We start from the raw sequence: 55491 nt of genomic DNA, 5'->3' as shown, positions 1-55491 counted from the left end.
TTCTCACCTCACTCCAGAGGAAATGTTAGAAGTTGCCGTTCATTAAAAATTTCTTTTCAGAAATTTCCAAACTGCCACGATCGCATCCTCAACCCATGTCACGATCGCATCGACAAATTTGAGAACTTTTTCTAAGGGATGTTCGATATATCCCGTGGTTTTCGCGTCTACCTCCAGCCAATTATCATCGAGTTCGGGTTGATTTTCTGGCTTTTGAGCTAACTGAGTTTTAACTGTAGTCAGGGTGTTTTGTTCGGGGGATGGATCGGAAGGAGCAGTCATGGACTCTGATGTTGGTAAAGTGGAAGAAGATTGCGCGGGCTGGGATGGTAACGGTAGGGTTTGAGAACGATCGTACAATTCTTGGATTTCCCCCTCGACGATCGCCTTTCGTTGGGGAACTTGGGGGGTAAACTCTTCTCGGGAGCGATCGTAAAGTTCCTCCCACACTAACCAAGGATCGGGCTCAACACTAGAAGCATCAGCAGGCAAAGCCGGTTTGCGATCGTCGATGCCGAAAAAATAATCCATTGCTGCCCGCAGAAAATGTTGCATTTTAGTGAGGCGATCGCCATCGCTCAAGTCCTTGCTTTCCAACTCCTGCCACCAAAGTTCAAGGCGATCGCGTAAATGATTCTGTTTGCTTTCCAAAGTGGCGATCGCTTCATCTAATTCCACCACTAAATCGGCAACGGGAAGGGGAGGCAGCCAAATTTCCGTCCCTGGGGAGATGGCGATCGCGCTTTGAGTTTCTCCTGCAAGGAAGGACATTTCCTGCCATTGAGGAACAATTTTTGCCTCCTGAAACAGATCGATCGCTTGGGCAATGCTACCCTGTTGTTCCCAGCGCATCAATTGCCAAAACCAGCGAAGGGGAGGGGCAATATTAGGATTAACCGTTAAGGATGGGGGAATTAAATATTGTCGTGCTTTAATTCTTTGTAAATATTGCCGATAAGCATAATCTGCAAGTTCCCGACGAATGGTTTTTTCGAGGTGTACTTGTTGCTTTTTAGTGAGGAGATCGAGAGATTGATTCTCAACGGTTGCGAGAACTAAATGATGTTCGTTTAGGGTAGAGGCAATACCCCGAATGTGCTGCGTGTGGCTTGTTGTGACCGTTTGTCTGTTCGTATCGGTTGCCGGGGCGATCGCGGGCAGATTAGCCGTCCAGAGGACAGGAGGTGCAAAAGCGTGAATCTCATAATTGCCTGGAATCGTATCGAGAAGGGATTTAACGCTAGTTAAAGTTTTCCAAACCGGAGTATCGACGGGAAGATGGTCTCCTTGGGAAGTTTCCGGGAGAGGAATGGGGGCCACTTTTTGTTCGAGTTTCCAAACCAAAGCGCGTCCCCCTTGCGCGATGAGATAAGCAGGATAAACCAGGATTTGCGTTCCCCAAATTGCCGCAACTTTAGCACTGCGGAAGGTTTTCGCAAGGCGATCGCCCAGTACGATCCTCTGGCGATTGAGAAAGTTAAACAGGCGACTTTTATAGGGGCGCGGCGGGGAAATCATGGATCGTTGAAAATACTCTGGTTTTTATTCTCCCACACCGATCGGCGATCGCGAAATATTTCAAATCTCCAATCTGAGACAGAGGATTTTTTTGTTGCTTTGCGGTTTACTAGATAACTGTTTATTAAACGCTGCAAGTTCATGCAAATTTCAGAAACACCGTTTAAATTTCCTCAAAATACTTTAGATATTCCCGAATCTCCCTCTTTTGAGGAGGCGATCGCTGGCGATCGCCCCTTACAAGGATTTGACAAGAAAGACCCCCCCGCACAAAACCTCATCGATAGTTGCGTTCATTGCGGCTTTTGTTTGTCTACTTGTCCCAGTTATCGGGTTCTCGGGACGGAAATGGACTCACCGAGAGGTCGCATTTATCTCATGGATGCAATCAATAAAGGAGAAGGGTCTTTAGATGAGACAGCGATGCAGCATTTTGATAGTTGTTTGGGCTGTTTGGCTTGCGTTAGTACCTGTCCTTCCGGGGTACAATATGACCGCCTCATTTCCGCTACACGACCTCAAGTAGAGCGAAATCAACCGCGCAATTTAGGCGATCGTGTCTTTCGCGCTTTAATTTTTAATTTGTTTCCTTATCCTTTTCGCCTGCGTTTTTTATTAGTTTTATTGTGGATTTATCAAACCATTGGCTTGCAAAAATTAGTGCGATCGACGGGCTTCCTCCAGAAAATTTCTCCTCGTTTGGCGGCAATGGAATCCATTCTTCCTCATATCTCCCTCGGTAATATTTTCGATAATGATTTCCCCGAAACAATCCCATCAAAAGGGAAAAAACGCTATCGAGTTGGCGTAATTTTAGGATGCGTTCAACGTTTATTTTTTTCTCCAGTTAATGAAGCAACCGTGCGGGTTTTAACCGCGAATGGTTGCGAAGTTATTATTCCTAAAAATCAAGGCTGTTGTTCTGCACTCCCCACCCATCAAGGACAAGAAGAACAATCTCAACAACTGGCTCGCAATCTGATTGATAGTTTTGCCGATACAGATGTTGATGCTATTATTATTAACGCGGCGGGATGCGGTCATACATTAAAAGAATATGGTCATATTTTAAAAGATGATCGGAAATATCGCAAAAAAGCCAAAGCATTTTCAGCAAAAGTAAAGGATATCAACGAATTTTTAGCAGAAGTAGGCATCACGGCAAAATTATCCCCCTTAACTGACAAAGAATTACCGATTGTTTATCAAGATGCTTGTCATTTACTCCACGGTCAAAAAATCAGTTTACAACCTCGCCAACTCTTGCAACAAATTCCCGGTGTTAAATTAAAAGAACCGATTGATGCCGCATTATGTTGTGGTAGCGCAGGGGTTTACAATTTATTAAATCCAGAAGTAGCAGATGAGTTAGGACAGCAAAAAGTTGAGAATTTATTGAATACAAAAGCAGAATTAATTGCTTCTGCAAATCCAGGCTGTTCTTTGCAAATTGTCAAACATTTACGCTTGCAAGGCAAAAATATAAAACTCATGCACCCCATTGAATTATTGGATCGTTCAATTCGCAAAGTCGGTTTATAAAGAAATGAAAGATGAGAAAATAAAGCGTAACAACTAATTTTTTCAGAATTGTTTGTTACGCGATCGCTTTCACCCATCTAGATGAAAAAAGGGGCTTTCAGTGATTATTCTTGCACCCAAACGGAAACCGTACCGCCATTACAGCGAAACTCACCCCAGCCCTCATCATTTGTATAGATAGGTTCTTTGATATGTTCAGTCAAATCGATGAATTTGGTATTGATTTTACCAACTTCCATCGACTTAAATCCCTCCGGTCCGTTGCTGAGAATAACGGCCATTGCTTTCGGGTGTTCTTCATCTCCCAAGCGCGTCCAACCGATGGTGTTAAAATGGTCGAGATAATCGTATTGTGGCCCGTATCCGTAATGCTGGCGAGCATAAAGGAGCTTATCAATTATCCAACGGTGAGAAGGAAGATGAATGGGATAGCGATCGCCATCGGACCCATAATCCTCATAATCTGCCCCGTAATAATCGGCATAAAAAATGCAAGGATAGCCTTGTTCTCGCAGCAAAATTAGGGCATAAGCAATGGGTTTAAACCACGGTTTTACAGGAGATTCTAGCGCTTGTAAGGGTTGAGAATCGTGATTGTCAACGAGGGTTACAGCACAACTAGGACGCTGCTGTACTAAAGTATTGTCAAAAATTTGCTGCATATCATAATCCTCACCTTGCTCGCTGGCTCGATAAAAACTATAATGAAGGGAAACATCAAAAACAGATATTCGACCTTGAAATTCATCGAGATACCAATGCAATGTCTCGAGTTCGTCTTGCCAGTATTCAGCAACCACAAACAAATCTTTATTAAAAAATTTTTTGAGATCGTCTAACCAAGTCAGAAAGAATTTTGAAGGAATATGTTTGACTGCATCTAAACGCAATCCATCTGCTTTAATCAGATCGATATACCACTTTCCCCAATGAATCAGTTCTTCATAGGTTTCTGGATTGTCAAAATCCACATTGCATCCCATCAGATAGTCAAAGTTTCCTTTTTCTAAAGCAACGTAATCATTGAATTCTTTCCCTTCAAATAAATAAACATTGCCATCGTTTTGAGTATAATCGTCGTAGTCAACGGCATTAAAGTGATACCAGTGCCATTCAAAATCGGAATATTTTTTCTGGCGACCGGGAAAGGTAAAATGAGTAAAGGTTTTGATCTCCCGCATTTCTCCGCTTGCATTCAAGCGATTGTCTTGATGAAAGGGAGTAGCGTTAACAATTTCGGTTTCATCTCCTCCCAAACGGTGATTGAGAACAATATCGGCATAGACTTGAATATTAACCTCTTGTAGGGCAGCGATCGCCTCTAGATACTGGTCTTTGGTGCCGTATTTCGTGCGTTTCGTTCCTTTTTGGTCAAATTCTCCCAGATCGTACAGATCGTAGACAGAATAGCCGACATCATGAGTTTTTGCTGTACCTTTATAGGCGGGAGGCAACCACAAAGCCGTAATTCCTGCATCTGCTAATTCTTGTGCTTTAGTTTTAAGATCATTCCACAAGATTAGATCCGGATCGAGATACCAATGGAAATATTGCATCATTACGCCATTAGTAGACATAAGATAACTCCTGAAAAATTAGTTTTGATAATTGAGATAAAAATGGGTATTGCTAAAATAAAGACGAATATTAAGCTCTACACGATTCTATTCTTCTATTCTAGGAGAAATTTCTCGATTTAACGAAAAATCACCTATTTTCAATATTAATTTGCTGAATGACCATAACCCCCCCCTCCCGGTGTTACAATAATAAACACATCGGAAGGCTGCATTTCAACAACAGCAGTCCCTTCTAATTCTTCAACAGTTCCATCTTTTCTTTCAACCCAATTATGTCCCGTAGCACCTGCATTTCCTCCTTCTAAACCCAAGGGAGAAACGATCCTGCGACCGGATAAAATTCCTGCTGTCATTGACTCTAAAAAACGAACCCGACGAATAACACCATTTCCCCCCGTGTATCGTCCTTTTCCTCCACTATTGGGACGAATGCTGAAACTTTCTAAAAGTACCGGAAATCGCCATTCTAGAACCTCTGGATCGGTAAGGCGAGAATTAGTCATATTAGTTTGTACTGCATCCGTTCCATGAAAAGTTTTTCCCGCACCCGATCCCCCGCAAATTGTCTCATAATATTGGTATTTTTCATTACCAAAAGTGAAATTATTCATCGTTCCTTGAGAACCCGCGATCGCCCCTAATGCCCCATACAAACAATCGACAATCAATTGAGAAGTTTCCACATTTCCCGCTACCACAGCCGCCGGATATTGAGGGTTTAATAAACATCCTTCCGGAATAATAATTTCTAAGGGTTTTAAACAGCCTGCATTTAAAGGAATATCATCATCGACTAAGCTGCGAAAAACATACAAAACAGCCGCTTTACAAACAGCGAGAGGAGCATTAAAATTAGTATTTAATTGGGGAGATGTACCAGTAAAATCAATTTTAGCGCTACGATTCTGGTGGTTAATTGAGATATTAACTTGGATTTTTTCTCCTGTATCTAACTCGCAGGTAAAATGACCATCTTGAAGAACACTAACCACTTTTTGCACGGATTCGTTGGCATTATTTTTAACGTGAATCATATAATTGCAAACTGTTATCGATCCATAATATTGAATCATTTGCTCTAATTCTTGCATTCCTTTGGTATTAGCGGCAATTTGTGCCTGTAAATCTGCTATATTTTGTGCGAGATTGCGAACTGGATATTGACCAGAAGTTAAAATAGCCGATAATTCCCGTTCGCGAAATTCACTGATTTCGACCAACAAAAAATTGTCGATTAATATTCCTTCTTCTGCAATTGTTCTACTTTTTGGAGGCATTGAACCTGGAGTAATTCCGCCAATATCTGCATGATGTCCTCTCGATGCAACATAAAAGAGAGGATGTGCAGAAGAACTAGAAAAAACAGGTGTAATAACTGTAAGATCGGGGAGATGCGTTCCACCATTATAGGGATTATTAGAAAGATAAATATCTCCTCGTTTAATTATATACAATTTTGCATCAATTAAACTGCGAATACTTTCGCTCATTGAGCCTAAATGAACGGGGATATGCGGTGCATTAGCGATTAAATCTCCTTCGCTATCGAATATGGCACAAGAAAAGTCTAATCGTTCTTTGATATTAACAGAATAGCTAGTATTTTGTAGCGTTGTTCCCATTTGTTCTGCAATAGAACGAAACAAATTATTGAAGATTTCTAATAAAACTGAATCAGGTTTTGAACCTAATGCTTGTATGTTCACTGTTGCCTGTTGACTGTTATCCGTTGCCTTTTCCTTTGTTAAAATTAAACTCTTGCGATCGCTAATTTCTGCCTGCCAACCGAATTCCAAAACATTTGTACCAGTTGCTTCAATGATTAATGCTGGGCTAGGAATGATATCTCCCGGCTGTAAAGTTTCTCGCTTAAACACAGGAGTATAGTACCAATCATTAGACATATAAGTGGGCGCGATTCCTGCGAGTTTAGAGGGTAAATTTTTCCTTCTGACGGCGATCGATTCTTCCGGTGTATAAGTCGGACAAATTAACTCAATGGAAATTGTTTCTACTATTAAATTTTTCCCTTCCATAATAAATCCGTAACGCTGTTGATGTAATGTTACAAATTCTTGCCTCATGCTGGCAATATCGCCAAATTGTACAGTTAAACAAGAATCTGTTCCTTCATATTTAAGATAAATTTTCTTCTGAATTTCAACATCTTCAATCTGTTCGGGATTTTGGGCTTTTAATTCTTCTTGAGATTGAGCGATAAGTTTTGCTAAATGATGCTCCAGTTCTGAAATTAATGGTAGTTCTAATGTTGCCTCAATCGATTTTTCTCGCAAGATTCGTATCTCTGCTAAACCAATTCCATAAGCAGATAAAACCCCTGCATAAGGATGAATAAAAATTTGTTTTATACCCAACCTATCGGCAATTAAACAAGCGTGTTGACCTGCCGCACCTCCAAAGCAACAAAGTGTATATTCGGAGACATCATAGCCTCGTTGTAGAGAAATTTTTTTAATGGCATTGGCCATCTTTTCGATCGCGATCTCCAGAAATCCAGTAGCAACTTGTTCGGGAGTTCTTTCATCACCAATTTCTTGAGTGAGTTGTGTAAATTGTTCGCGAACAATTTCTGCATTTAAGGGTAAATCTGCATTTTCTCCAAAAACTTTTGGGAAGAATTCAGGCTGTAATTTACCCAACATAATATTACAGTCTGTTACCGTTAAAGGACCGCCTTTACCATAAGAAATAGGACCGGGATTTGCCCCCGCAGATTCAGGACCGACGCGATATCTTGCCCCATCAAACTGTAGAATTGAACCCCCTCCCGCAGCAATAGTATGAATAGACATCATAGGAGTTCTCAAACGCACTCCTGCAATTTCTGTTTCTAAAGTGCGTTCGTATTCTCCTGCATAATGGGTAACATCTGTAGAAGTTCCCCCCATATCAAAGCCAATAATTTTCTTAAAACCAGCAATTTGACAAGTTTTAACTGCACCGACAATTCCCCCCGCAGGTCCGGAAAGAATGCTATCTTTACCTTGGAATACAGAAGCATCGGTTAGTCCACCATTGGACTGCATAAACATTAATTGAGGAGATGACTTATTATTGGAGAAATGATTGCTAATTTGTTCGACATAGCGCCGTAAAATGGGAGATAAATAAGCATCTACAACGGTAGTATCGCCGCGACTGACTAACTTGATTAAATTACTAACTTGATGGGAAACAGAAATTTGCGAAAAGCCAATTTCTTTGGCAATTTCTGCAATTTTAATTTCATGTTGAGGATAGCGATAAGCGTGCATCAAAACAACGGCACAACTGCGAATTCCTTGATCATAAGCGACTTGTAAATCTTGGCGAACTTGTGGTATATTGAGAGGAGTTAGTTCTTCTCCTCGAGCCGTGTAACGTTCTTCAACTTCAATAACTTGTTCGTAGAGTATTTCTGGGAGAATAATCTCGCGGGCAAAGATATGGGGGCGATTTTGATAGCCAATTTTTAAAGCATCTCGAAATCCTTTGGTAATGGCCAGAACAACCCGATCGCCTTTTCTTTCTAAAAGAGCATTAGTGGCTACTGTTGTACCAATTTTAATAACTGCAATTTCTTCACTGGGAAGAGGAGAATGCTTGGCAAGTCCCAAAACATCACGAATGCCTTGAATAACTGCATCTTGGTAATGTTCTGGGTTTTCGGATAGTAGTTTATGAATTGTAATTTGGCGATCGGGGGAAATTGCGACAATATCGGTAAATGTGCCGCCGCGATCGGCAAAGAATTGCCATTTTTTCACAGTTTTGACTCCTTATTTTATTTTATCTCTGGGAATAGCGATCGCATTGGCAGTTTTTCCTATGATATCAAACAGTAGTGCAAATATTGCAGCAGTTAGGATAAAAAATAGAAGAGAATTTAGGCATTGCGATCGCTACCTTCCTAACTAGCGAGGAGAATGGGAGAAGGTTGAATGGATAGCGATCGCGCCAGAATTTCGATTCTATTCTCTCCCCCAAGATCGAAAAATAGGTGCAACCAATTATCAGGAGAAAAGGAAAGATTTTGTAGCCAAGAAGAGGAATTAATTCGTCCCCATCCAACAATTGTTCCTAAGTTAGGAGAGATCGAGTTAGAATTATTAATCTCTGGGTTAAACTGCACATCAAGATGAATGCAAGAGGAAAGAATAAGTTTTAGAGGTTGGTCTTCTGTAGCTATTTCGTCTGTTTCATTTTTGGGATTAAGTTCCCAATAATAGTTAAGATTAAGGACATAATCATTGGGAAGTTGCCAACCCATTGAGAGTAATTCTGATTCGGTAAAGTCGTATTTTTGCCAAATTTCTTCAAACTTCATCATTTCTAAAAGCAAGAATATTTAAAATTGCTATACCGTGAGGGAAAAGTGAGTTTCTGTTCGATTTCCGGGTTGACCCAAGGCATTTAATGCTTGTTCTCCCGGTGCGCCACCTCCAGCACCATTATAAACGCGAGCATAGGAAGAAGCATCAGGTTTTGTCATTATTCTAACGCTGCATTGACGGTTTTGATTTTAAGATTTTCCTATGATATCAAACAGGAAAGGAGAAGCGCGATCGCCTGACAATTTTTGCTATGATGCAAAGGTATCGCCCAATTGGGAGGACTGGCAAGCATGACGAATGCAACAATCGAACAAGACACAATTGCCTCTAAAATCATGTCTAAAGATTTATAATAAACACACAATCAGCTAAATTTTCCCGATCGCGCTATGACTCAACAAGTTACTCTGACACTCCCCGATGCGATCGCGCAACAGGCAAAAGATATTGCTACATTAACTCAGCAAAAACTTGAAGATGTTTTGTTGCAGTTTGTTGAGGATGCGATCGCCAGTTTTCCCATTGAATCTCTCTCTGACGAACAGATTTTAGCGCTATTCGACCTGCAAATGACTGTACGACAGCAAGAAGAGTTTAGCGATCTTTTAGCAAAAAATAAAGAAGGAGCGTTGAGTCACTTAGAGAAACAAAAATTGGCAGAGTTAATGCAATGCTATCGACAAGGTACGCTAAAAAAAGCAAAAGCGCTGAAAGTTGCTGTTGAAAGAGGACTTCGCTCTCCACTAAGTGGATCAAAGGGATTACAGGCAAAGCAATAATCTTGAATAAAAAACTTAAAAATATGAAAGTATCAGATCACACTATTTCTTATTTAACAGATATAATTACGGGAAAAACAAAAGACGATGAAATAGCTCCCTATCGAACCTTCCCGAAACTTGTTGAATTCTTTAATAAATTTGGTTTTAATGATGTTTACGACGATGTTTATCCTCAATATAAATCTCGAAAAAAGTATACAAAGTCTAGACTACTTGAAAAAAACAATAGTCCGATCCTAGAAGAAATAATTATTGCTGCTATCGATCCACAAAATTTTCTTAGCGATGGCAAAGACGAAAAAGAGGCTGTCAAAATTTTAAACAATTCATTACAATATAATGGCTATGAAATAGAGAAAGATAGTTTGTATTATAAAGTTATTAATATTAATGATTTTCATAATCAAAATTCAAAAATACAGAATATCATTTTTGCTGCCAATGGTGAAAAACCAGAAATTGTTTTACTTAATGCTCTCACTAATCAAATTAAAATTGTGAAGAATGAAGAAAATTGTTTGATTTATGATAGAACTATTAAAAATCATGGTTTGTTATGGAGTGAACTCATAAGCTGGTGGAAAGAACTCAATCCAAGGCAAGATATTCCTGATGATATTGTTATAAGCAGAGAATTGTACGTGCGTTTATATATTTCTCTTCAGAGTAGTCCACCAGAACAAAAGTTGTTCAAAACTTATTTTGAAATCTTCAAGAATATTTTAAATGATAGGCTACCTGCACTTTTGCCACAAGTTTACTTGCACTACGATCCCTATACAATTCGTCAGTTTGTAGGAGAAAAAAATTTAATTCGTCAACGAATGGACTTCTTATTATTGCTAAATGGTCATAAAATAGTAATTGAGATTGATGGCAAGCAACATTATTCTATCGATGGAGTTCCTAGCCCAAAACTTTATGCTGAGATGGTTGCAGAAGATAGAAAGCTGAAATTGTCAGGATATGAAATTTATAGATTTGGAGGATATGAGTTGTGTTCTCATCAGCAAGATTCAGCAATAAAAACATTACTTGAGAATTTCTTTATAAGTTTGTTTAAAAAATATGGAGTTGATATACAAGAATATAAAAAGAGTAAGTCTTGTAATTAATTTTCATATTTTGTAGGTTGGGTTAGCGATAGCGTAACCCAACACAACTCATACGTTACTAACAAAAAACTCAACAAAGAAAAGCGATCGCTTTAGAAATACATTCTTTTCGTAATATTTCTCTGCGATCGCAACATTTGTATTAAAATAGAGAGAAGAATTTCACAAGACAGCCATGACAACCCAAATCAGTAAAGCAACAAGAACCGTTATAGCCCATAGCAGTATGCTTCCGGGGTTGGATACCTTGAAGGCTAAAGGAGAAACAGGAGTGTTTGAGGTCATTGAATCCTTAAAAGATTTTTCAGAAACATTTGTCAAAGAGAAAAAAATAAAAAAAGCTACAGCTTCAGACAATAAAGACTATTATATGATTAGCGCTCCCAACGACTATCGAATTATCTTTACCTTTGAAGGTGAAGATATTGTTGTTTTTGATATCTTTTTAAAGCAAAGACTAGACTTATTTGTAAAACGAGATGAAAATATTGTAAAGTAAATGAAAGATTTTTTACAGTTGAAATTCAACTATTTGCTTTTTTTCAGCGATCGCGATTCTGAAGATTGAGTTATCCTTAATAATGGCGATCGCATCTCCGTTTTATATGAGTACCGATTCAATATTACAAATCCAGCAAACAGAACATTGCCACATTGTGAAGCATCCCAGAATCCTCAACAGCGAACCGATCGTTAAAGGAACGCGAACACCTGTTAGAGCAATTGTGGAAACTTGGCGCATGGGAGTTGCACCAGAAGCAATTCCGCAAGGTTTACCCCATCTGAACTTAGCACAAATTTTTGATGCCCTTTCCTATTATTTCGATCATCAAGAAGAAATTCAAACCTACATCGATCGCAATCGTATCCCTGAACATCTTGTCGATCCTTTGATTAAAAACTCGCGAGTAAAATTTTTATCAAACTGTATTTAGATGAAGATGATGGAAGAAATGCGCGATCGCATTCGTTATATTTGATTGTCAGCAAACATCCCATTGAAATATTAGGATAGCGATCGCAACAAAACTAGAATTAATATTCTTTATTTTGTAACCAGTTTTGTTTCATCTGTCTTTATATCTTGAAACAAAATACAAACTTCCTTATTCAGTGCAGAGGCAATTTTTTGCAGCATTTTCAAAGAATGCCCCTCATAATCGGCACTCTCCAAACGCGCAATCGTAGATTGTTTTGTCCCAATACGATCTGCAAGCTGTTGTTGAGTGATTCCTACTGTTGTACGTGCCTCATAAATTAATTCAGCAGCTTGAATATTGAGAGAAAATTGCTCAACTTTCTCTCGATTTTCAGAATCCTTACAGAATTTACGATTGAGAATTTGAACTGCATTACTGGTTTTTTTCATGATTTTAGTTCTCTCTTAATGTTAATTTTTTATTCCTGATAGGTATGTTGAATTGGATCTTGAATAATCGTCAATTTTCAGCTATTCTACTTTGCCGCGATCGCGAATCTGAAAATTGAGGCATCTTTGAAAATAACACCATAACAAAAAAAGGGCAGGTATTACACCCACCCCAGAAAATCTACTTATCATTCCGCACTGGTAAAGGAGTCTCCAGAATTTCCATCAACAACTCCAACCGAGAAGGACGAGATAACAAAGGAATTAAGTTCGGTAACGAATAGTAGTCCCCGCTAAAAGTGAACGTATCCACTTGTACTTGGTCTTGTTGTAACTTTCGTTCCAACATATCGTAAGCATAACCTACCTTCACGATGACCACACTAGGCTGTACTTTCAACTCCTTGCAGTACGCCGCAAATGCTACATTAAAGTAAGGAGCAGTGTTTTCACCTTCATCCGTTACTAAAATGATTTGTTCCGCGACCTGCTTCCGCAAGCGCATCGCCTCCACCGGACAGCCGATACTCGTCGCCCCACCCGCGTGTAGGTGTTGAAACGCCTTATCCCATGCAGAGACATTCAATTGAACCTCGCTACCCCCCTCAACAGTAATAGGATAGGGCATCGTGTCGAAAGCGTAGACAAACAGATCCGCCTCCGTCACCCCGGAAATCAAAGCCGCAATTTGCTTCCCGACTTCCAAAGCTGCATCCATCGAACTCGACTTATCCACCAGTAAAGCTGTCGATTTTTTAATCGAACCTTTTTGCTTCACTTGTGCGTCCATCACTTGTTCTAACTTAGCAGTGGTTTCAGCATCCAAACCCGCCGCTTCTGCAGCCACCTTCCCTTTTAAAGCAGAGACTCGCTTATCAGATTTTGCTGCCTCCAATTTCTTATCGATCAACGCTTTCACATCTGGGTTTTCCAGCGCCCCGCGTTCTTTGAGAGATTTGAGGTTGTTAATGACTTCTTGAGGACTCATGGCATTAATTAACGCCACCAATACCACAGGAGTCACTTGCGTTACTGCCCCGATCGCGATCGTATAAGGAATCTTATTCTCCACGATCGCCCGCGCTTGGTCTGCGGGAGTATCGGCTTTGGCCAGCATTTTCACCGCATAAGCCAAACTACCCACAGGAGGAGCATCTTTAAACAAGATAGCATCGGCGCGAGGATTAGGCTTAATGTGCAAAGTCGCATAGAGATGCTTCATTGCTTTACGACCTCGCAACGCAGCGCGATCGAAGAATTCCGGTTTAGCTTCTCGGTGACGCAAGTATCGACGAACCGCCGTCCGTGCCGATCGCGGCATTTTGTTCCGATGCTGCTTCATAAAGTCTACAATCCGTGCCACTTGGTAGGGAGGGAACTCTTGCAACATCATAAACCCCGCATCTCGGTGTTCCGTCAAGGCACTCGCGAGCAAATTTCCGGTAAAAACTTCCTTATGGTCGCGCACGTCCCCATTCTTGCCGTACCAAGCCGCCAAGCGACCGTAAAAGAGCGGATCGAGTTCGATAATAGTTTTGTGAATTTCTGCTACATCTTCTAGCTTGCGGTGAGGAGTCGTCAGCAAGCTATTCAGCATTTCCAAACGCAAATCGCGTTCGGTATCATTCATGGTTGCATTTGTTGCATTCATCGTTGCAGTCGTCATTTGGCCACCTCCTTATATTGTAGAGAAATTTAGGGAGGCAGGTGTCGCCGGAAGTTTAGAAGAGGCCGCGCAAGTTTAGAGGGCTTTTTTGATCGATTTTAGAGTCGAGTATGTATGCCTTCTGTATTGGGGCGCGGCGACATCTGCCAGTATAACGTTAGATTTGGGTTAATGTCAAGAGTTGGAATTGTGCAGGCAATTCTAGAACTACTTCAGAGATATAATTGCGCCGAAAGACTCGAGATTGGCTTTGATTTTTAAACCATCTTCTGGCGTAACGGCTTGCTTAACAATACTTGGCGTAGAATTAACCAAGGTTTTTGCATTTTTCAAGCCCAATCCCGTCACATTCCAAACTGCTCTGGTAATTGCTGCTTTTTTGTTCTTCGGTGCATTTTCTAGAACTACATCAACCATTGTAAAATATTCTGGCTGGGCTGTAATTTCCTGATGAATGAGGGAGACAAACTTCACTTTCATCGGGGAGGCATCTACACCAAAGTTCTTTTCAATTTGTTTGATGAGTTCGGCAGCTTCAACCAAGGTTAAGGTTTTCATTTGCTCGATAATGGTCATCACTTTTGCAGACATTTGACTCACCTCCCCGAGTTCAATGATTTTTGATGAACTGGTGTGAATGGGTTGATACTATTTTTATGTGCCTGAAGATTGAGGGAGAATTAAGATTTCGCGCAAGTTAAGAAAGCTGTTGGTGATACACAGGATTTGAACCTGTAATCGCTTGATTCTGAGTCAAGTGCCTTACCATTCGGCTAGTATGTAAGCTATCAAAGTTGGGGCGCGAAATCAAGTTTTTATTTCGGTTTCATCTGTTTCATTATAGCCTTAATTTCCTTTTTTGTACAGTGCCTTTTATGAAAAGCGTAAACTTTTTTTCCGTATTCATTCCAGGCTTGCCGATCGCTAATTTTGCGCTGCAAGAGAATATCAAAAGGCTGGTCTTTTAAAGGAAAGGCTTGTAAGGAAACAAGATACCAAATCTCGTCAATTTTGCGATATTGTCGATCGCGATCGCATTTAATCACATCATCCCGATTTTGTTCCTTTTTCTGAGGCTGTTTCTTGGCGATGCAAAGAATCCCAGTTTCTGGATGAACATAGAGCTTTCCTTTCCTTCCCCAATATCCTTCATCCAAACGCGATCGCTGGTAATATCGAGCCATTTTGCGATAGGGAATATCATCAATCATAATGACATCTCGTTCGACAAAATCCCAAACATGAGAGAGAATATGTTGTCCGGAAAGCGTACTCGGATCTAGTTGATAACAAAGTTCGCTATAAACTACATTCCAAGATTGTCCGGTGTAAGAACGAAGCCAACGATACAAAGGCGCAAGATTATCGGAAAAATAGCGAGATTTCCAGTATTTTTTCTTGATGACAAAGGATTTTAATAAACCTTCTTCACTGGCTTCTCTGGTAATGCGATCGAGGGATTTTTTATATCCCTTCACTTTCTTGCAACTAACTCTCAAACCTCCACGAGGACGTTCGATAACAATTCGATCCAAACGATGTTCGCTCACGATTCAATCCGAGGTGAAATACTTTTTTAGACAATGTTTCTTCTAGCGATCGCACTAATCTTTGCGAATCACTTCTTAAACTAAAATTGGCTAAATAATGAAGCATTGACATCACCTCCAGATATTCTTAAAATGGAAAACAAAATTGAAATTAAGAGCCGCAAAAGTCAGAAAAGCTGTTTTCACAATCTATCGCGTTCAACCACTCCGCCACAGATGGAATCCATCTGGTGGGATTCGAACCCACGAGATCATTACTGATCTAAAGTATGTAGGCTTTTAAAGTTAGGTTGCGGCTCAAAAATTGGAGAACCCGCGCAAGTTTGCAAAGCTGTTTTTATACGTCCATTGCTCTACCACTGAGCTACAACCGCATAAACGCGGCTGGCGAGGAATCGAACCTGCGACCAATGGATTAACCAAGGTATGTAGGCTTTACGAAGTTGGGGCGCGGGTTAGAAATTGTATTTAATACCGCATAGAACCCAAAATTAATATGAAAGAAAAGAGATTACTTCGCGCAAGTTCAAAAAGCTATCATTTGGCTACAAATGCAGGAATCGAACCTACATTCTCTTGATTTACTGTCAAGCGAGCTAACCAGTTGCTCTAATTTGTATGTAAGCTATTTAGTTGGGGCGCGAAGTATGGTCTCATGGAGCAAAATCTTGGCATTTAAACAAGTACAATTTGGACAAGCACAGCCAAGAGAGGTAAACAATTCTGAAACAATTCTGAGACAAATTTTAACCGTAAACGGCTTCGGGACGAACGATCAAATCTCCATTTTGCGGGCGATCGATGATATAATCGGAAAGGCGATCGCGGTGGACATCAAAATACTGTGCTAGTCGCTCTTTCACTTGCGTATCATTCATACCTGTTTTAATATTAATTTGGCGTTCGGCCACATCATAAGAACGACCTTCAAAACGAACGTGAACCATTGTCTTTGCCTCTCTATTCTGATTTCTAATCATGCAATAGTTTTTAAAAACTGAGAATCTTTTGGATTTCACTCCTTTTCTATTCCCATGACTACATACTACATACATATTACAAGTCTGTCAAGGGGAAATGGAAAATTTTTTACTATTTTTCGACTCAAATGCCCAAAAACGTTAATTGGCAAGGAATTCCAGAAACATAAAAGATAGAATACACAATACTCCTTACCCCAATCTCCGCTCTTATTCATCCAGATTGAGTAAATGTTGTACTGTAGTGATGAGTTCATGTGCCTTAAACGGTTTGACGAGATATGCGTCTGCACCTTGTTTCAAACCCCAGTAGCGATCGATTTCGGTAGACTTGGAAGAACAGAGAATCACTTGAATATGTTTCGTTGCGGGATGGGACTTTAGTTTGCGGCATAATTCATAGCCATTGAGCTTAGGCATGATAATGTCTAGAATAATTGCATCGGGACGCTCTTTTTTAATCTTTTGGATTGCCTCAATTCCATCTCTAGCCGAGGTCACAGTAAAATTATTGCTTGCAAGCCACTGAGAAATGATATAGCGCTGAGTTCGGCTATCTTCAACAACTAGAATGGTACTCATGGTTTTTGATGCCCCATTTGTTTGGGTTTGAGATATTTTGGGTCAGTTATCCGATGGATTTATTCTAGAATTCAGAGGATATCTCCTCCATGAGGCAGGAGTCGTCAGTTTTTTTAGGACTTGTGTTCTATATCCTTTAGAAATGTAGATGCTTGCAAGATGCTTGAACCACGATCGCGCTAAAGAAAAAACCAGCAGATTCTTATTGCAGGTTCTCCCAAGTTAGCAAAAGTTAGCAAAATGACTCGATCTCAGACAGATCGAGCTACACAACATTGTAGCAGAAATTCCTCAGAGGCTATAGGTTGAAATTCCTGTTATTAATACTTAGCAATACTTAGCAATACTTAGAATAATTCGTATTTTAATTATCGCCCCGCTAATTAACACGATTCAGAATAGTCTGGGGATTGAGAACGATACGTCCTGTTTGTTGTAAATACCCAGAAATAAAGTGTTCCAGTCCAGGGGTAAATAAACCAACGGGAGATTGCAATCCTTCCGTAACGAGAGATTCGATTTCGTCAACTCGTTTCACTACTAATCCTAGAACTCGATTCTCAATTTTAGCGACAATTACATTCAGCGAAGTTTCTAGGGAGTTTTGCAAGTCTCCCAATCCCAATTGGCGATCGAGATCGATCAACCACAACATTTCTCCTCGCCAATTATAAATGCCCAAAATAAATTCTGGCATATCGGGAATCGCCAAAATTTGCGCCGGACTAATTTGCAGGATCTCTTGAATATTTTCGACGGGGAATAAAGCTGCATTTTCGATCGCAATTTGAAAACCCAAAAATTTCTCTTCTGGTCGCGGTGGAGAAACAGGGCGATCGCGCGGTCCCATCTCTTGGGGTGTTTTTTCCTCCAAGGAAAACTCAACAATTGCGTCATCGAGAGAAGACCCTGACTCCAACCAAGAATCTAAATCGATCCCTAATTTGGTACTATCGAACTGTAGGCGATCGCGCCAAGAGGGTTGCGGGCGACCTTGAATATAGCCCATAACGTCTACTCCAGCCAGGGCAGGAATTCGCAATCGTTTTAATCCTTTTTCAATAACAGCCAAGCTAAATTGGCGATCGGGAATCTCTTCCGCTTCTAGGGTGACAACAAGAATATTGCTTTGCCAGATTACTCTGGCGCGAATGCCCTTGGTTTTGAGCTTATGATTGAAAAACGAGGCGATCGCTTTCGGATTCCCTTCACGCACCAGTTGTAAAATTCGCTTTTGTTCCAATTGTACTTGCTGACTCATCATTGGAGCAATCGTATCCCCTCAGTTGTAGCTCGATCTCGCAGACTTGAAAATAAAAAAATTTTTTCCCAAATTTGTCACGAGTGAGATTAGTTGTGTTAATCTTATATTAAGGGTTTCCAAGATTTCCTGCACTCTTTTGCAGTGTTGGGCAATATGAGAAATAAATAACCCATAACTACTCTAGGAAAAGACAATTTTTTATCCCGATTTTTTGTCTCACCTAAAATACATTCAAAAAGCAGTAGTTCTTTAAGAGGGATTGGTGAGAAAACTTAAAGTAGGCTAGAGTTGCACTTGAGAAAAATTGAATCATATATTGATTTAATAGTTAACTCAGCATTAGTCTAGTCTAAAAAGAACACTTAAATCCTTGAGGTAAAGTTTCGTTAGAGTTTTCACTCCTGTTCGTATGAACTCTTGAGAATCATGTTTTTTGAAAAACGTATGAGTAATGGGTTAACACAATTCAGGCAAAAGCCGAGATTGAAAGCGAGTCTCGATTGTTGAGAGACACTTTTAGGATCGGATATTTTTGCAAATCTTGCATTGAAAACTAATTTTGAGATGTTGGTTTAGATAAGTTGACTTATATAAGTTCGTTTATCTAAACAAACAACATTGATTCGGAGGTTTTAAAAGAGAGTGGACTGAAAAATTATTCAGTTACTTGCTGTTAATTTCTGGCTAGAGTTTTTTAGGCAGAAATTCAAAGGGGTGATGGGATTGCGATCTATGAATCAGGCAATATTTATATTTGCTTGTTATTGGCAATATTACTTGCAATAGTTTCAAGATTTCAATCCACGAACTTAAAGGAAACGAACTTAAACGACTTTTTTGCATTGCGTTGGAGGTTAGCTTATGATTATCCTATTTGTGGCGGCGGGTTACTTGTTACTGGTTTATTTTTTGTTGGCACTGGCCGGACGGAAGAAGAAAACAGAACGACCAGCACCACATAGAGTTCAATCCGAGAGTTAAGAACTTGGATTGTTCAGGTTTCAAATAGAGGTCTATAAGTCTACCGTATTCAGAGGCATTGATGCAAGTCGTGTGGCTGAAAGGTAGACTTTTTCCGTATTAGGGGGTTCTGGCAACCACTGTCGCGATAATTGGGAAAAGCGTTGAGGATCGCCACTAACACAGAAACGGGTATGGGGTAAACACCTTGCCCCATGATGATCCAGCCCTAATAATTTAAGTTCCCGTGCTGCCGCTTTGGCAACATAGTAAGCTGGATTAACCAAATGAACTTGGGGTGGCAAAATCGTTTTCAAGACGGGAGCAAGATGGGGATAGTGAGTGCATCCGTAAATTAAAGTATCGATTTGATTCTCTAATAAAGGACGAAGATAATCCATCGCCACTTGACGGGTATAGGGGTCGCGAAGGCGATTTTGTTCGATGAGAGGAACGAATTCCGGACAACCCACCTGCCAAACGCTGACATTGGCATCGATTTCTAGGATTGCCTGACGATAGGCATTGCTGGCTGCTGTAGCGGGGGTGGCGATCGCGCCAATTCGTCGGCCTTGTTGAACAGCAGCCCGCGCTCCAGGTAAAATTAAGCCCAGAATGGGAAAATCAAACTCCGATCGCACTTCATCCAAAGCGAGGGCAGAACTGGTATTACAGGCCATGATAACCATTTTCACCCCGACTTCATTCATCCAAGTTAGAATTTCTCGGACAAACTGGAGGATTTCCGCCTTCGATCGCGTCCCATAGGGCAATCGTGCCGTATCCCCAAAATAAAGAATCGATTCTTTGGGTAACTGTCGGTAAAGTTCATTAAGAACAGTTAATCCCCCAACACCACTATCAAAAACACCAATACGTTTAGTTTGGAATTCGTTCATATCCCATTCTGATTCATTAAAACAATCAAATCTTAGCGCCGAGTTGCGCGAATGTATTCAAGAATTCCCTCGGCGATCGCCTGCGCCATTTGCGATCGGAAAGCAGAAGTCGCCAAACGCGGTGCATCATCTCGCCCAGTCACAAAACCCACTTCCACTAAGGCCGAGGGCATAGAGGTATTGCGAAGCACGTAAAACCTGGCTTGTTTTACCCCTCGATTGCCAATGCGGATATTTCTCAGAATTCGGGACTGAATGGCGTTTGCCAAACGCTGCCCCGAATAGGAATAATAGAAGGTTTCCACCCCATTGACATCGGGACGGCTCATACTAATCGCATTAGCATGAATACTCACAAAAACATCAGCACGAGCGCGATTGGCTATTTGCGCCCGCCCTGCTAAACTCACAAAATAGTCGCGATCGCGGGTCATCACCACCTGAACCCCATTTTGTTGCAGAATGCGAGAAACTTCTAAGGAAATGGGTAAAACCACATCTTTTTCCTGCAAACCACCAATCCCGATCGCCCCAGGATCTTTGCCCCCATGTCCAGGATCGATGGTAATCAAAACGCGACCATTAATGGGACGAGGAGGGGTAGTTCTGGGAGGAGTAGTTATGGGAGGGGTAGTTGTGCGGGGAGGGGGGACATTTCTCGGAGGTGTTGAAACGCGAGGGGGCAGGGGACGAGAAGGAATGGGAGTAGAAGATGTCCGTTCTTGACTTAGGGCCAGGGCGAGAACCGTAGAACTGAGTTGGTTTAGTTCTCCTGCCACAATACCGCGAGCGGGTCTTAAAAGAATGTCTACGGTTTTAGTGCGATCGATTTGGCGCAAGCGCATTTCAGCAATAGGACCGTTGGCGAGTAATTGAGGACCGCGAACCCCCTCTGCCAATTGAGCATTGGGAATAGTAACGATGTACGCTTCTGCATCGCTATCCCACCGAACCGACCCTCTGATGCTGCCATTACTCCGAATATAGAGCTGGTTGCCCAGACCCCAATCTACCGAACGAATGGTAGCGAGGCGATCGCGCTGGGCAATAGGGGTTGTTGCCTCAACAGGAGTATTATTATTGCTGGGTTCTGAGGGAACAATAATACTTTCTAGCGGTTCGAGGGGAAGCGGATTATCGCGACGAACCTGCGCCCCGGCGATCGGGACGATAGACAGGCCATTGCGACCCAACGCCGCATTCCAGTCTGTTTGTTCTCCCGTCGTCTCAAGGGTGATTTTCGCTTGGGGGGGAGAAGCGCTGACTTGAGAAAACGCGACCCGTTGCACCCCCAAACGATTCACAGGAAAAGAGCGAGAGACCAAATCATCGGGTAAAACAATTCCTTCGAGGTCGATTTCCACTTGTCGGCCGTCTACCCCATGCACAACGTTAACGCGACCGGCTGCAGTTTCTTCCAAGCGCACGTAAAAGCCATTTTGAGTGCTTTGAAAGCGTTGGCGATCGCTTTTGTTGAGACTGGGGGTTGGGGCTGGGGTGGGCTCCGGCGAATAGGCGATCGGGGTCAATTCCGGCGCAACCTCTGCTGCAACAATACGTTCCGGGTCAGGTAACTCCGGCGAATAGGCGATCGGGGTCAATTCTGGCGCAACCTCTGCTGCAACAATACGTTCCGGGTCAGGTAACTGCACCGACCATTGGGTGGCCGATAACCCCTGAAAATTGACCCCTTGAGGATCGATCGTGTAACCAGGGGCAAGTTCGATAACCAACCGTGCCGTACTTGGATTTACTTGTCCGACCCGAACGCTGGCGATCGCGCCGCCAATACGTTGAGGGGTCAAGCGATCGTCCAACTGTACCCCTGGCAGATCGATCGCCAAGCGCGTTGGATTGTCAATTAAATGGGCGCTTGGCTGCACGTCGCTATCCGTGGTAAAAACCAAGCGATTCTGAGAAGAATCGAAGCGCCAAAACAGAAGCCTTGCAGCCTCTGCGGGAGAGCAAGAGAGCAGAACGCTCAATATGCTAATAAATAACCAATATTTTCTCAAAATCCTCTTTCCTCACCAAGGAACGACGAACGAGGGCATTAGGTTTTAGAAGAATCTTCTGAAACGGCTTGCGGCTCTTTGAAGACGACCCTTAACAAAGGCGGTGCAACAAACGTAGTTGTAATCACCATCATAATGATAGCTGCCTCAGTTGCTGATGATAATGCGCCACTGGCGGCACCCACTCCAGCAAATACTAATCCTACTTCGCCTCGGGGGATCATGCCTACGCCAATCGCTAATTTATTCAAATCAGGCTGGCCAAAAACAGTAAATCCTGTCACTACTTTACCCAGAATCGCAACAACGATCAGGAAGGCTGCAATAATTAATCCTTCTCGATTGGCTGGAATAGCAGGATTAAGCACGCTGAGGTCAGTTCTCGCCCCAACAACGACAAAGAAGATCGGGACGAAAATATCGGCCACAGGGATCACTTGTTCTTCGAGTTCTTTGCGCTTTTCGGTTTCGGCTAAGATCAATCCCGCCGCAAATGCTCCTAAAATAGCTTCCAGTTGAATGGCGGCGGCAATATAGGAGAGAGTAAAGGCAAAAATAAGGGAAACAATCAACAGTTGCCCGCGAGTGTTCAAGTTATCCACTAAAGCCGTGTAGAAAGGCTTGAGGAGACGACCAATGAGAATTGCCCCCACCAGAAATGCCCCCGCACTGATGATGAGATAGACAATATTGGTAATTTGAATTTCTCCAGTTTTTACCAAGCTGGCGACGACAGCGAGGACGATAATCCCCAAAACATCATCGAGGACGGCGGCACCGATAATAATTTGTCCTTCTTTGGAACTCAGTTGTCCGATTTCCGCGAGGACTTTGGCGGTAATGCCGATACTGGTAGCGGTGAGGGCGGCACCAGCAAAAATGGCGGGAATAGCGCTAATGCCGAAGATGAACATTAGGCCTGTAGTCCCAGCGACAAAGGGGACGACGACACCGACGACGGCGACGATCGCGGCTTGGGGTCCAACGCGGATCAGTTCTTGCAGTTCTGACTCCAAGCCAATTTCAAAGAGAAGCAGGATCACGCCAATTTCTGAAAGGACGGAAATAACTTCACTTTGGGTCGCAAAGACTGTACCCGCGTCTTCGGGGGAGAGGTTGTCCGTTAGTTGTAGGAATTGGATAATAAGGGAGTCCCCAGCCAGGGAACCTCCTTCGGGAAAAACGAGGAGATGCAAGGCAGATACGCCAATGACGACTCCGCCGACTAATTCGCCTAATACGGGGGGTAGGTTAATGCGGGCGCAAAGTTCGCCACCGATTTTGCTGGCCGCATAGATCAGCACCAAACTCAGCAGCACTCCCGCGAGGACAAGGCTACTATCAGCAGCTTCTTCGGCGGTGGCTAAGAACTGATGAGAAATCCAAGGAAGGGGTGGGGAGTTGATGAAGGGAGGGGAATTTGCCCAAGTTATGAGATTAAGAGTCATTGAAAATCTATCCGATTGATATTCTGCGCTCTTGATAAACGCAGATTTTCTAGATTATCCCGAGAGGGGGTCAGTCTACAGATTCTCTCGCTACAACCTAGGAGGTAAATTACGGGCGGCGATCGCCTTTCACAGAATAACATGACTGCTTTCCCTCGTTTCCTTGGTTCTGCATTGAGAATAAATCTCTCTTATTACCCGATATCGAAGAAGATTTTCTGTATTGATCAATTTAATATTGATTTTGTAAACAATCTCTAAAATTAGTGCCATAAAAGAAAGAGAAGAACAAGGAGAAATTGAAATCAGAGCCTACTCTTGTTCCTTTTCACTATCTTGAGATTCAATGCGATCGCCATCTTCATCTTCTCTGGCCTGTTGAATTGCATCAAGAATTTGCTTTAAGTCTTTATCACTCGGACGTTTAGGAAACTCTTCATGAGTATATATCCAAACTAATTCTATTTCACATTTCTCACGATCGACAAGATACATTAATCTTCCTTATCCAGATGCACCCTCTAAATTAGGCATTTTAAAAGAATATTTCTGGAATTCTAATTCTCTGCTTAACTTGGAGCTTTTGGGTACATTCTCAGACTCAGATCCGAAAATAAAAGGATCATCTCGCAAAGATTTAACAATTTGAGAGATAAATTTTGTAAAAAATTCTTGAGATTTTTTACCTTTATAATGACGTTTTTTCAAAACTCCAACAGACCGTTGGAACTTTTGAGATAATATTATTTTATAGGTTTGATAGCCATTCTTCAAACTCATCTTGTGTCATTACTAGACTATTTTGTGAATCTTCTAAAACCTCTTGTAAGGCTTGAGAAACTTGTAATTCGTATTCGGGATGCGATCGCTCTACTTTATCCAGTACACTGTTTATAAAACGCTGCACGGCATTACGATAGGCAACAAAAGATTCTTCTCCGCTATTGATTAACATCCAAGCAAATGATATTCGTCTCCAGAAATTTAAAATTATGTTTTTCTCTTTCTCCGATGACTCGATCGCATCATAAACAATAGCAATAAGAGCTTCACGTTCAAGATCGGGAAGTTTATCCCACTGTTGTTCAACTAGAACTGTTAAGTGTTCTATTACTATCGTGAATTTTTGGAGTTTAAAAGAGCTAACAGGATAAGGTTTCTGAATTTTAGAAATTTTTTGAAATGTAAATTCTCCTAAATAACTATCTAAAACAGCAGTGTTCATTTGTACCACCTTTGGGTTACATTGCTAGGGAAGTCTAGCTTTATGATGCTAAAATCTTCGTTTTGGCCAATGAATTATAATCGTTTTTAACAATTTTGTCAATCACTTTTCAAAAAGAAGGAAAAATAGGGGAAAGAGTGACTTTATAGCTCTTTGTTGCTGGCGATCGCCTTTCATAGAATAACATGACCGCTTTCCCTCGTTTCCTTGGTTTCTATATTAATACAGTAGTTTGCTGAACTGATTGGCGATCGCGCTTCTCTAACAATAATCTCAACCCGTACCAATATAAACAAATTCAAATCAACTCGGATACAAAATTTCTACAGAATCAACCAATCGCAGTCTCGAACGATTAAAATAAGCATTGCGTTTGCCGTTTTTTTAATCTATAGTCAATAAAATTGGTAATCTATCTTCTTCATTATAATTCAATTCTGGGTAGTCCTTGGAATATAAAGCAACAGACGGACCACCATCAAGATTAATAGCATTGAATATCTTTCCTGAAAAAATAGGTAAAGTTAGCAGATATTCTCCTAAATCGTCTAAGGAAACGACTTCTTTTGTGATTATGAAATATTTTTGTTGATCGTTGGTGTAAGCCAATAAAGCACGCTTATAATCCCCCAGTCCATTAATTGATTCCTTGATATATTTTTCCGCGAGTTTGTTGTTTCTTATAATAAGAGGACCTGTCTGAAATTCAATATAATTATCGGATATTAAAGGGTTAAATTCTTCAAGGGGTAAAAATTCGATCGCTTCTGAGCTTGGATCGTATCTTACAACATGAGATAGTTGAGGGTCTTCTTTAACAAGCGAATGATTCATTCCTAATATTGAAAGCCATCCGGCGTGTTTAGCATTTAAGCGATCGCCTTCAAAAAAAGAACCGTTCATAACGTAACGATAATCGAAATGTTGAGCTATATCCTTTAATGGTAATGCTTTTGTTGGGTGATATATCAAATCAAATCTGCTAGAAAAAGAAACAATAACAATCCCATATTTCTGATCTGTATAAACTTCTATTTCATCATTTTGCAATTTCCGATCTACAATTTCTGAGTTAGAATGGGATGTTTGCAGAAATAGAGAGGTTAATAAGATTATCAAAAAACAGAAACAACTTATTTTTTTATTTGTCAAAATCATTGAAACACCTCTTTTTCATTTTCACAGAAGAATTTATAACTATATCGCATGAGGCTAGACCTCGATCGCCGTCTTTTCTTGAGATTTCAACCAATCTTGATAAGCCATCTCATCTCCGGCAAATGAATCAACAGTAACTCGGCGATCGGGCATCGGTTTGAGGTCTGCATTAATGGGAGCATATTGACAATAACAAATGACTACCATATCGAACTCGCCTAAAGGGATTTCTGGAGTATAAGTCTCAACTCGTACTACCTCCCAATCTCCTTGACGATAATGAGTGTTTGCGGCAGGATATTGAGAATCGGAAAGCTGTTCGACTCTAACAAATTCTGGAGGACGATAACCTGGCTCGGGAATATCACTATCCGAAGAATCAAGATGTTCTGCTAAAATTTTAGTTAGGGACTGAGTATGCTGTAATTTGCGATTTTCCCAGCCCGGCTGACGCTTCTCTGCTCGAAAAACAACCCATTTACGCATTTTAATTTTTCCTCCTTTCTTGCTCTTTGTACCAATCTGGAAACTCGGTTTCACCCTCAAAAACACAATCAACTTTTAGAATATCACCTGCGAGCGGTTCGATATCAACTAAACGCCAACTATATTTTTGTGCCATTTCTTCACAACAATCGGGATCGACTGCTGCATGGCGAGATTTATTGTCCTCTTGGTCATATCTGGGTTTCGACATTCTTTTATTCCTACCGCGATCGCACCAAATAGCCGCAGCGATGTTCCCCATCATTAATCCAGTGGGTTCGTTCCACTGTACAATCGGGTAGAATTGCCTCAAACATTTCTAATTCATGGTCGCAAACCGTGGGAAAAGACTCGGCTACATCAGAAATAGCGCAATTATGTTCGGCAAAAATATACTCTTCTTTCTTATTATTTCCCCTCTCATTTTCAGCAATTACCGGATGTAACTCTGCCATATAGCCTTCCTCTTGCCGAATCTTCACTAAAGTATCAATTCGTTCCTTTAAAGACCTATTGCCAAGGCGATCGCGATATTCCTCTGCTTTTCTTTCCCACTGCTTGCGAAATATTACCCCAACTTGTTCCTCTCCTACAGTTTCTATCAGCGTATCGAGAAACGACACGGTAAACTCGCCGTAACGATGGGGAAAATGCTCTTTTCCCTGATGACTGAGAGAATAGTAGTGCTGGGGACGACCCATTCCCACCTGTACTGATTTATACTCGATCAACTCAGCCGTTTCTAAGTCCTTGAGATGTCGTCGCGTCGCTTGAGGACTAATGGTGAGGGCTTCGGCTAATTCCTGCGCCGTTGCTTGACCTTGTTTGAGGAGATATTGTAGGATTTCTTCCTTTGTGGAAATATGCTGGCTTACGGTCATGATTTTCTCAGGCGATCGCGACTACAGAATAAAGATAAAAAATTTTGTGTCAGACTTTGACAACAGCTTTGTTGTTAATGTAGCCTATAATCAGTTAAACAACCAAATTATTGTTTAACTCACTGCCAAGCGGAGCATATCTAGGAGAACCCAACATCAATGAGCGCCACAACGGTTAAAACCCTCGTCAACCAACCCTATAAATACGGTTTCATCACCGATATCGAAACCGATAGTATCCCTCGGGGATTGAGTGAAGATGTCATTCGCTTGATTTCCTCGAAAAAGAATGAACCGGAATTCATGCTTGAATTTCGCCTCAAAGCCTATCGACACTGGTTGGAGATGGAAGAACCGAACTGGGCGCACGTTGGCTATAATCCCATTGACTATCAGAATATCATTTATTACTCTGCTCCCAAGCAAAGTAAAGAAAAACTTAATAGCCTTGATGATGTCGATCCAGCCCTCCTCGAAACCTTTGAAAAATTAGGGATTCCCCTTTCGGAACAAAAGCGACTGGGTAATGTTGCCGTTGATGCTATTTTTGATAGTGTTTCCATCGGCACTACCTTTAAAGAAAAATTGGCCGAAGATGGTGTTATATTTTGCTCTATTTCCGAGGCATTACAAGAACATCCCGACTTGGTGCAAAAATATCTCGGTACTGTTGTCCCATCGGGAGATAACTTTTTCGCGTCCCTCAATTCTGCTGTTTTTAGCGATGGGTCTTTTGTCTATATTCCTAAAGGCGTAACTTGTCCGATGGAATTATCTACCTATTTTCGGATTAATAACGGCGATACGGGACAATTTGAACGCACTTTAATCGTCGCAGAAGAAGGGGCATCGGTGAGCTATCTTGAAGGCTGTACCGCGCCGATGTACGATAGCAATCAACTTCATGCGGCGATCGTGGAACTGGTAGCCCTTGATAATGCTGACATTAAATACTCTACGGTGCAGAATTGGTTTGCAGGAGACGAAAATGGCAAGGGAGGTATTTACAATTTTGTTACCAAACGGGGCTTGTGTAAGGGGGTAAACTCGAAGATTTCTTGGACCCAAGTGGAAACCGGATCTGCTATTACTTGGAAGTATCCCAGTTGTGTTTTAGTGGGAGATAATTCTGTCGGAGAATTTTATTCCATCGCCCTGACTAATAATAAACAACAGGCGGACACGGGGACGAAAATGGTGCATATTGGTAAAAATACCCGCAGTCGTATTATCTCCAAAGGTATCTCAGCCGGAGATTCCCAAAATAGTTATCGCGGCTTAGTGAAAATGGGTGCAAAAGCAAAAGGGGCGCGTAATTACTCTCAATGCGATTCTATGTTGATCGGGGATAAAGCTGAAGCGAATACTTTCCCTTATATTCAGGTGCAGAATAACACGGCCAAGGTTGAACACGAAGCCTCTACTTCTAAAATTGGTGAAGATCAACTCTTCTATTTTGCCCAACGGGGAATTAGTTCCGAAGATGCGATATCTATGTTGATTAGTGGCTTCTGTAAAGATGTTTTTAATCAACTCCCGATGGAATTTGCGGCTGAGGCTGACAAATTATTGAGTCTGAAATTAGAAGGAACTGTGGGATAATCGGATCGGGTGGGTATTGCCCACCCAATGCGATCGCATTTTTCCCCTTTTCCCTTTCCCAACCTAATTACCTATGATTAAAGAGAACAGCAAAGTTATTTTATCCGTCCGCAATTTAAACGCCAATGTTGAGGGAACAACCATCCTCAAAGGGGTTAATTTAGAAGTGAAAGCCGGAGAAATCCATGCCATTATGGGACGGAATGGTTCGGGAAAAAGCACTTTTGCGAAAATATTAGCAGGTCATCCCGACTATGAAATCACCGCAGGGGAAATAATTTTCCACGGAGAAAATATTTTAGACCTTGAACCGGAAGAACGTGCCTTAAAGGGCATTTTTCTCGCCTTCCAGTATCCCCTCGAAATTCCAGGGGTGAGTAATTTAGATTTTCTGCGGGTTGCTTATAATTCTCGTCGCAAACATTCAGGACAAGAAGAATTAGATGCCTTTGACTTTGAAGATTTAGTTGCAGAAAAGTTAGATGTGGTGAAAATGAATGCCAGCTTCTTAGAAAGAAGCGTTAATGAGGGATTTTCGGGTGGCGAAAAGAAACGCAACGAAATCTTACAAATGGCGCTTCTCGAACCCTCTCTGGCGATTTTAGATGAAACCGATTCGGGTTTAGATATTGATGCCCTGAAAATTGTTGCGAATGGGGTTAATCAATTGGCAAACCCCGATAATGCAACGGTGATGATCACCCACTATCAGCGTTTGTTAAATTATATTGAACCCGACTACATTCACGTCATGCAAACGGGAAAAATTTTGATGAGTGGTGGGAAAGAATTGGCGTTAGAATTAGAAGAGAAAGGTTATGATTTTCTCGATAACGAGGCATTAGTGGAGGTGGGAGTGTAATGGTTGTCGAAATTCCTACAAGTTCTTCGCTTCAAGTCGATCGCGATCGCCCTCATAATGAGTATTTGGGCAAACTTTTAAGACATAGCGAAGGACAAACGATTAGAACTTATCCTGAGATTTCTGGCTGGTTACAAGAGTTGCGCCAAAAAGCAGCTTATGATGTAGTTCGGCAGCATTTACCGACGCGACGGGATGAAGATTGGCGCTTTACGGATCTATCGGCATTATTGGCGATCGAGTTTTCCCCAGCCCAACCGGTTAAAGTAGATGAAAATGCGATCGCGCAGTTTATTCTCCCAGAAGCCTCCCACAGTCGCATTGTTTTTATTAATGGCATTTATGCGCCAGAATTGTCCGATACTTCTGCATTACCGGAAGGGGTATTTGCGGGCAATTTAACTCAGCTTCCTCTGGAAGATAGTTACGATGCGATGAAATATATCGTGCATCAAGATGGGGAAAAAGAAGTTTTTACCGCCCTCAATACGGCAGGATTTCCTGATGTGGCGATCGCCTGGGCTAAACGCAATGTTATTGTTGAAACCCCAATTCATATTCTCTTCCTCACAAACCCAGAAACAACACCAACTTTTTGTCAACCGAGAGGCTTAATTGTCGCCGAAACGGGGGCGAGTTTACAGGTCATCGAACATTATGGGGTGATTCAGGAAAACTGTCCCGATATGCCCAGCGATCGCCCTTATTTCACTAACTCCATGACGGAAGTTTTCGTGCAAGATAACGCCCGCATCAATCATACTCGCAACCAGCGAGAATCGGGAGATGGCTTTCACATTGGCAAAACAGCAGTCTCTCAAAAACGCAATAGTCACTACACTTGCAATGCCATTTCTTGCGGGGGAAAAGTGTCTCGCCATAACTTAGGAGTTTGGCAGAAAGGGGAACAAACGGAAACTTTTTTGAATGGTTTGACGGCGATCGCCAAGGAACAAATTTCCGACACTCATAGCGCTATTTTTCTCAATCATCCCCACGGCACAACGGATCAACTACATAAGTGTATTGCAGACGATAAAGCCCACGTCATTTTTGATGGTAAAGTCTTCGTTCCTCAAAATGCCCAATTAACCAGTGCTGCCCAATTAAATCGCAATTTACTGCTGTCTCCAAAAGCACGGGTAGATACTAAACCGCAACTACAAATTACAGCAGATAATGTTAAATGTACCCACGGTGCCACCGTCAGTCAAATTGACACAGATGAACTCTTTTACTTGCAAAGTCGCGGCATTAATCTTGATAATGCGAGGAATTTACTCTTAGATGCTTTTGCCGCAGAAGTTCTCGATCGCATTCCCATTCCTTCACTGCAAAAAAATCTTGCTCAATGTATCGCTTGTCGAACATTTTAAAAGCACATTTTAAAAGTACATTTTAAGTCTCTATTTGTTCTTTAAATCCCATGACTCTACTGCAAGAAAAAACCCTCGGCGATCGCTTTCGTGTTGACTTCCCTATTCTATCGCGAGATGTCCATGAAAAGCGCTTAATTTATTTTGATAGTGCTGCAACCTCCCAAAAACCCCACGCGGTTTTGAATGTTTTGCGGGATTATTATGAGCAAATTAATGCTAATGTTCATCGAGGAGCCCACGCATTAAGTGCAGAAGCTACCGATGCTTATGAAGGGGCGCGAGATAAGGTTGCTGGCTTTATAAAAGCGCGATCGCGCAATGAAATTGTTTATACGCGCAATGCCACAGAAGCGACTAATTTAGTGGCCTATAGTTGGGGTTTAAATACGTTAAAACCAGGGGATGAAATTATTGTTTCTGTCATGGAACATCACAGTAATTTAATTCCCTGGCAAATTGTAGCACAGAAAACAGGGGCAATTCTCAAGCACGTTCAACTCACAGAAACAGAAGAATTCGATCTCGAACAATATAAAACCTTGCTTTCCGAACGAACAAAATTAGTCTCAGTCGTTCATGTTTCTAATACTTTAGGCTGTATTAACCCTGTAGAAGAAATCATCAAACTCGCCCATCAATACGAGGCAAAAGTTCTCATCGACGCTTGCCAAAGTATACCACATTTACCCATTAATGTGCAAGCAATGGACTGCGATTGGTTGGTAGCTTCTGGACATAAAATGTGCGCCCCGACAGGAATCGGTTTTCTCTATGGAAAACTAGATTTATTGAAATCAATGCCGCCTTTTTTAGGAGGAGGAGAGATGATTCAAGATGTATTTTTAGATCGCTTTACTTGTGCCGAATTACCCCATAAATTTGAAGCAGGAACCCCCGCCATTGGAGAGGCGATCGCCTTGGGTGCAGCAGTGGATTATCTTTCAGGTATTGGTATGGACAATATCCACGCTTACGAAGAAGAATTAACGGGATATTTGTTTAAAAAACTGGCAGAAGTTCCCAATTTACGAACCTATGGTCCAAAGCCCGATCGCGAGGGTAAAGGTAGGGCTGCATTAGCGGCATTTAATGTAGCAGGATTAAACGCCAGCGACCTTTCTACCCTATTAGACCATGAAGGGGTTGCAATTCGTTCTGGACACCATTGTACCCAACCCTTACATCGTATTTTAGGGGTGACGGGAAGTGCGCGATCGAGTTTATATTTTTACAATACCCGCGACGAAATCGATCGCTTTGTTATTGCTTTAAAAGATACAATTGATTTCTTTAAAAGTGTTAGAGATTAGTTAAAATTTTCTATGGTGACAATTAATAAACTGTCACCATAAAAGCTAAGAATAATTCGTTTTTAAAAGGAAAAAACGAATTATTTTTGTTGTCTTTTTGTCCGGAAATTCAGAAGCAAGATTAGTAGATTGATATTACTCGACTCAAATACTAGCTCTTCTTGTAACTATGTTTCCCGTGCAGTACCGTTTCGACACATTCCAAAAGCTCCCTCTTCTCACTCAATTGATGCTAATTGCATCAATTCGTCGCAATCCGCTTTATGCTGGCGATCTCGACTATATTGAGGGTTTAAAGTGCATTCATGCAGATTGTCTCAGTAAAGCCAATACTGAGGAAAAACAGGCTTACGATCGCGCGATCGCCACTTGGGTGTCTCAATAAATCTGGCGATCGGCTATATTTAGGAAGATATGAACCTAAATATTAATATATTCTTGCCGATCGCCATGACGAATTTGGAGCAAAGACATCCTCGAGAAAAATTAGATATGTTCGTGGTTGAAAAAATCAAAAAAGAACGCAACGATTATAATATCGTTGAATTGGCACGTCTTCGCATTCGCTATCATAACTTTCCAGGTGCAAGACCACTACAACAGGAACTCGATCGCATTCTACAAGATTGGGGCTTAACCGAAGAAGAGTTATTTGCTTTATCGCGAGAGATTCATAGTCAAGGAAATATCTATCGACGCACTCCCGATGGCGAAGAAAAACAAGATTGGAGCTAAATTGAGTTATCAGTTAGTTATCAATTATCAATGGGGAATAGAGAATGAGTAACAATCACCCATTATTTATTTTATTTGCTCAACATGGCTGGGCAGATACAAATCAACCCATTCAATCTTTAGTTCAATCTCTTGCACCTTCAGAAGGGATTATAGCACCGAATTTGGGGTGGTTAAAAACTTGGTGGAGCATTGAACCCCTCATTAAAAAAGTTGAAGATATTGCGATCGCCACTTTACAAAAATATCCTAATACTCCTTGGCGCATTATTGGTCACTCTATGGGGGGGTTAATTTGGGTAGAATTGCTGCACCGTCATCCCGAATGGCGATCGCGGGTTCATTCCTTAGTTTTAGTTGCTTCTCCCATTGGTGGCTCTGATTTAGGGTACTTGTTAGATGTTTCTTTAATAGGGCTGGGTATTGCTAAAGATTTAAGCACAAATCGGCGAGAAATGGTTGAAGAAATTGCAGCAGAAATTCCCACCCTTGCGATCGCAGGAGATATTGACGGAGGAAGCGATGGTACAGTTATTATTGGAGCAACACAATGCGATCGCATTCAGTTTATTACCATTCCCGTCTCTCATCCCAAACTCAAAAATCATCCCCGTTTAATCTCTCTCATTCAAACATTTTGGTCAAATCCAATCATTACTTTTCCTCCCAAATCGACCTTTAAAACAGAATTAATTCGAGAATTAAGGTTTACTGGAGGAGTATTTGATGCCCATCCACGAGACTTTCCTCGATCCCAGATCGTGGCTCATTTGCCAGAAGGAATCACTTTGAGAACTTGGAAAAATCCCCTCAATCAATTGCAGCACATTTTTTTAGGCGATCGCGACAACCAATGTATTTATAGTGCCTTTGTCAGTTGGGAAAAATATGCAGAATTTCAGCAAAAACTTACCCAAATTTTGGATGGATTAAACTAATTGCGATCGGCTATTATTCTCGACCCAAAACCATAAGCTAATTGAGTCATTTCAAGTTACTAATTAGAATTGTTTTCGAGAGCATTGCGGAAAGTATTTGCGGCTTCTAAGCGAGAAGTTTGCGCGATGAGTACGCAGCGAGAAAGCAATTCTATCTCAAGGGTTGCTAATTCAGAAATTTCGCTTCTCTCAATCTTTTCGTAGTCGCGATCGCGCAGATGATAAAGACTAAAAACACCATCTTCCCAAAACCAAACTTCCGGTATTCCCAATACCTGATAGCGTTTTAATTTGTTCGCACTTCCACTGCTAAAAATTACTTCAATGGCCAGATCGGGACGGGGTTTAGATTCCCCAAAACAGTAAGATTCATCGGGTTCGAGGGAAACTTCATTTTCTCGTTCTTGGGTAGTAGATCCAAGGGGTTCAAATTCAATATTTTTTTCGAGGCAAAATAGTTCGAGTAACATCCCAATGATGGTTTTAAAAAATTCGCGATCGCGTCCTGGCATGAGAATTTCAATGGTATTATCGTAATAAGAAAGCCGAATATTTCGCGACTCGGCAAAGCCGGCTTGAATGAGCTTAAACTGTTGCCAAGTAATGCTATAATGGACAATACTGCGATCGGGGGATGTTGGTTTTAGGAGAGGAGTTTGAGTCATATAAAATAATTAATGATGTTTCTCTTCACTTTTTTTATTTTTATAGAGCATTGCGGAAAGTATTTGCGGCTTCTAAGCGAGAAGTTTGCGCGATGAGTACGCAGCGAGAAAGCAATTCTATCTTGAGAGTTGCTAATTCAGAAATTTCGCTTCTCTCAATTTTTTCGTAGTCGCGATCGCGCAGATGATAAAGACTAAAAATACCATCTTCCCAAAACCAAACTTCCGGTATTCCCAACACCTGATAGCGTTTTAATTTGTTCGCACTTCCACTGCTAAAAATCACTTCAATGGCCAGATCGGGACGGGGTTTAGATTCTCCAAAACAGTAAGATTCATCGGGTTCGAGGGAAACTTCATTTTCTCGTTCTTGGGTGGTAGATCCAAGGGGTTCAAATTCAATATTTTTTTCGAGGCAAAATAACCCGATGAGAAAACCAATCAACCGACTAAAAAATTCGTGTTCGCGTCCTGGCATGAGAATTTCAATGGTATTATCGTAATAGGAAAGCCGAATATTTCGCGACTCGGCAAAGCCGGCTTGAATGAGCTTAAACTGTTGCCAAGTAATGCCATAATGGACAACACTGCGATCGGGGGATGTTGGTTTTAGGAGAAAAGTTTGAGTCATGTCTAAATCAATCTGATTACTTTCAGTCACTTTCACTTACTATCTGGTTTTTTCTAGCTGGCGATCGCCAAGGAGTTTTAGTCTTAAAGGAAATCATAATGGGAAGGAATGCGATCGAGCAAACAAATCGTACTATCTGTTTCAACAGAAATTAAACCTTGTTGACGCAATTTTCCCATGAGACGAGTCACCGTCACTCGCGTTGAACCGATCGCGCTACTAATTTGCAAGTGAGTTAAAGGATAGGGAAAACAAATTCGTTTATCTACTGCGTTACCATATTCCTCAATCAGAAGCGTTAAAAACCCCCAAAGGCGATCGATTGTCCGTTGCTGACCCAAAACAGTTAACCATAAAAGTTGTCGTTGGTGTCGATCGCGAAAGAAATCTAAGACTTCCAAACGAAAATTTGGCCAGTTGTCTAGATCGTGCCAATACATCCAAAGAACTACGGTAGAATCGACCTGAGCCGATGCTTTGAAGGTAAAGTGAGGATTTTTGGTAATTTCAAATGGATAACCTGTCCCCATTAAACCTAAAAAGGTTTCTTTTGCTTCTTCTGGATTGTTTTTTTGAGACAATATATTGGCTCGGATATTGCCAGTTAAAGAGACTGCACCACATTGTACCAAATATAATAAACCCGCACGAATAGGAATAGGTTCATTTTGCTTAAAAGCGCGATCGCGGTAATGATTTTGCCCCCAAGTGATAATTTCTTGCCAATTTAAAAAGGAAATAAGTGTTTTTTTTCGCAAGCGAGGGGTTTTCATAATACTTAAATCCTCTTTTTAAATTGGAGTAGTTAATGGGAAGGTTCAATCCTATTCTTAAAAACTGGGTTAGAGAGTACAATCGAAGTGCTGGTTTGTCCATATTGACTTAATTTATTGATAATTGCTTCAAGATGAGACATTGAGGAGGCGATCGCTTCAATAACAAAAGAAGAGTCTCCCGTGACGTGATAACTCCGCAAAATTTCTGGTAATGCTTCCATTGTTGCGATCGCGGGAGGATAGCGATCGGGGGTTGTTGTTAGTTGAATAAAGGCTTTTAAGGGCAATCCCAACACTTCTGCATTCACCTGGGCGCAATACCCTGTAATAATACCTGCATCCTCTAATTTTCGCACTCGTTCTGTTGCAGCAGGAGAAGAGAGTCCCACCCTACGTCCCAACTCTGAAAAAGAGAGTCTGCCTTCCTGCTGCAACGTTTGTAAGATTTGCCAGTCTGTCTCGTCTAACTGCATTTTGCAAATTTAAGGTTTTAAGAGTATTTTTCCTTAATTTTCTACCATAAAAACGCAAAATCAATTAAATTTATTCTTTAATTTAACAATTTTTGTTTGTAAATTAAATATTAGAATGTTTTATCTTTAGTTTTACAAAACTTATGGATATTTCTCTTTTCTTAAAAGGCTTTTCTCTTGGATTAGCTGTTGCGGCTCCTGTTGGCGCGATCGGGGTTTTGTGTATTCATCGTACCTTAACCTATGGTAGATTAATAGGCTTAATTTCTGGACTCGGTGCGGCAACAGCCGATGGAGTTTATGGCTGTATCGCCGGATTTGGTTTAACGATTGTCTCTAATTTTTTAGTCGATCGCCTCTTTTGGTTTCAAGCGATCGGGGGATTATTTTTGCTATATCTAGGGGTGACAACTTTTTGCGCTAAACCCAAGCAAGAAACAATTACAGAAACGCGATCTAATTTTTCTAGCGCTTATTTTTCGACTTTCTTCCTAACTTTAACCAATCCCCTCACCATTCTTTCTTTTATCGGGATTTTTGCGGGGTTGGGACTGGTGAATACTGGAGGAAATTATCAAGAGGCATTACTCTTGGTTCTCGGTGTTTTTACTGGCTCTGCTGCTTGGTGGTTGTGCCTCAGTTTTGGTATCGATCGCCTGCAAAGCACCTTCCGTCTTGGGGATTTGCGCTGGTTGAATCGCTTTTCGGGGATTAGTATTATTACTTACGGAATTCTCGCATTATGGTCTTTAATGAAAGCGATCGCTCACTCCTAAAAAGTAAGCTATTAGCAATATTCAAGAAAATTAACACAAAGATATCCTCCCATCAGTGATACTAGAGATCGGGGCAATTTAGAGAAACAATTTAAGAAATTAGAGACGAGGAGAGGAAAATGGATAGACAGGAATTACTCGATCGCTACGCCGCAGGAGAACGGGATTTTTCTAGGGTTAATCTCATGGGAGTTAATTTAGAAAAAGCGCAACTTCCTGATATTGATTTAACGGATGCTTATTTAGGCGCAGTTAACCTCAGTCGCGCGAATCTCAAAGGTGCAAACTTAACGAGAGCTTTTCTTTTTCGTGCGGATTTGAGCTTTGCAAAAATTCGAGAATCGAGTCTAACAGATGCGGATTTAACTAAAGCTAATTTAGCAGGTTCAGAATTGGTTAAATCCATTCTTAAAGGCGCAAAATTAAGCGGTGCAATTCTCAAACACGTTAATTTACGGCTCGCTAATTTAGAAGGAGTGAATTTATGCGGCGCAAATTTGCAAGGTATTAATTTTCGGTCAGCTAATTTAAAAAATGTGAATTTTAGCTGGGCAAATTTATCTGGAGCAAGATTAAGTGGGGCTAATTTGCGCGGGGCTACATTGAATGGTATTACACTTAGCGAAGCCTATTTGAATGGGGTCGATCTTCAGGGAGTCGATCTAGATGGAGTCGATCTGAGTGCAGCCAAATTGAGCGGTGCTAATTTAAGCGGTGCTAATTTAAGCGTCGCAAATCTTAATAATGCTCAAATTCGCATGGCATTTATGTCTCGTGCTAATTTTCAGGCTGCTAATTTAGAGCAAGCCAATTTATTGCGATCGGATTTGTGCGAGGTGAATCTCAGTAAAGCTAATTTAACTGAAGCTAATTTAACTGAAGCCGATCTAACGGGTGCGAATTTGAATAAAGCTAATTTAACTGAGGCAAATTTACATAAAGCCAGTTTGCGAAATGCTTATTTATGGGGTGCAAATTTGCAAACAGTAGATTTACAAGAAACTAATTTAAGTGGAGCTAATTTGCGAGGAGCGCGATCGCAGGATGTGAATTGGCAACAGGCGATTCTCTCAAAAACAACTATGCCCGATGGCGCGATCTCACAGTAGGGGTTTGGTCTCCAAACCCCTCTCCAAACCCCTCTCCAAACCCCTCTCCAAACCCCTCTCCAGAATGATAGTATTTTAAAGAAACATAGCGGGTTTAGGAATGGAGAAACTATCAGTTTTAGGTTTAGATGTGGGCAGAAAGCGAATTGGCGTGGCGGGTTGCGATGGGTTAGGATTAATTGCCACGGGTTTAACTACAGTAATTCGCAGTTCTTTTGTGAAAGATGTGGAGCAGTTTAAGACGCTGGTGGAAGAGCGTCAAGTGCAATTATTGGTGGTGGGGATGCCCTATTCGATGAGTGGCGCGATCGGTTTTCAAGCGCGACAGGTACAAAAATATGGGAAACGTATAGGAGAGGCTTTATCTCTTCCAGTGGAATATATGGATGAACGTTTGACTTCGGTGGAAGCGGAAGAACAAATGAAAGCACAAAATATTTCACCATCTCGTAATAAAGCCACAATCGATCGCAAAGCTGCCGCCATTATTCTACAACAATGGTTAGATTGGCGACGAGAAACGATCGCCCGTAATGCTTTAACCCAAGCCTAGTCAAGGTTTGGTTGTTGCCAACCGGATGATATTCATCACCAAATTTTGTAATCGAGATCGGCGTTTTTGAAGACTGCGATCGCCATTCCTGCGTGCCTTAATCACATAAAAAACCAATAGAGATCGCTGCTTTTGTGTAATTGTTCTCATCTCCGGAACTGATGAGGCTTACATTAGAGTAGCTGGATATATCACTCCCGCTTGGGGAAAATAAAGGGATACTCATAAGGGGGAATTCAAGAGGTCGAAACTATTGATATGAATAAGATGCAAATGCAACTACTTCCTGGGGCGATCGCGGAAATTTTGGCCTCTGCTGCCGATACTGGAGTTCTAACTTTGGGCGATCGCTATGGTTTAATGGCGGCTGTTTTAGATGAAACCCTTGAGGAACAAGATAGACGGGCGATCGATCGCTTATTAAGGGCAGTTGTTCGAGGACGATTGCAAGTTAGTCTGAATTAAAAGATTAATTCCTTTCGTCTAATTTTTTCTGATTTATCACAAAAAACAAAAAATACCTATCTGAGGGACAGGTATTTATCTTGATTAAAAGAGTGCTTAAGCCACTTGACCTTGCAGAAGTGGATCTAATTTTCCTTGTCTGTCAAGATCGTAAAGGTCATCGCAACCCCCAATATGGCGATCGTCGATAAAGATTTGTGGTAGCGATCGTTTCCCGTTGGCGCGTTCTGTCATTTTCTTTCGAGCCGCATTATCGCCATCAATACAGTATTCTGTGAATTCTACCGCCTTCTGTTGTAATAATGCTTTGGCACGAATACAAAAAGGGCAGGTACTCCAAGTGTAAATTTCAACGTTGGCTGTCATGGCTTTTCGATAAATGTTAAGGATTGTTACAATTTCAGTGTAACTTAAATCTCGATTATTGGGCAGGAATTGTCCACCAAGCTAACCCGTAAGCCTGTAGGGGATCGTTTACTTGCTGACGATGAACAACGCGAATTTTATAACGTCCGGTGGTGGGGACGGGACAGAAAATATGTTCGCTGCTGTCTACTTTGGAGATTGAAGAACAGACCGCAGTGGCAGTATTGTTACTCTCGGCGGGCATGAGATAAACATCGAGATTGTTTAAACCCAGATCCCGAAAGTTTTCCCCCACATCAAATAAATTGTTGCCATTGTCATCATTTAATTCCACCTGACGATGCCAAGTTAGGGTGACAGAGGCAAAATTCCCGCCTTGTAGGGGAGAGGCGATCGCATAGTCTTGATAGTTGCCAACTTCAACGCGGTTATAGTCCCAACCGCGAGGAAGTACGGGAGTATCGGGAGAATTTTGTCCGCCGCTAAACTGTTGGTAAGCACGATAAACATTCAAATGTCCGGTTCCGGTTTGAATATCTAAAGGAATTTCCGGATTTTGATAGGCATCACCATCCAGCCAAGTTTTATTATCTTTATCGAAGAGGGTGCGATCGACCCCCAAGGCTGCATCTTGGACTTTATCGGCAGAATTGAGCAAGACTGCTTTCATCACTTCACTGCGGCGAGAATCTAAACTCCAATTGGGGGCAGCCTTGGCAAGCTGGCGATCGCCGAATTCCTGCAAGACTCCCACGGCACCAGCAACGTGAGGGGCAGCAAAACTGGTTCCGCGCACTTCTTCCACGTCCCCCTCCAAGTCTCGGACGGCCACATGGCTTCCAGGTGCAACTAGGTTAATCGATCGCCGCCCTCCGGTATTGATTTCGCGGAGAATTAAGCTGCGTCCGATGCCTTCTGGCAGAGAACTTAAGTTAGAAAAATCGACTTTATTAAAAACGCCCTCTCTCACGGTAGAAGCTGCGATATTCACCCCGTTGTAATTATCCGTTGGAATGGGAATGCCGCCACCGCCTTGATTTCCAGCGATAACATAGAGGACATTGTGAACTCGAGCCGACCAATCCACGCATCGGGTTAGGAGGGCATTACCATCTAAAACAGGGTTGGGGCGGGGATCTCGTCGCAAAGGTTCGCCAAAACTAAAATTAATCGCCCGCACGTCTCCGGTATTCTGTAAGGCAACGTGCTGAGAAGCGAGGCATTCTTCCGGCTGTCCTGCGTCTCGTAGGGAGCCTACAGCAGAGGAGTACAGACGCGCCCCTGGTGCCACTCCTGGTACTCGCTTATCGCCGGAAACCATAACCATTGCTACCATTGCCGCATGACCATCAACATTGGTATCGGCTGCTGCTTGGCGATCGCGATGAAAAACTCCCGCGAGAGATAGCGATCGATGATTCGAGGCTGCTTTATCCAAACCAAATTTTCCCGGTCTACCTACTTCAACTTGCCCGAGGCCAATTTTACGCCCGATCAGATTGTAGGGGGCTTCGTGCAAGGGACGAACATTTACCCCGCGATCGCTGATAGTATCTTCTGAGGCTTGGATCGGGGCGATCGCCACCAGAACCGACAATCCGCCCAACAACCACGCTAATTTTTTGCTCATTCCCACGGTTTCGATAACTTAATTCTCTTTATTCTAATCGGTTATGTTTTTTGAGTTGAAAAGCAAAAAATTGTGAAAATAATGTTAAATTGTTCTTAATATTACAATTCTTAAAAAATATTAGGAGAACGCCCTTCATGAGTAATAAGCCCATCGTTGTCGCCCCCTCGATTCTCTCTGCGGATTTTAGCCGTTTGGGAGAAGAAATTGCCGCCGTTGATAAGGCAGGTGCAGACTGGATCCATGTCGATGTCATGGACGGTCGTTTCGTCCCCAATATTACCATTGGACCGTTAATCGTTGAAGCGATTCGCCCGATTACGAAAAAGCCTTTAGATGTACATTTAATGATTGTCGAACCGGAAAGATATGTAGAAGGATTCGCGCAAGCGGGTGCTGATATTATCTCGGTTCACGCGGAACATAACGCCTCTCCCCATCTTCACCGCACTTTAACTCAGATTCAAGAGTTGGGCAAGCAAGCGGGGGTTGTGTTAAATCCCTCTACGCCGTTAGAGTTGATTGAATACGTGCTGGATGTTTGCGATCTGGTTTTGTTGATGAGTGTTAATCCTGGTTTTGGCGGTCAAAGTTTCATTCCTCAAATTACAACCAAGGTTCGCAAGTTGCGTCAGATGTGCGACGATCGCGGTCTGGATCCTTGGATTGAAGTCGATGGCGGTTTGAAGGGTCACAATACTTGGCAGGTTTTAGAGGCGGGTGCCAATGCGATCGTGGCTGGTTCTGCGGTTTTCAAGGCTCCTGACTATGCGGAGGCGATCGAGGCTGTTCGCAATAGCAAGCGTCCCGCAGCCGAGAAGGAGTTAGTTTCTGTTTAAGTTTAAGTGCTTTTACAAGTTAATTTTTATGGACAATACTTGACAAAATAGGTTAAGTATTGTCTGTTTTTTAAGGGATTGCTCTATTGCAAGTCTCCTAAGCTGTTCAGCATCTAATTATCCTGTAGATTGATAACTAGCACATAAAAATTCTCAGTCAATTTTCCAGTGCTTGCCGTTTTATACAGAGTTAGCGATAAAAATGCCTTGGTTTGTAAAGATTGAAAAAGGAATTGTTGACAAAGCAATGTTCGATCTGTATGTCCCCGCCCATCGTCACTATGTCCGCGACTTAATTGCTAAGGGACATCAGGCGAAAACGGGATATTGGAAAGAGTATGGGGGAGGAATGCTTTTATTTAAAGCAGATTCTCTGGAAAAAGCTCGGCAAATTGTCGCAGGAGATCCTCTCATTCAAAATAATTGCGTTCAATACGAACTACATGAATGGTGTATTGTCGAACAATAGTCGAACAATAATTGATGAGTTGTTAGTTCTTGAGTTGTCGCGCCAATATTAATTTTTATTACGAAATTGTCTCTTGACAATGCCAAGCGGCATCCTATCCCTTTTCCCTAATCGCGATCGCTTTGTCTTACTTAGCAATATTTTATTTTATCGGCGATCGGGTTCTGATTGACTAAAAGAAAGACATAATGTAGAATCATTACAGTAAGTCTCTTCAAAAAATCATAAAAAGCGCCTTTAAGAAAATAAAGGCGTTTTTACAATTATCACATTACCTAATCACACCTTATAAGGAGTCAAGATGGAAAGAATCAACCTAGACAATGAGCTTCCTAAATATCGTTTGAATTGTAGCTTGAGCTTTGGTGATATATATGGGCAAATTATCGTTTGGTTAATTGTGATTTTCATTAGTCTTGCTGCGACTGTAGCATTATGGAGCAGCACTCGCCAAGCCTATGCCTTTCTAACGGTAGGAATTATTTTAGTTATTTCCTTACCTTTTTTATTGTTCGCATTTGTAACAACTTTACTAAATCGCATTGAATTTATTCCTTTGGAAGAAGAAAAAAAGGCTCACAACCTTTCCTTAAACAATCCCAGACGCAGTGATCCTGCAACTGCGAGTTAACCGTAAGGGCGCAATGATTGCGCCCTAAAAAATGCAATAAAAAAATGTAATACTTGCATCCTAAAACTAACAAGATCATTCAAGATCATTCAAGATAATGAGATAATTATTCAAGCCCCCATTCCTGAATATTGTTTTAATCCTCGTCTCCATAACCAACGATTGAGAGAAAATAAAATAATTCCCCAACCCAGCATTACCATAAAACCCCGTGAGATATCAACAGGAAAGCCCACAAAAATAGCCGCCGGAAAATAGAGTAAGTAAGGAAATGGAGTCCATTGCGCGATCGCCTTAACCAAAGGGGGAAAAACATCGAGAGGTGCAATATAACCCGCAAAGAAGAGATAGAAAAGAAAGAGAAATTGCTCGATCGCGCTGGCACGTTCTGTCCAAAAAGAGAGCATTGCTGAGGTATATTGCAAGAGAAAACGGAGAGAAAATGCAATTACTGTCGCGATCGCCCCCAATAGCATCTGTTTTCCATCGGGAACCCAAAAAGATTGAGGGTACAAGAGAAAAAATAAGACTAACAAAACAACCACAAAAGGAAAGCGCGCAAAACGTTCGGAAATATGTTGCGCGACATGGTGCCAAGCGGGATCCATCGGTTGTAATAAACGAAAAGATAATTTTCCTTGCACCACCTCTTTTTCAAACTCCCACACCACCCAAACAATTGTAAATTGCCGTACCATAAATACAGCAATAAAGTAACGGGCAAAATCAACCGCATTTAACCCAAATTGTCCCCCTTGAGACGCTTCCATCCAAACTCCCATTAAAATAATCGGAAACGAACCGGAAAGCATCCAAAAAAACAATTCTGCGCGATATTCCACCATGTGCGCGTAATAAACAGAAAGCAGAGTTATCAATCGTTTCCAAAACCACTTCATTGCGTTACTCCCGTTGCAAATAAACGCCCGATCGTTTCTTCAATGGGGGGATCGGTAATACTGAGATCGAGGATGGGTAACTGTGCCAAAATTTGCGCTACCGTTTTGGTTAAATCCTCTCGAGGAACCAGAAATCTTACCTCTCTTCCGGCGATCGCCTTAATATCACCATAAACCGCAAGTTTATCTTCAGGAATAATATTAGCTAATTCCACCTTGACTTCTCGACAAGGAGCAAAACGTTCTAATAATTCCTCCAAACTGCCATCATAAATCAATTCGCCTTCATAAATTAACATCACCCGCCGACATAGAGCCGTAATATCAGCCATATAGTGACTGGTGAGGAGAATTGTCGCATCATAACGTTGATTATATTCCCGCAAAAACTCCCGCACCGCAGCTTGAGCATTCACATCTAATCCTAATGTTGGTTCGTCTAAAAATAAGACTTGAGGATGATGCAAAAGAGCCGCTAAAAGTTCAGCTTTCATCCTTTCCCCAAGAGATAGTTTTCGCACGGGTTGAGTTAACTTTCCTTGCAGAGAAAGAAGGCTTTCCAGTTCTCCTAAACGCTGTTTAAATTCAGATTCGGAAATGCGATAAACTGCGGCATTAATGCGGAGAGAATCAAGAGCAGGTAAATCCCACAAAAGTTGCTGTTTTTGTCCCATTACCAAACTCATTTTTGTCAAGAATTGAGGTTGGCGGCGAAAAGGTAAATATCCAGCAATATTCACGTTTCCACTAGAGGGATGAATTAAGCCAGAGAGCATTTTTAATGTTGTTGTTTTCCCTGCCCCATTGGGACCCAAAAAACCGACAATCTCTCCTGGTTCAATACTAAAAGAAATATTTTGGACTGCTTTGATCTGCCGATAAGTCCGATTAAAGAAATGTGCGATCGTCCCTTTTATTCCAGGTTCTTTAATGGCAACAGGGTAAGTTTTACTAAGATTTTCGACAGTAATAATAGGCATAAAATTTAAAACTTTATTGCTAGAATAGTAACACTGACCTTGAAAAGAGAGTAAATTACATTTATATTTTAGCACCGCGATAGCGCATTTTTCCTTTTTGTTCGTAATGACGGGAAAATTTGGGAATATCTCCCTGATGACCTAATAAGATAATCGTATCTCCTGCTTCTAAAATCAAACTATAGTGGGGATTTTGTAACGTTCTTCCTCCCAACTTTCGCACGGCAATAATAACAAAACTCCCGTTTCCTTTGATTTCTAATTTGCTCAAAGTTATACCAATTAATGGAGAATTTTCGGGAATATTTAGCTCGCTAATTTCTACATCTAATTCAGCGAGTAATTCATCAAGTTGAGAGAGTTCTCGCTTCTGTTCCAAGAAATCCAAAGCAATGGGACGAGTAATTAAATTCGACATTCTTGTTGCACTAATGGCTGCTGGTAAAACAATATGATTTGCTCCTGCAAGGCGTAATTTTTTCTCTGTACTGGGTAATTCTCCTCGTGCCAAAATGGTTAAGTTGGGATTGAGTTCTCGGGCAGTTAACGTAATAAAAACATTCAGAGCATCTTCTTTAACAACGGTTGCTAATATCCTAGCACGATGAATTCCTGCTTCATATAATATTTTTTCATCGGTTGCATCACCATTTAAAACCAAGTATTCTCTCGCTTCTGCTTTGGTGATGCGATCGGGGTTACTATCGATGAGAACAAAAGGAATTTTCTCGTCTCTCATGCGTTTGGCGAGAATTTGTCCGATACGACCAAACCCACAGATAATAACATGGTTTTCTAGCTTTTCAATACTATCATTTTGGCGCTGGCGATCGAAAGCGCGATTAATTTCTCCTTCTGTTAACATTTGCAAAAAACTTCCTACAATATAAACGGCTGAAGATGTTCCGGCAATAATCACTAAAATTGTAAAAATTCTTTCGGTTGGCGATACTAGCGGTCTAACTTCACCATATCCCACACCAAAAATGGTAATAATCACCATATAAAGTGACTCAAGAATTGTCCAACCCAAAGAAACGTAACCGATGATACCAAAAATAATCGTAATACTAAAAAAGATACCCCCGATCAGAATTCGTTTGAAAGATGTTTGCATGAGTTCGCCAATTATCCAGCCACTCTTTTAAGAATAGTCTACAACATCGTGAAATGCACTATAATTAATTTTGCGATCGCCATTGGGTAGAGTTTCTATCACATCCACAAAGCGCATATTCCAAAGAATGTCATGATTCATATACATATAACGAGAATGGATAGTTTGACTGACGGTTTCATCTAATCCTGTTAGGGTGACAATAATAGATGCCTCTAATTCCGCAAGGTCTTCAGAGGTTAAACCGTACAAAGGACTTTTTTCATCAATGGGGTGCATCACCATCCAACTTAAAGAAAAAATAGGCGTATTTGAGCGCACTAATTTCAGATCGTGTAAGCGGCGAATATTGTGTCCTTCTGGCGTAATTTCTGGCATTAAAATGGTAACAGTAATTTGAGATTCAAGAATTAAATTATTGCGTTGATTAGCCGTGCGAAATATCAAAGTTGGGATCTGATTATAAGGGCAAATCACGGCAACTTTACTGAATAAAACGCGAGCGCTGGGGACGGAGAAACGAGCAAACATTAACCCTGTTGCCATTGCTACTCCCAGTAAGCCAACAAAGACCTCTACAAAGACTAAAAAATTACTGTAGGGTGTTGTAGGATACATCGCACCATAACCAATAGTGGCCATAGTTTGAACACTGAAGAAAAAAGCATCAGGAAAGTATCCCGGTTGAGCATTTGCAATGCAGTCACCCCCGATCGCATAAGCACAGGCAAAGAAAATATTGAGAACAATATAAGCTAAACTAATCGCACCGAAAAGTTTAGCCCAAGACATGGTAAACAAGAGATGATAAAAATCTTGCCAATGAAAAGATTCAAGCCCATGACGAATAAATTTAATGCCACCCATACCGACTACAGATACTTGCTGTGTTTTTCGTTTTGTTTTAAAAGATTTCATGAGTAGTTCAACAATGCAGTTCAGCAATGCGATCGCATTCTCGAATGTCAAGGTAATTTAATATTTCTTCATTATTTTTCCCCAATTATTCCCATTCTAATTCTAATGCAGGCATTAAGCGTTGTAGATTTTTTAAAGATTTTCCTTGCCAAGGGACATTTTTTGCCCCCTGTACAGTCATGGCGATCGCTTTATTTTTCCGAACTTCAATTGTGAATTTTGATAAAACGTTAATACCCGCACTATTTAAAAATTTTAATTCTCGCAAATTCAAAGTAATGTGTGGAGGTGTTTTCTGCGCAATATCTCGTAGTAGTTCTACAATAGGCATATATTCGTCCATTCCACTTAAGCGTAACGATCCTTCAAAGCAGATCGTCATCGTTGATTCGTCGTAGTTGATTCCGTAGGTTTCAGTTTTAATTTCCATTCCTCAATACTCCTTGGTTCGATATTAGTAATCAATTATTGTTAAATATTTGTGTTAAATGCTTAACTGAACCATTGTCGTAACTGTGACAATAGTGGGGTCTTGTTCTACAGTTTCAAATTTCCAGCCTAACTTTGCACCGTAATCCTCAATCATGGTAAGATAGCCCAAACGCGATGAGGTTCCGCGTTCTTCAAGGGCATTTTCTTCAAGTTGAGCAATTAACATTTCCTGTGTATCTGAATTTGTAAGTTGATCGAGATAATGTTGAAAGGATTGGACAGCATTCGAGGCAATGCTATTAGTAATCATGAAAATTAAGCAATTGCTTTGGAGATGCAAAGAAAGACCAATGGGATAATTGGTACAATCATTGTTAAATTTCATGGCATTTTCTAATAATTCGTTGGCGATATAGCTGACTGCACCTTTAATTTCTTCTTGTTTGTATTGAGTATCGGGATCGTCTTCTTTCGCTGGAAAAAAGGTTGTCAGATAGTCAGCTAAAAAATCAGCAGATAAGCCATTATTTCGCCAACGCTGCTGTAAGGGAACTGAACTAGGAGAAAAGCCAAGAATTAGGTATTCTGGACTTTCTGGCAAGTTTTCGATGAAGTTGCCAAAAATTTCTATCATACTGTTACTGTTCCTTTTCTCGCTTTTGGGTTTGTTATACCATTGTCCGAGGGTAAAGGATGGATAAAACATAAGTTTTGGGTCATAATATTTTTTGCGCGATCGCCCCTTACATTTACGGAATTGTCAAAACGAGATGCACTGTACCGTTATCTTTTCTAAATAGTCATGGGGAAATCCGGTCAATTCGCTTATTTTTTGAGAAATTGTTTCCTGACGATAAGCTAACCAATAACAATGTCATGGGTTTTCATATAGTTTAACAGCCAATTGGCCATGGTTGCTCGACGAGCTTGGCGGGGGCTAAATTCTCCGATTTTATATCCTTTAAATCCTAGGGCTTCCTTTAAAAGTTGTTTATTTTCCCGAGGAATAGATCGGGTTAGTTTCATCGTGGGAGGACGATAAGCGATAAAATCTGGAGGACTGGGATATTCTTCACACCACTTCTCAGTAACCCGATCGCTTTCCCATTGTTGGGTAGATTGATTGTAGCGATAGCCCAAATAATGCCAAACTAATTGATTAACGGTATCATCTTCAATTTCTTCGTTGAGTATTGACCAAATTGTGTTGGTATTTAAGGGAGGTAATTCCAGCATGGGCTTCAGGGTTTGAATTTTCGTGTCTTTACTTTATTTTAACTCAAGGCGATCGCCCTTGAGAAAAGCCTACATCCAGAAATCTTCAACACTGCTAAACCTAACAATAATATGCAAATCTTCCCCAAAACACCGAAATTCTGGCAAATCACATTAATTTTAGGAGTTGGTGTTTTTGCGATTTCTATGTCGGCAATTTTTATCCGTTTAACGTTAGAAATAACAGGGTTTCACGGGGTTGGTTTTAGTCTATTTCTTTCTGCTTCTCGCTTGATTATTGCCACTTTTATGTTACTCCCAATTTGGCGAGGCGTTCGACAAACATCAATTTCTCCCAAGGCTTTTTATTATGCAGGAATAGCAGGATTATGTCTGGCTTTCCATATTGCTTTTTGGATTTCATCACTTTCTTTTACCTCTATTACAGCAGCCACAACGTTAGTTACAACTAATCCGATTTGGATTGCTATTTTATCTCGATTTTGGTTTCAAGAAAAGTTAAGAAAGCTAACAATTCTAGGGATTGTAATTGCACTTTTAGGGGGGATCGCGATCGCTTTGGGAGGAATGCAAGGTGAGAGTGTTAGTTCTCAGCCCTTACTCGGCGATATTCTAGCATTAATTGGGGCATGGTTTGTCAGTTTTTATTTACTCTTGGGACGAGAATCTCAGCGTCAAGGTTTGAGTACGAGTCACTATATTACCATTGCTTATACCATTGCTGCGATCGCACTCTTTCCCTTCCCTTTTTTCTTTGGGTTTGGTTATTTGGGGTATCCTCTTTCGGTCTATTTTTATGTTCTTTTAATGGCAGTATTTTCCCAAGTTATCGGACATACTACCATTAACTGGGCGGTGCGTTGGATGTCTCCTGTTTTAGTTTCGTTGATCATTTTATTTGAACCGGTAGGGTCTAGTATATTGGGTTATTTTGTCTTTGGAGAGTTGCCGAGTTCGATCGTTATTTTGGGTGCAATTATTATTTTAGTGGGGGTGGCTATTTCCATTATCGGGGAAAGAAAAAAAGCATAAGAATAAGGTTTAGCATTCATTCTGGCAAGGACACGAGATAAAGATAATATTTTTCGTTATAAATATAACTATTTGTAAATTTGGCGATCGCGGCGATCGATAAGTCTTCTGGAAATAGATCGAGTTCGTAATTGAGAATTAATAGTATTTTTTCTCGTTTTTCATTGAATAATTGCTGAGTTTGTGCTAAGGTTTCTTCGCGATCGACATCATCCCTGTGACTATTATAAAGAACAAAACTTCCCATTTTTCGCGATTCTGGATAGTAAATTTGGCGATTAAGATAACCACTAATGGGAGTCATAACTGTATCTTGACTGCCTATGATGAACATATCTTCTAAGGCATTGTTTTTGATATATTTTGCCGTCTCTCGACTCGCAGAATAAGGAACAATCAGATTGCGGGAAAAAGCAACAACTCCTGCAATGAGTTGAACTAATAATATCAAAGTCAAAACCTTGCTTTTATGGCGATTTACCCAAGCGATCGCCTTGACAAAAAATTGATGGGCAAATTTTAGGCGATCGGGTTGAGATGGATAATAGGAAGAGATCCAAATTGCTATAATTAAAATGATATAAAAACTGCCGTAATGTCGTGGCGATCCTAAAACTTTAGTATAGGTGAAAAATAATAATTCTATTGTCCCCAATCCATAGATAAACAAAGGAATTGGTTTTTTGATGAAACTCAGAGTAAAAAACATCAAAATGAACAGTGAGATTATCGCATATAACGTTACATCCCAAAATTTGCTATCCCCAGGGACAAGAATTAAAATATAGCTGTTCCAAATTCGCGCAATAACTTTCATTAAATGATGAAAATCCCAAAAAGTATCCCATTTTACTAAACCTCCATTAAGTTCACTATCTGACGGAGGAATAAGCAGAACCAAAGAAGTATAAAGCCCTAATCCATAAATGCCAATACCACTTAAAATTACTAATATATTGAGTTTATATTTAAACAGAATCAGATCGACAAATAAAGCAGAAAATAAAATGAAAGAAATCAAAAGTCCATAGGCACTTGCATTACTCATTAAAGCCAATAATATAATCAAAATAAGAAAGTGCTTATAGCGGCTTTTAAAAAGCAGACAAAAAAGAAAAGCAAAGAGAATATAAAGCGAGTAATTACGACTAATAATAGAATATTCATAAAAAGGGAAATAGCCGAAACAGAATAACAGTTTTTGGAGACGAGAAAAAGGAGAAAATAAAATAAATATAGTAATAATACTCGTGGCGATCGCCAGATGAAAAAACTGCATTATTATCGGGTTATCAGTAAAAAAATTAAGGCAATAAAGGCATAAGTACCAGAGGGCAGGATGTCCTTCATATTTAATATTTTGTAATAAATCTGAAAAAGAAGAACTATCCCGCACAATAGTCCAGACATTTAATTCATCTCGCCACATAGAATGATTGAAAATGCCAATTAAACTCAAAATAAAAAATAGAGAAATGACTGCGACATTAAAAAATCTTGGACGATTATAAAATACTAAAAATGCGGAACTTAAGGACTTAAAAGAGTGTTGCATTGAAGAAAAAAATCTGTAACGGAAAAGATTATTATTCTGATAGTGTACTTATATTTGTTATTCTGTCAATATGAAAAAAATATCTCGTTTCTACAAAAATATCTCTTGGTCAGATTCCCACTGGCTGTTATTCTTCTTCCTTGCTGCTGTTTTTCTTTGGATGTTGGGGTTGGGAAATGTCCCTTTGAGAGACTGGGATGAAGGTTCCCATGCGATCGTAGCCCGAGAGATTTATCGTCAAGGAAACTGGCTGCATTTGACCTATTTTGATACTCCTTATTTCATTAAGCCTCCTCTAGTTTATTGGCTGATTGCGATCGGCTATCATGTATGGGGAGGAGTAGGGGAATTTAGCAGTCGCGTTAATCTTGCTTTTCTAACTGCTTGCGGGGTACCCTTACTTTATCTCCTTGGAAGAGAAGTTTTTTCGCGAAGATTAGAAGCTATTCTGTCAACACTGGTTTATTTAACATTGCTTCCCGTCCTTCGTCACGGACGTTTAGTCATGTTAGACGGAATTATTAATACTTTTTTTATTTGTCTTTTACTCTGTTTATTAAAAGAAAGAAAAAAGCAAATATGGGCATTAGGAATTGGGATTTGTTTGGGATTAATTACCTTAACAAAAGGAATTATCGTGCTGGCATTATGGGCGATCGCAGGAGTTTTTGTTTTGCTTAACCGTCAGTGGAAACTATTTGTTAATCCTTATGCTTGGTTGGGTTTAATCCTAGGAATTGCGATCGCGGTTCCTTGGTATTGGTTACAATGGGAAACCCACGGAGATTTTTTTGTTGAACTTTACTTTAAGTCGCAAAGTTTAGAACGTCTTTCTACTGCTGTTGAAGGCAATACTGGCGCACCGTGGTATTATTTCCTTGAATTGAGCAAATATAGCCTTCCTTGGTTATTTTTCTTACCAGGAGGCTTATTTCTGGCATGGAAACAAAAAGGAAAACCCTGGGGAAATTTAGTGCTAGTGGGAACAATTTTGTTTTTAGGAACAATTTCTCTCATGCAAACTAAACTCCCTTGGTATATCATGCCCTACTATCCTTTTTTTGCTTTAACTGTCGGTGCTTATCTTGCCCATTTATGGCAGGATAAACGATTCTACTCCCGTTTTTTTGTTGGTTTATTTAGCATTTTTAACCTTGTTGCTTGGGGAGGATTCATTTATTTTATAATTACCCATCATCCCTTTACTTTAATTCTGATGAGTGGTATAATAGCGGTTACAATGGGATTAGCAACTAGATTTTTGTGGAAACACGATCGCCGATTCATTCCGACACTATTTATCGGGTTGTATTTTAGTTTAGCCTTGCTGATGTTGTCTCCTGCTTGGTTATGGGAAATCAATGAACAGTATCCCGTCCTCAAAGTTGCGGCGATCGCCAAAAAATATACCCCAGAAAAAACAATTATTTATACCTCATTTCCCCATCATCGTCCTAGCTTAGAATTTTATAGCGATCGCCAAATTCTTTCTACTCCTCCTGATACTTTGCAACAATTATGGGAGGACGGCCAATATTTATTACTAGATCGTCAAACTTTTATCTCGCTTCAGCTTCCCGATCTTGCTATTCTCGGAGAAGCCATTCTCGAAGAAGATGAAGATTTTGTACTGGTCAAAAATCAAAAATCAAAACTCAAAGCAATTAAACTAACATTTGATTAATTTGAGTTAAAAGTTCCGGCATTGATTGAGAATCATCTACAATCACTTTTGTAGCCAGTTGACTTAACAACTCATTTAACTCCCGATTACCCGTTCCAGCCAAGGAATCATGTTCGAGAACTAAAATTGGCGGCTTAACCGTAAGATTAGCCAATTGTTTTAAACCCTCTAACCAACAGTCTAAATCTTTAGATTCCCCTAAATTAATAATCAGTAAATCGACACTACGATGATGAATTTGACTGTAAACCTCCGTCCAAGATTGTGCCAGTAAACTTCGCAATCCTGCTGTTTGTAAATACTGGGTTAAAGCATGAGAAAAGTCAATCCCCGCATGAATTTGAGAATCCTGTGTTTCTCGCAAACATTGGTCAGACTGATAACATTCACTTCCTGCTTCTACGATCAAAATATTAGATTGCTTACTCACCCCCGCAGCAACCTGAATGACCTGTAAAAAAGCCACCATACTTTGCTCTGTAATGGGTATTAAACAAGGAAAAACCGATAGTTCTGAGATTTTATTACCAGACTCAGCAATCTTGGCATCTAAAGTCACCAAAGGTAATCGAACCAGAGATTCAACCTGCGCGATCGCCTGTAAATATTCATCGGGATTCGTGATTTTTTGACCATTTAGCAACAAAATATCAGGTTTCCAAATCTTGGCTAAAATTTCTGCCTGATCGAGATCGTTAGCTTCTAAAATTCGATAGTCTAAAGGTAAGAGGCGATCGATAGGTGTAGTGGAATTGTTCACCATTACACCCAATTTAGTCACAAATTCAGAATCTTCTTTGTCTAAAAGTCCTCCATGTAAATGTAGAATTGTGAGACTACTTCGAGTTAAAGGCGGAAGCGCTTTCAATCGCGATAAACTTTTTTGTAGGGCTTGAGGTTGGATGGGTAAACTCAAAAAACTATCCGCTTCATTCTGTTGTGCTAAAAGTTTTTCCGCTTGAGTTGCCGTAACAATAACCGGAATGTCTTTGGTTTTGCTATCGGCTTTCAATAAAGTCAACACATCCCAGCCTGATAATAGCGGTAAAAGAGGATTGAGAAAGATCGCCCGAGGTTGAATTTGCCGCGTCTTTTCGAGGGCTTCAGTACCCGATCGCGCTACGATCGCGCGATAACCTAGCTTTTGTAATTGTCCCGTTAACCGTTCAATATATTGGGGAACCGCCTCTACAATCAGAATAAGACGATTGGGCTCTAGATTCGATCGCACCCGATCGCGACTGGCTTCTCGTTCTGGAGGAGCCGGAGGTAAGAGTAAAGTAAATTTACTACCCTGGCCAACTTGGGACGTAAAAGAAATATCTCCTCCATGAGCGCGAGCGAGACGTTGAGTGAGAACTAAACCCAAACCCGTTCCTTCAAATTGACGAGTGAGAGGACTTTCTAACTGCTGAAATTTTTGAAAGATAAGATGTTGAGCAGATTCTGGAATCCCGATCCCCGTATCCCAGATAGTGAAATCGATCCACCCCTGCCAGCGATTGACCTGCAAGCCAATTTCCCCACCATTGGGAGTAAATTTAAGGGCATTTTCCAACAAGTGAACGAGCATTTGTCGCAAACGTAATTCATCTGCCACGATCGCCTGTAATTCCGGTGCAATAGTCAGGGAAAATTTAATCTCAGGAATCGTTGCGGCATCCTTCTCTCGGCCTGCAAAAAGCTGTCTATGTGCCTGTTGATAAGCGCGATCGCAAACTTCTTGTAACTGCACCGGTTCAGGAGTGAGTTTTAACTGTCCTGTTTCAATACGAGTCAAATCGAGAATGTCATTAACCACACTCATCAATTGCTGTCCGCTTTGATAAATCAGTTGAGAATAGCGAGATTGACGTTGGTTCAATTCTCCCAGTTTTTTGTCTTTGAGCAGGCTAGATAAGCCTAAAACTGCCGTTAGAGGAGTTTTCAACTCATGGCTTATACAGGCTAAAAATTCGTCTTTAAGGCGATTTAACTGAATCAGATCGGCATTTTTCGCCGTGAGTTCCTTACAGAGTTGCCGTTGCTCAGTCACATCCGTGGCCAGTACGAGCCATAGTGAAGTGTGGTATGTA

General features: G+C 41.0%; 59 protein-coding genes and 2 tRNA genes. 21 read left to right on the top strand and 40 right to left on the bottom strand.

The annotated features are described in order from the left end of the window. Positions 1-42 precede the first annotated feature (42 nt). Complete coding sequence (locus VB714_RS21745; protein ID WP_323226782.1) at positions 43-1518, bottom strand: hypothetical protein; 1476 nt, start codon at positions 1516-1518, stop codon at positions 43-45. Between the two features lie 141 nt (positions 1519-1659). Between VB714_RS21745 and VB714_RS21740 the strand changes: the two genes are divergently transcribed. After that, on the top strand, positions 1660-3060 hold the full coding sequence (locus VB714_RS21740) for a (Fe-S)-binding protein (RefSeq protein WP_323226781.1): 1401 nt from the start codon (positions 1660-1662) through the stop codon (positions 3058-3060). A gap of 104 nt (positions 3061-3164) precedes the next feature. On the opposite strand, the gene VB714_RS21735 is transcribed toward VB714_RS21740, so the two are convergent. The 4 genes from VB714_RS21735 to VB714_RS21720 all read right to left on the bottom strand — a co-directional run bounded on the left by VB714_RS21735 (position 3165) and on the right by VB714_RS21720 (position 9132). Beyond that, the gene (locus VB714_RS21735) at positions 3165-4637 is read right to left on the bottom strand and encodes an alpha-amylase (RefSeq protein ID WP_323226780.1); all 1473 of its coding nucleotides are present in this window, start codon (positions 4635-4637) and stop codon (positions 3165-3167) included. A gap of 146 nt (positions 4638-4783) precedes the next feature. After that, positions 4784-8407 carry a hydantoinase B/oxoprolinase family protein gene (locus tag VB714_RS21730; protein ID WP_323226779.1) on the bottom strand — a complete coding sequence of 1208 codons (3624 nt, stop codon included), beginning with the start codon at positions 8405-8407 and terminating at the stop codon, positions 4784-4786. A gap of 143 nt (positions 8408-8550) precedes the next feature. After that, entirely contained in the window at positions 8551-8970 is a 420-nt protein-coding gene (locus tag VB714_RS21725) for a hypothetical protein (protein WP_323226778.1), read from the bottom strand. A gap of 27 nt (positions 8971-8997) precedes the next feature. Further along, the gene (locus VB714_RS21720; RefSeq protein WP_323226777.1) at positions 8998-9132 is read right to left on the bottom strand and encodes a hypothetical protein; all 135 of its coding nucleotides are present in this window, start codon (positions 9130-9132) and stop codon (positions 8998-9000) included. A gap of 231 nt (positions 9133-9363) precedes the next feature. Here VB714_RS21720 and VB714_RS21715 point away from each other — a divergent pair, with 231 nt between their 5' ends. The 4 genes from VB714_RS21715 (at position 9364) to VB714_RS21700 (ending at position 11806) form a co-directional block, all read left to right on the top strand. Continuing rightward, complete coding sequence (locus VB714_RS21715; protein WP_323226776.1) at positions 9364-9753, top strand: hypothetical protein; 390 nt, start codon at positions 9364-9366, stop codon at positions 9751-9753. A gap of 2 nt (positions 9754-9755) precedes the next feature. Next, entirely contained in the window at positions 9756-10871 is a 1116-nt protein-coding gene (locus tag VB714_RS21710) for a hypothetical protein (protein ID WP_323226775.1), read from the top strand. A gap of 175 nt (positions 10872-11046) precedes the next feature. Beyond that, on the top strand, positions 11047-11370 hold the full coding sequence (locus tag VB714_RS21705) for a hypothetical protein (protein ID WP_323226774.1): 324 nt from the start codon (positions 11047-11049) through the stop codon (positions 11368-11370). Positions 11371-11452: 82 nt separating this feature from the next. Continuing rightward, a complete protein-coding gene (locus VB714_RS21700; protein ID WP_323226773.1) occupies positions 11453-11806 on the top strand; it encodes a DUF433 domain-containing protein in 354 nt (117 codons plus the stop codon). Between the two features lie 110 nt (positions 11807-11916). Here VB714_RS21700 and VB714_RS21695 read toward each other — a convergent pair whose 3' ends face one another. The 20 genes from VB714_RS21695 to sufR all read right to left on the bottom strand — a co-directional run bounded on the left by VB714_RS21695 (position 11917) and on the right by sufR (position 27354). Further along, positions 11917-12240 carry a helix-turn-helix transcriptional regulator gene (locus VB714_RS21695; protein WP_323226772.1) on the bottom strand — a complete coding sequence of 108 codons (324 nt, stop codon included), beginning with the start codon at positions 12238-12240 and terminating at the stop codon, positions 11917-11919. Between the two features lie 181 nt (positions 12241-12421). Beyond that, positions 12422-13870, bottom strand: a complete 1449-nt coding sequence (locus VB714_RS21690; RefSeq protein ID WP_416309761.1) for a hypothetical protein — start codon at positions 13868-13870, stop codon at positions 12422-12424. A gap of 243 nt (positions 13871-14113) precedes the next feature. After that, a complete protein-coding gene (rplL, locus tag VB714_RS21685) occupies positions 14114-14497 on the bottom strand; it encodes a 50S ribosomal protein L7/L12 (RefSeq protein ID WP_323226770.1) in 384 nt (127 codons plus the stop codon). A 119-nt stretch (positions 14498-14616) separates the two neighbouring features. Further along, a tRNA-Leu gene (locus VB714_RS21680) sits at positions 14617-14684 on the bottom strand. 37 nt (positions 14685-14721) lie between these two features. Then, a complete protein-coding gene (locus VB714_RS21675; protein ID WP_323226769.1) occupies positions 14722-15456 on the bottom strand; it encodes a hypothetical protein in 735 nt (244 codons plus the stop codon). A 542-nt stretch (positions 15457-15998) separates the two neighbouring features. Continuing rightward, positions 15999-16075 (bottom strand) — tRNA-Tyr (locus VB714_RS21670). 127 nt (positions 16076-16202) lie between these two features. Then, positions 16203-16403 carry a hypothetical protein gene (locus VB714_RS21665; RefSeq protein WP_323226768.1) on the bottom strand — a complete coding sequence of 67 codons (201 nt, stop codon included), beginning with the start codon at positions 16401-16403 and terminating at the stop codon, positions 16203-16205. A gap of 243 nt (positions 16404-16646) precedes the next feature. Continuing rightward, the gene (locus VB714_RS21660; RefSeq protein WP_323226767.1) at positions 16647-17018 is read right to left on the bottom strand and encodes a response regulator; all 372 of its coding nucleotides are present in this window, start codon (positions 17016-17018) and stop codon (positions 16647-16649) included. A gap of 379 nt (positions 17019-17397) precedes the next feature. Beyond that, the gene (locus VB714_RS21655) at positions 17398-18282 is read right to left on the bottom strand and encodes a chemotaxis protein CheW (RefSeq protein WP_323226766.1); all 885 of its coding nucleotides are present in this window, start codon (positions 18280-18282) and stop codon (positions 17398-17400) included. A gap of 1013 nt (positions 18283-19295) precedes the next feature. Continuing rightward, positions 19296-20141 (bottom strand): glutamate racemase, encoded by an 846-nt coding sequence (murI, locus tag VB714_RS21650; RefSeq protein WP_323226765.1) that lies wholly within the window; start codon positions 20139-20141, stop codon positions 19296-19298. Between the two features lie 32 nt (positions 20142-20173). Next, positions 20174-22156 carry an N-acetylmuramoyl-L-alanine amidase gene (locus tag VB714_RS21645; RefSeq protein ID WP_323226764.1) on the bottom strand — a complete coding sequence of 661 codons (1983 nt, stop codon included), beginning with the start codon at positions 22154-22156 and terminating at the stop codon, positions 20174-20176. A 38-nt stretch (positions 22157-22194) separates the two neighbouring features. Further along, positions 22195-23604 (bottom strand): cation:proton antiporter, encoded by a 1410-nt coding sequence (locus VB714_RS21640; protein WP_323226763.1) that lies wholly within the window; start codon positions 23602-23604, stop codon positions 22195-22197. Between the two features lie 312 nt (positions 23605-23916). Further along, positions 23917-24099, bottom strand: coding sequence for a hypothetical protein (locus VB714_RS21635; RefSeq protein WP_323226762.1), 183 nt, complete (start codon positions 24097-24099; stop codon positions 23917-23919). A gap of 9 nt (positions 24100-24108) precedes the next feature. Next, complete coding sequence (locus VB714_RS21630; RefSeq protein WP_323226761.1) at positions 24109-24312, bottom strand: hypothetical protein; 204 nt, start codon at positions 24310-24312, stop codon at positions 24109-24111. Between the two features lie 40 nt (positions 24313-24352). After that, on the bottom strand, positions 24353-24829 hold the full coding sequence (locus VB714_RS21625; RefSeq protein ID WP_323226760.1) for a hypothetical protein: 477 nt from the start codon (positions 24827-24829) through the stop codon (positions 24353-24355). A 173-nt stretch (positions 24830-25002) separates the two neighbouring features. Next, on the bottom strand, positions 25003-25131 hold the full coding sequence (locus tag VB714_RS21620; RefSeq protein ID WP_323226759.1) for a hypothetical protein: 129 nt from the start codon (positions 25129-25131) through the stop codon (positions 25003-25005). A gap of 82 nt (positions 25132-25213) precedes the next feature. Then, on the bottom strand, positions 25214-25879 hold the full coding sequence (locus VB714_RS21615) for a phosphodiester glycosidase family protein (RefSeq protein ID WP_323226758.1): 666 nt from the start codon (positions 25877-25879) through the stop codon (positions 25214-25216). A gap of 162 nt (positions 25880-26041) precedes the next feature. Continuing rightward, positions 26042-26473, bottom strand: a complete 432-nt coding sequence (locus VB714_RS21610; protein WP_323226757.1) for a hypothetical protein — start codon at positions 26471-26473, stop codon at positions 26042-26044. Between the two features lies 1 nt (position 26474). After that, positions 26475-26684: a hypothetical protein gene (locus tag VB714_RS21605; protein ID WP_323226756.1), complete on the bottom strand. Its 210-nt coding sequence runs from the start codon at positions 26682-26684 to the stop codon at positions 26475-26477. A gap of 10 nt (positions 26685-26694) precedes the next feature. After that, the gene (gene sufR, locus VB714_RS21600; protein ID WP_323226755.1) at positions 26695-27354 is read right to left on the bottom strand and encodes an iron-sulfur cluster biosynthesis transcriptional regulator SufR; all 660 of its coding nucleotides are present in this window, start codon (positions 27352-27354) and stop codon (positions 26695-26697) included. A 159-nt stretch (positions 27355-27513) separates the two neighbouring features. Here sufR and sufB point away from each other — a divergent pair, with 159 nt between their 5' ends. From sufB to VB714_RS21565, 7 genes are all read left to right on the top strand, one after another. Further along, positions 27514-28956 carry a Fe-S cluster assembly protein SufB gene (gene sufB, locus VB714_RS21595; protein ID WP_323226754.1) on the top strand — a complete coding sequence of 481 codons (1443 nt, stop codon included), beginning with the start codon at positions 27514-27516 and terminating at the stop codon, positions 28954-28956. Positions 28957-29029: 73 nt separating this feature from the next. Further along, positions 29030-29818, top strand: coding sequence for a Fe-S cluster assembly ATPase SufC (gene sufC / locus VB714_RS21590; protein ID WP_204104877.1), 789 nt, complete (start codon positions 29030-29032; stop codon positions 29816-29818). Next, a complete protein-coding gene (gene sufD / locus VB714_RS21585; protein ID WP_323226753.1) occupies positions 29818-31194 on the top strand; it encodes a Fe-S cluster assembly protein SufD in 1377 nt (458 codons plus the stop codon). The genes sufC and sufD overlap by 1 nt, the downstream gene beginning before the upstream one ends. 50 nt (positions 31195-31244) lie before the next feature. Continuing rightward, on the top strand, positions 31245-32507 hold the full coding sequence (locus VB714_RS21580; protein ID WP_323226752.1) for a SufS family cysteine desulfurase: 1263 nt from the start codon (positions 31245-31247) through the stop codon (positions 32505-32507). Positions 32508-32736: 229 nt separating this feature from the next. After that, the gene (locus tag VB714_RS21575; RefSeq protein ID WP_323226751.1) at positions 32737-32892 is read left to right on the top strand and encodes a hypothetical protein; all 156 of its coding nucleotides are present in this window, start codon (positions 32737-32739) and stop codon (positions 32890-32892) included. 29 nt (positions 32893-32921) lie between these two features. Then, a complete protein-coding gene (locus tag VB714_RS21570) occupies positions 32922-33242 on the top strand; it encodes a DUF3288 family protein (RefSeq protein WP_239121527.1) in 321 nt (106 codons plus the stop codon). Between the two features lie 44 nt (positions 33243-33286). Continuing rightward, positions 33287-34180: an alpha/beta fold hydrolase gene (locus VB714_RS21565; protein ID WP_323226750.1), complete on the top strand. Its 894-nt coding sequence runs from the start codon at positions 33287-33289 to the stop codon at positions 34178-34180. 59 nt (positions 34181-34239) lie between these two features. Here the strand turns inward: VB714_RS21565 and VB714_RS21560 are convergent, their stop codons facing one another. From VB714_RS21560 to VB714_RS21545, 4 genes are all read right to left on the bottom strand, one after another. Then, entirely contained in the window at positions 34240-34845 is a 606-nt protein-coding gene (locus VB714_RS21560; RefSeq protein ID WP_323226749.1) for a Uma2 family endonuclease, read from the bottom strand. Positions 34846-34885: 40 nt separating this feature from the next. After that, positions 34886-35476 carry a Uma2 family endonuclease gene (locus tag VB714_RS21555; protein ID WP_416309760.1) on the bottom strand — a complete coding sequence of 197 codons (591 nt, stop codon included), beginning with the start codon at positions 35474-35476 and terminating at the stop codon, positions 34886-34888. An 83-nt stretch (positions 35477-35559) separates the two neighbouring features. Further along, positions 35560-36249, bottom strand: a complete 690-nt coding sequence (locus VB714_RS21550; RefSeq protein ID WP_323226747.1) for a Crp/Fnr family transcriptional regulator — start codon at positions 36247-36249, stop codon at positions 35560-35562. A gap of 32 nt (positions 36250-36281) precedes the next feature. Further along, positions 36282-36725, bottom strand: a complete 444-nt coding sequence (locus VB714_RS21545) for an Lrp/AsnC family transcriptional regulator (protein WP_323226746.1) — start codon at positions 36723-36725, stop codon at positions 36282-36284. Between the two features lie 143 nt (positions 36726-36868). On the opposite strand from VB714_RS21545, the gene VB714_RS21540 reads away from it, so the two are divergent. The 4 genes from VB714_RS21540 (at position 36869) to VB714_RS21525 (ending at position 39628) form a co-directional block, all read left to right on the top strand. Further along, a complete protein-coding gene (locus VB714_RS21540; protein WP_323226745.1) occupies positions 36869-37501 on the top strand; it encodes a LysE family translocator in 633 nt (210 codons plus the stop codon). Between the two features lie 119 nt (positions 37502-37620). After that, on the top strand, positions 37621-38610 hold the full coding sequence (locus VB714_RS21535; protein ID WP_323226744.1) for a pentapeptide repeat-containing protein: 990 nt from the start codon (positions 37621-37623) through the stop codon (positions 38608-38610). Positions 38611-38710: 100 nt separating this feature from the next. Then, positions 38711-39163, top strand: coding sequence for a Holliday junction resolvase RuvX (gene ruvX, locus VB714_RS21530; RefSeq protein ID WP_323226743.1), 453 nt, complete (start codon positions 38711-38713; stop codon positions 39161-39163). Between the two features lie 258 nt (positions 39164-39421). Continuing rightward, on the top strand, positions 39422-39628 hold the full coding sequence (locus tag VB714_RS21525; protein WP_323226742.1) for a hypothetical protein: 207 nt from the start codon (positions 39422-39424) through the stop codon (positions 39626-39628). 96 nt (positions 39629-39724) lie between these two features. On the opposite strand, the gene grxC is transcribed toward VB714_RS21525, so the two are convergent. Together grxC and VB714_RS21515 are read right to left on the bottom strand one after the other, a co-directional pair. Next, positions 39725-39994: a glutaredoxin 3 gene (grxC, locus tag VB714_RS21520; protein WP_323226741.1), complete on the bottom strand. Its 270-nt coding sequence runs from the start codon at positions 39992-39994 to the stop codon at positions 39725-39727. 55 nt (positions 39995-40049) lie between these two features. Further along, on the bottom strand, positions 40050-41624 hold the full coding sequence (locus tag VB714_RS21515) for a S8 family serine peptidase (RefSeq protein ID WP_323226740.1): 1575 nt from the start codon (positions 41622-41624) through the stop codon (positions 40050-40052). A gap of 137 nt (positions 41625-41761) precedes the next feature. Between VB714_RS21515 and rpe the strand changes: the two genes are divergently transcribed. From rpe to VB714_RS21500, 3 genes are all read left to right on the top strand, one after another. Continuing rightward, a complete protein-coding gene (gene rpe, locus VB714_RS21510) occupies positions 41762-42463 on the top strand; it encodes a ribulose-phosphate 3-epimerase (protein ID WP_323226739.1) in 702 nt (233 codons plus the stop codon). 202 nt (positions 42464-42665) lie between these two features. After that, positions 42666-42932 (top strand): YciI family protein, encoded by a 267-nt coding sequence (locus VB714_RS21505; protein WP_204103531.1) that lies wholly within the window; start codon positions 42666-42668, stop codon positions 42930-42932. Positions 42933-43233: 301 nt separating this feature from the next. Continuing rightward, positions 43234-43563, top strand: coding sequence for a hypothetical protein (locus tag VB714_RS21500; protein ID WP_323226738.1), 330 nt, complete (start codon positions 43234-43236; stop codon positions 43561-43563). Between the two features lie 110 nt (positions 43564-43673). Here VB714_RS21500 and VB714_RS21495 read toward each other — a convergent pair whose 3' ends face one another. The 7 genes from VB714_RS21495 to VB714_RS21465 form a co-directional block, all read right to left on the bottom strand. Then, positions 43674-44462, bottom strand: coding sequence for an ABC transporter permease (locus tag VB714_RS21495; protein WP_323226737.1), 789 nt, complete (start codon positions 44460-44462; stop codon positions 43674-43676). After that, the gene (locus VB714_RS21490; RefSeq protein WP_323226736.1) at positions 44459-45442 is read right to left on the bottom strand and encodes an ATP-binding cassette domain-containing protein; all 984 of its coding nucleotides are present in this window, start codon (positions 45440-45442) and stop codon (positions 44459-44461) included. Before VB714_RS21490 ends, VB714_RS21495 begins: the two co-directional genes overlap by 4 nt. Before the next feature lie 61 nt (positions 45443-45503). Continuing rightward, entirely contained in the window at positions 45504-46559 is a 1056-nt protein-coding gene (locus VB714_RS21485; RefSeq protein ID WP_323226735.1) for a potassium channel family protein, read from the bottom strand. A gap of 27 nt (positions 46560-46586) precedes the next feature. Beyond that, complete coding sequence (locus tag VB714_RS21480) at positions 46587-47477, bottom strand: ion channel (RefSeq protein WP_323226734.1); 891 nt, start codon at positions 47475-47477, stop codon at positions 46587-46589. A gap of 85 nt (positions 47478-47562) precedes the next feature. Beyond that, positions 47563-47907: a slr1659 superfamily regulator gene (locus VB714_RS21475; RefSeq protein ID WP_323226733.1), complete on the bottom strand. Its 345-nt coding sequence runs from the start codon at positions 47905-47907 to the stop codon at positions 47563-47565. 54 nt (positions 47908-47961) lie between these two features. Further along, positions 47962-48615: a slr1658 superfamily regulator gene (locus VB714_RS21470; RefSeq protein ID WP_323226732.1), complete on the bottom strand. Its 654-nt coding sequence runs from the start codon at positions 48613-48615 to the stop codon at positions 47962-47964. A gap of 152 nt (positions 48616-48767) precedes the next feature. Further along, positions 48768-49145 (bottom strand): DUF1823 family protein, encoded by a 378-nt coding sequence (locus VB714_RS21465; protein WP_323226731.1) that lies wholly within the window; start codon positions 49143-49145, stop codon positions 48768-48770. A gap of 111 nt (positions 49146-49256) precedes the next feature. On the opposite strand from VB714_RS21465, the gene VB714_RS21460 reads away from it, so the two are divergent. Further along, complete coding sequence (locus VB714_RS21460) at positions 49257-50177, top strand: DMT family transporter (RefSeq protein WP_323226730.1); 921 nt, start codon at positions 49257-49259, stop codon at positions 50175-50177. Between the two features lie 16 nt (positions 50178-50193). On the opposite strand, the gene VB714_RS21455 is transcribed toward VB714_RS21460, so the two are convergent. Beyond that, positions 50194-51732 carry a hypothetical protein gene (locus tag VB714_RS21455; protein WP_323226729.1) on the bottom strand — a complete coding sequence of 513 codons (1539 nt, stop codon included), beginning with the start codon at positions 51730-51732 and terminating at the stop codon, positions 50194-50196. Between the two features lie 70 nt (positions 51733-51802). Here VB714_RS21455 and VB714_RS21450 point away from each other — a divergent pair, with 70 nt between their 5' ends. Beyond that, positions 51803-53416, top strand: coding sequence for a glycosyltransferase family 39 protein (locus VB714_RS21450; protein ID WP_323226728.1), 1614 nt, complete (start codon positions 51803-51805; stop codon positions 53414-53416). Here VB714_RS21450 and VB714_RS21445 read toward each other — a convergent pair. Next, on the bottom strand, positions 53397-55491 hold a 2095-nt coding region (locus VB714_RS21445; protein ID WP_323226727.1), incomplete at its 5' end, for an ATP-binding protein. The two genes, VB714_RS21450 and VB714_RS21445, sit on opposite strands and share 20 nt — an antisense overlap.

It is taken from the genome of Spirulina sp. 06S082 (assembly GCF_034932145.1).
In the GTDB taxonomy this organism is placed as follows: Bacteria; Cyanobacteriota; Cyanobacteriia; order Cyanobacteriales; family Spirulinaceae; genus CCY15215.
Note: the sequence above shows the minus strand (reverse complement) of the source record. Positions and strands in the feature narration are given on the sequence as shown.

Excerpts from the sequence above, each read along its gene's own strand:
- VB714_RS21460 (WP_323226730.1), top strand. The coding sequence starts at position 49,257 with ATGCAAATCTTCCCCAAAACACCGAAATTCTGGCAAATCACATTAATT.
- VB714_RS21740 (WP_323226781.1), top strand. The coding sequence starts at position 1,660 with ATGCAAATTTCAGAAACACCGTTTAAATTTCCTCAAAATACTTTAGAT.
- rplL (WP_323226770.1), bottom strand. The coding sequence starts at position 14,497 with ATGTCTGCAAAAGTGATGACCATTATCGAGCAAATGAAAACCTTAACC.
- VB714_RS21475 (WP_323226733.1), bottom strand. The coding sequence starts at position 47,907 with ATGGAAATTAAAACTGAAACCTACGGAATCAACTACGACGAATCAACG.
- grxC (WP_323226741.1), bottom strand. The coding sequence starts at position 39,994 with ATGACAGCCAACGTTGAAATTTACACTTGGAGTACCTGCCCTTTTTGT.
- VB714_RS21540 (WP_323226745.1), top strand. The coding sequence starts at position 36,869 with ATGGATATTTCTCTTTTCTTAAAAGGCTTTTCTCTTGGATTAGCTGTT.
- VB714_RS21495 (WP_323226737.1), bottom strand. The coding sequence starts at position 44,462 with ATGAAGTGGTTTTGGAAACGATTGATAACTCTGCTTTCTGTTTATTAC.
- VB714_RS21555 (WP_416309760.1), bottom strand. The coding sequence starts at position 35,476 with ATGACTCAAACTTTTCTCCTAAAACCAACATCCCCCGATCGCAGTGTT.
- VB714_RS21665 (WP_323226768.1), bottom strand. The coding sequence starts at position 16,403 with ATGGTTCACGTTCGTTTTGAAGGTCGTTCTTATGATGTGGCCGAACGC.
- VB714_RS21565 (WP_323226750.1), top strand. The coding sequence starts at position 33,287 with ATGAGTAACAATCACCCATTATTTATTTTATTTGCTCAACATGGCTGG.
- VB714_RS21500 (WP_323226738.1), top strand. The coding sequence starts at position 43,234 with ATGGAAAGAATCAACCTAGACAATGAGCTTCCTAAATATCGTTTGAAT.
- sufB (WP_323226754.1), top strand. The coding sequence starts at position 27,514 with ATGAGCGCCACAACGGTTAAAACCCTCGTCAACCAACCCTATAAATAC.
- VB714_RS21490 (WP_323226736.1), bottom strand. The coding sequence starts at position 45,442 with ATGCCTATTATTACTGTCGAAAATCTTAGTAAAACTTACCCTGTTGCC.
- sufD (WP_323226753.1), top strand. The coding sequence starts at position 29,818 with ATGGTTGTCGAAATTCCTACAAGTTCTTCGCTTCAAGTCGATCGCGAT.
- VB714_RS21480 (WP_323226734.1), bottom strand. The coding sequence starts at position 47,477 with ATGAAATCTTTTAAAACAAAACGAAAAACACAGCAAGTATCTGTAGTC.
- sufR (WP_323226755.1), bottom strand. The coding sequence starts at position 27,354 with ATGACCGTAAGCCAGCATATTTCCACAAAGGAAGAAATCCTACAATAT.
- VB714_RS21505 (WP_204103531.1), top strand. The coding sequence starts at position 42,666 with ATGCCTTGGTTTGTAAAGATTGAAAAAGGAATTGTTGACAAAGCAATG.
- VB714_RS21610 (WP_323226757.1), bottom strand. The coding sequence starts at position 26,473 with ATGCGTAAATGGGTTGTTTTTCGAGCAGAGAAGCGTCAGCCGGGCTGG.
- VB714_RS21700 (WP_323226773.1), top strand. The coding sequence starts at position 11,453 with ATGGCGATCGCATCTCCGTTTTATATGAGTACCGATTCAATATTACAA.
- VB714_RS21725 (WP_323226778.1), bottom strand. The coding sequence starts at position 8,970 with ATGATGAAGTTTGAAGAAATTTGGCAAAAATACGACTTTACCGAATCA.
- VB714_RS21535 (WP_323226744.1), top strand. The coding sequence starts at position 37,621 with ATGGATAGACAGGAATTACTCGATCGCTACGCCGCAGGAGAACGGGAT.
- VB714_RS21575 (WP_323226751.1), top strand. The coding sequence starts at position 32,737 with ATGCTAATTGCATCAATTCGTCGCAATCCGCTTTATGCTGGCGATCTC.
- VB714_RS21735 (WP_323226780.1), bottom strand. The coding sequence starts at position 4,637 with ATGTCTACTAATGGCGTAATGATGCAATATTTCCATTGGTATCTCGAT.
- VB714_RS21605 (WP_323226756.1), bottom strand. The coding sequence starts at position 26,684 with ATGTCGAAACCCAGATATGACCAAGAGGACAATAAATCTCGCCATGCA.
- VB714_RS21485 (WP_323226735.1), bottom strand. The coding sequence starts at position 46,559 with ATGCAAACATCTTTCAAACGAATTCTGATCGGGGGTATCTTTTTTAGT.
- VB714_RS21470 (WP_323226732.1), bottom strand. The coding sequence starts at position 48,615 with ATGTTTTATCCATCCTTTACCCTCGGACAATGGTATAACAAACCCAAA.
- VB714_RS21580 (WP_323226752.1), top strand. The coding sequence starts at position 31,245 with ATGACTCTACTGCAAGAAAAAACCCTCGGCGATCGCTTTCGTGTTGAC.
- VB714_RS21625 (WP_323226760.1), bottom strand. The coding sequence starts at position 24,829 with ATGAACACTGCTGTTTTAGATAGTTATTTAGGAGAATTTACATTTCAA.
- VB714_RS21660 (WP_323226767.1), bottom strand. The coding sequence starts at position 17,018 with ATGAGTACCATTCTAGTTGTTGAAGATAGCCGAACTCAGCGCTATATC.
- VB714_RS21560 (WP_323226749.1), bottom strand. The coding sequence starts at position 34,845 with ATGACTCAAACTCCTCTCCTAAAACCAACATCCCCCGATCGCAGTATT.
- VB714_RS21690 (WP_416309761.1), bottom strand. The coding sequence starts at position 13,870 with ATGAATGATACCGAACGCGATTTGCGTTTGGAAATGCTGAATAGCTTG.
- VB714_RS21455 (WP_323226729.1), bottom strand. The coding sequence starts at position 51,732 with ATGCAACACTCTTTTAAGTCCTTAAGTTCCGCATTTTTAGTATTTTAT.
- VB714_RS21655 (WP_323226766.1), bottom strand. The coding sequence starts at position 18,282 with ATGATGAGTCAGCAAGTACAATTGGAACAAAAGCGAATTTTACAACTG.
- VB714_RS21720 (WP_323226777.1), bottom strand. The coding sequence starts at position 9,132 with ATGACAAAACCTGATGCTTCTTCCTATGCTCGCGTTTATAATGGTGCT.
- VB714_RS21745 (WP_323226782.1), bottom strand. The coding sequence starts at position 1,518 with ATGATTTCCCCGCCGCGCCCCTATAAAAGTCGCCTGTTTAACTTTCTC.
- VB714_RS21465 (WP_323226731.1), bottom strand. The coding sequence starts at position 49,145 with ATGCTGGAATTACCTCCCTTAAATACCAACACAATTTGGTCAATACTC.
- VB714_RS21705 (WP_323226774.1), top strand. The coding sequence starts at position 11,047 with ATGACAACCCAAATCAGTAAAGCAACAAGAACCGTTATAGCCCATAGC.
- VB714_RS21570 (WP_239121527.1), top strand. The coding sequence starts at position 32,922 with ATGAACCTAAATATTAATATATTCTTGCCGATCGCCATGACGAATTTG.
- VB714_RS21715 (WP_323226776.1), top strand. The coding sequence starts at position 9,364 with ATGACTCAACAAGTTACTCTGACACTCCCCGATGCGATCGCGCAACAG.
- murI (WP_323226765.1), bottom strand. The coding sequence starts at position 20,141 with ATGAACGAATTCCAAACTAAACGTATTGGTGTTTTTGATAGTGGTGTT.
- VB714_RS21525 (WP_323226742.1), top strand. The coding sequence starts at position 39,422 with ATGAATAAGATGCAAATGCAACTACTTCCTGGGGCGATCGCGGAAATT.
- VB714_RS21515 (WP_323226740.1), bottom strand. The coding sequence starts at position 41,624 with ATGAGCAAAAAATTAGCGTGGTTGTTGGGCGGATTGTCGGTTCTGGTG.
- VB714_RS21695 (WP_323226772.1), bottom strand. The coding sequence starts at position 12,240 with ATGAAAAAAACCAGTAATGCAGTTCAAATTCTCAATCGTAAATTCTGT.
- VB714_RS21635 (WP_323226762.1), bottom strand. The coding sequence starts at position 24,099 with ATGTATCTTGTCGATCGTGAGAAATGTGAAATAGAATTAGTTTGGATA.
- VB714_RS21545 (WP_323226746.1), bottom strand. The coding sequence starts at position 36,725 with ATGCAGTTAGACGAGACAGACTGGCAAATCTTACAAACGTTGCAGCAG.
- VB714_RS21640 (WP_323226763.1), bottom strand. The coding sequence starts at position 23,604 with ATGACTCTTAATCTCATAACTTGGGCAAATTCCCCTCCCTTCATCAAC.
- VB714_RS21550 (WP_323226747.1), bottom strand. The coding sequence starts at position 36,249 with ATGAAAACCCCTCGCTTGCGAAAAAAAACACTTATTTCCTTTTTAAAT.
- ruvX (WP_323226743.1), top strand. The coding sequence starts at position 38,711 with ATGGAGAAACTATCAGTTTTAGGTTTAGATGTGGGCAGAAAGCGAATT.
- sufC (WP_204104877.1), top strand. The coding sequence starts at position 29,030 with ATGATTAAAGAGAACAGCAAAGTTATTTTATCCGTCCGCAATTTAAAC.
- rpe (WP_323226739.1), top strand. The coding sequence starts at position 41,762 with ATGAGTAATAAGCCCATCGTTGTCGCCCCCTCGATTCTCTCTGCGGAT.
- VB714_RS21450 (WP_323226728.1), top strand. The coding sequence starts at position 51,803 with ATGAAAAAAATATCTCGTTTCTACAAAAATATCTCTTGGTCAGATTCC.